Raw genomic sequence first — 57,450 nt, forward strand, 5'->3', positions numbered from 1 at the left:
TGTCCTGTTCAAATTGTAAGCAAGGAAACCGGCCGCACCTTCCTGGAACGGCGGGAGATCGGGGCGATGCGCTTGCGGATACTCGGCGAGAAGGGTTTGAAGAGCTTCCCACGAGTGGCCCTCAAGAGGCTCTCCGTTACAATTCGCCTGTCCATCCACTACCCTAAAGGTGCTGAATGGGTCGGACGTCAAATATGATAGCGCCCGAGCAAGTCATGCCTTGCTGCGCTATCGAGAAATTTGAGGTGCGCGCGATTCGCGAGACATCGCATCGCTGTGACAGGCTCAATCCACTGTACCTCGCGGACGTACATCGGGCCTTCAGTCGCCAACGGTTCGCATGCTGCGAGACGCTCCCGATTGCGATCCCAATCCCACCGAGAGCGATGCTCGTCCTGGACCGAAGCTATTGAGACAAATTATCAGACTAGCCCCCGCCAATGGGCCCGCCGCGCCGACCAACCGCGTTTATCGCTGCCGTTGAGCCCAAACGCGTATCCGTTGATACATTGTAGTCGGCTGCGAGCCGCAGCTCCCGGAGTGGTCGTACCCGGCTGATCGGTTCCTGGTAAAGATTATACGCCTTGTAAGCTGCGAGCTCCATCTCGCTGTCGAACTCACCGTAGACCACGACGTCGATATCGTTGCCGAGCTGGTCGGTCTTGCGATTGCGAGCAACTTCGAGCCGGCGTGCATAACTATCTTGGGATCGAGCTCGTTGCAACACCATCGCGGCATGCCGCGTGGCGATCGCAGCATTGGCGTCGCTGTTGGAGCGTCTGCCCCGTGCGCTGGCGGTCGAGGCCGAGCGCGCGCTCCCGCCCCGGGACCTGAGCCGGCCCTCAGCCGTCATCGGAAGTGGTCGCCTCGATCGACAAAGTGAAACGCGTCTTAGGCCCAGTCCATCATGAGATGAGTCTTGAAGCCTTGATGTTGGATTGGCGTAGAGGAAGTGCCGCGTGAACTCCTCATTCGTCCATGCTTCTAGCGGCAATCATAAACACGAAGTCCGGCTCCCCGGTGAGGTAATAGCGGATCACGATCTCAGGTGCCAGCCCAAGTGCCGTCATCACTGCTCTTGTCCACGTCAGCGTCCCCTCCGCGTGACCGCGGCTGAGAATGACGAAGTCCATCGGCATAGGCAATGACATACGCAAACTGCGGCTTTTTTATCCGGCAATAGGCAAAGGTAGCCGCGGCGGTGAACGTCCCCGTGGCAATGTCGAGCTTGCCCCTGGTAACGAGTTCGGCCGCCACCCGGCTCGCCGTCGTGACCGCTGGCTCGACCGCCTGTAGCAAAGGCGACCGCTTCCAAAGGTGGAGTAGGTACGCTCTTAACCAAACTAGTTAGCTGGCACAGAAGCGAGGCTGGGCCAGACGTCCTATCTCCAGCGACCATGCCTCGAGACGAACTCTGTCAAAGGGGACCGGAAGAGTGGTGGCAAAGGCCGTAAGCGCAGTACGCTCCAGGGGGGTGTCGCGAGTTCGCTGCTTTCCGCAATCTACATGAACCGATTCCTGAAGCATTGGCGTCTGAGTGGACGCGGTCGCTCAACGAGGCGAAGACCTTGGCGAAAGATGCTCGGCAAGAAAGCTTCGATTTTCTTGGCTACACGCTGGGACCCCGCCATTTTCCTGAAGGTGGTCGTTGGTATCTTGGCGCGGCTCCATCCAGGAAGAGTGTGCAGCGGATCAAAACTAAAGTCAGCAACTTGCAGACGCCGGGCAACAAGGGCGCCTAGCCTGAAGTGCAAATCCGACTGAACCGCCTCCTACGCGGTTGGTCGGCGTACTTCTCGTATGGCGGTCTCGCATCGTCGTACCAGACGATTGACGATCACGTCTATGATCGGGTGTGCGCAACTTCCTATGCAATCTACATAAATGCCGGGGCGCGGCACAAAACGGTTTCCTCGCGAGGCTGTCAACGAGGAATTGGGGGTGCTGCGCCTCCGTCGCGGGCGCGAAATGTCGCCGCGTACCTCATGATGAAGTCAATCGGAAAGCCGGATGCAGCAACCGGTTTGATGAGCGGGGAAGGGAAACGGGGCGATGCCGCACGGCCCAAGCAACCGCGGCTCTCGACTCTACTCGGCCCCTACCATCGCGCACCAGCGTCATCAAGCCCATCGTTGTCTTGCGGAAGTCGACCAGCGTGCTGGTCACGTAAACCTGAACACCCGCCGGAATCATGCCTTCCGAACCGCCCGGACGTCCCTTCAAAAGTGAGAGATCGCTCCCCCGCCGATCCGAGAGTCACGATGGAGAGGCCCATTACTACACTGAGGGCGTCGCAAAAAATTCAGCGACCGTCGTTGCCTGCAGGCGCTGACCGCTTGCTCGCATTTAACGGCGGTTCGCGCGTTCGGCAGAGGTTCGAGCCGCTCAGACGACAGAGTGTTGCACGGGTAGACCAAGGGACAGCGGGCGCCCTCGCCAGAAGTGACGCCGGGCGGGGTCTAGTACCCACTTTTCTTGGATCGTGAGTCGTGACTCAAGATATGGATGATCCCCAAAGCAAGAGAAGTCCACCCTTCGAGGAAAGATCGCAAGGTGCTTGAGGCGTGTTGTCGCTCGCCGGTGACGTTGCAGCGCGATTTGAAGCGGGCGCGGATAGTTCTGTTGGCGGCGGACGGGCGCAGCACCCGGTCGATCGCCAGAGTGTTCGAAGATGGCTCTATCGGGGAGATCGTTCGCAACGGGAAGTAGGTACTGGAAGGCCAGGTCCAAGGTGTGTCACCGATCGTCGTTTCATCGTGCGAGGACATCATCCAGAGTGTCAAAGAGCAATGGCGCGTGTGGCGGGATGTCATTAGCTCAAAGTCGATCAACTCCGTGAACTCGACGGGCGCGCATTAACCGGTCGGACGCGTGAGTTCTTACTGTTTGCGAGCAACGATCGAGTACCTTGCGATTATCGCTACGCCACCTACAACGGCCGGGTCAACTACCAACTCTAACAATTGATCTCGAGTAGCGAAGCATGTCACCTCATCATGAGCGTCGGGCCAGCCGTCAAAACGTCACAAGGAGTTCGGCATGCATAGTCAACCACAACGTGCTTTGCCAATGCCCTCGTTGGATACGAACCGGCTTGTCCTGAGTAGGCCCGGATCGAACACAGAAAGAGACAGGCGATCGTTTCCAGAAACCCTCGGATATCGATGGATTTCAAAGGTCATCTGGCACTCTTCCCGATTGCCGGGGCTGACCGGCGTCCATCGCGGTAAATTGGCCGGGCGATTGGGAAAGCTAGTAGCTTGGTGGTCGTGACAAGAGAATTGGTTCGAAAGAGCAGGCGAACCAATACGTGTGAGATTTGATTATCCTTGGAACGTTTCGGTCGGAGCAGCCCCTCAACACTGGCTTCGCACCAAATGAACGCAGCAGGCGAGGATAGTCCAATTCAAAGGAAGACATGGCATGCAACGTAATGATGAAATGAAGCTTGGACTATTCCTCATTCAGGCAGGATATAACGAAGGTGCGTGGCGCGATCCGAGCGTGCCAGCGAATGGCGGAGTTGATATCGACCACTATGCCCATCTTGCAGCACTTGCGCAAGGTGCGGCATTTCACTTCGTATTTCTCGCGGATAGCCCAAGCGTGGCAGAACAAGATCACGCAAACATAGCACGTGTAAGCCGAAACGATGGGTTCGAGCCAATCACGCTGTTGTCGGCGCTTTCATCGAGAACACCAGACATCGGGCTTGTCGCGACAGCGACGACGACATACAACGAGCCCTATCATCTTGCGCGTATGTTCGCATCACTTGACCATCTATCGCGCGGACGAGCGGGCTGGAACATCGTCACCTCGGGATTTAAGTTCGAAGCCCCGAATTTCGGCGAAAATGAACTTCCAGATCATCGCACGCGATATGCTCGAGCGAGAGAATTCGTACACGTTGTCGAAGGTCTTTGGGACACGTGGGAGGACGACGCTTTCATTCGCAACAAGCAAAGTGGCATTTACGCCGACACCGCGAAGCTGCATTTGATTAACCACCGAGGGAATTACTTATCCGTCCGAGGCCCCCTGAATATCGCGAGGCCACCTCAAGGCTATCCCGTGTTGGTTCAGGCTGGAGCATCAGATGTCGGAGTACGGTTCGCTGCAGAATTCGGCGAGGTAGTGTTCACCGCCGAACCTTCTTTAGAGAACGGTAAACGATACTACTCGGCTCTCAAAGAGCAGGCGCGCGCACTTGGGCGGGAGGACAATCAGGTGCTAGTCATGCCGGGCCTTGTCCCGATTGTTGGGAAGACTAGGCAAGAGGCATCTGAGAAGCTTCAAAGACTACAATCCTATACGACCATGGACGCTCAAATTGGGGTGGCCGATCGTTTCCTTGGGTTCGTCACCGACCTGCGTTCGCTGAATCTTGACTCATTGGTTCCCGAGACTCTACCGCAGACGAATTTCATGCAGAGCCGTCAAGAGGTGCTGCTCAATCTGGCCGCTCGCCATCAGTTCACCTGGAGACAATTGATCCGGCTGGTGGCGGACAGCCGTGGCCATCTGATGGTCGTTGGTACACCGGACGAAATTGCCGACGCTATGGTGAATACATTTGATCAACGTGCGGCTGACGGATTCAACGTATTGCCGGCGACCGTTCCCGGCGGACTCCACGACTTTGTCGAGCTCGTCGTTCCAGAATTGCGTCGACGCGGCAAATTCAGATCTAGATACTCCGGACAAACATTAAGAGAGAACCTCGGCCTCAAGCGGCCATTCAATCAGTTCAGACGAGGGTGATCTTCCCCCACGCGCTTAGCTCAGTTTGAAGTTCGTTCTGGCCCACGGCAAGGACCGGAGCATGAAGCGCCGCCGCTTTTCGGAAGAGCAGATCTTCGGGATTTTCAAGGAGCATGAGGCCGGTGTGTCGGTCGCCGATCTGTGCCGCAAGCATGGCGTCAGCGATGCCAGCATCAGGACCAAGTTCGGTGGAATGGAGGTCTCGGAGGCCAAGCGGCTGGAGCGGGGGCTAACAGCATCTCTCTTGGTCGAAAAGCCTGGCTCCTCTGCGGCTCCGATCGCGCGGACGGCGCGCCGGCGTCGCGGCCGCTACGTGCGGCCAGTCCGACCCCAGAGCACCCGTGCCTCCCCGAGTTCTTCCAGCAGCCTGCCGGCTGCTGCCTTGGCCCAACCATCTGGGGTGCGTCCGATCCCCGACAGCTTCACCCAAGCTTCGGCGCCTTTAGCGAGCGCCAGAAGCCCGTCCGAGTGCGGACGGGCGCTGTCCGCAAGTCCGAAGCCTCGGAACACACCAGGCAGTGGCCGTCGGCCAGGAGCAGCTCTGCGAGGCGCTCACGTCCTTCAACGCCGCCGGACACCTACAGGTGGAGGCCCAGCTGAAGGAAGCGACTCGGCTAGCGGATCGGGATCCTCCAGGTAGGGCCCATCTCGAATCCATGTTAGCCGCGGGAAAACCTATACGCGATCGTCAAAATCATTCCGACTTTCGAAGGAGATTTTAACCACAGCCCATATCGCTCGGAGCGCGATCAGCACGTTGTGAACGGAAACCCCCGCATCCTGTCTGGTCATTTTAAATCAACGCGGGAACGTATCGCGGCTGCGAAAGGGCCTGTTCTTGTCCTGCATGATACGACCGAATTCACCTATCAAAGAGAGCGCCCGGATCTGATCGGGATGATTAAGCGTATCCCCAAAAGCAACTCTCGAAGATTGGACGGAAAACCCCAAACGTACACGACATGCGGAATATTGATGCATTCGAGCCTTGCGGTGACCCTCGAGGGGCTTCCACTGGGGCTCAGCGCCGTGAAGTTCTGGACCAGAAAGAAATTCAGAGGGGTCGCTGCGCTCAGGCGCGAGGTCAACCTGACACGGATCCCCATTGAAACCAAGGAGAGCATTCGGTGGCTGGAGAACCTCAAGCAATCCACGGAGCTTTTCGAGGAGCCATCGCAGTGCATCCATATCGGTGATCGTGAGGCCGATATTTATGAATTGTTTTGCGCCGCCCAAGAGGTTGGAACGCATTTCTTGGTAAGGACCTGTGTCAATCGCCTGGCAGGCGATGGCGACCATACCGTTGCAACGATAATGGACGAGGTCGTGGTCAAAGGTCTCCATCGGATCGAAGTCCAGGATAGCAAGGGCAATCCAGACCAGGCTGTTCTTGAAATCCGGTATCGTAAAATCCGTATTCTGCCACCGATAGGCAAGCAGTCGCGGTATCCAGCTTTGACTTTGACAGTGATCCACGCTGACGAAAGAGGAGCGCCAAAGAACAGAAAGAAGATTGAATGGAAACTCCTGACCGATCTTCCGGTGCAATCGCGCGGGGATGCGATCGAGAAACTCGAATGGTATTCCCTGCGATGGAAGATCGAGGTCTTCCACAAGATACTCAAATCCGGATGCAGGGCAGAGGACTCGCAACTGCGGACTGCTCAGCGATTGACGAATCTGATCTCGGTGTTCTGCATTGTGAGCTGGCGCATTTTTTGGATGACGATGCTCAATCGTGCAGCGCCAAATGCCTCACCGGAATTTGTGCTGACCAAAGCTGAAATCCAATTGCTTGATCGGCTCGTCAAAGACAAGAAGCCAGTCAGCACACAACGAAAGACATTGTCGCAGTATCTCATCAAGATCGCCAGGCTCGGCGGCTATCTCGCCCGCGCCAACGATCCGCCACCAGGGAATCTGATCATGTGGCGCGGATTATCGCGATTCATCGATATCGCAACGGGAGCGACACTCTGACTCAGAAATGTGGGTAATCGTAAGCCGACGAAGGCCGCCTTGCGCGGTGTGATGGAGATTGAAGACATAGGCGTATGACTGGACACGCCACTATCCCGCAGAAGTAGCGCTCCGATGCCATCTATGTTGTTGATCGGTCGAAGGCCCACCAGTCTTGTAATACCGGATGGCGGCGCGCGGAACGTTGTCCTGGCCAATCCACCCCAAGAAAGCGACGAAGCTCAACTGCATATGCGTCACGTGCCGGCGGATTCGGTTCGGATGCGGGGCTTTATGAAAATCGACTGAAGCGATCTTTTCGAAGTCTTTGTGCCACGAGCCAGATGTCGATTTCAACGTAAACAGCCCTGATGCTGCCAGCGCACACGTTCCTGCTCCTTCAACAGATCCAGTGAAATTCTTGCGACATTCTTACGACATATGTGCGTTGTCCGATCCCCGTTGAGACGCTCCAGCATGTTGGTCAACTTCATGAGCCTGTGATCGCCGGCGGTGGTCGATGGCGCATCGCCAGCGCCGTTTCCTCCTGAATAAGCCTTCCGGTCTCGTCCACCGAGCTTAAGACCTCGGCGAAGCATCGAGGCCGACGTCGATCATGACTTTACTCCTTTGGATGGAATCGGTCCATGATCGTCAGCTAAAGGCGGCTACTCGGCAAATAGGTCAGGCGATCGGGGACCGAATACCGCATCTCTTCCGTGAACCGGATCGGCGACCATGTCCATCCCACTTCGAGGTGATAGACTCTACCAATTGTGGGAGGAGATTGCGGGTCTCAGGTTAGCTATAGCTCCTTGAGGCCGACATCCATCGGAATGGGTGACGTCTACGAGGGCGGCAGAAAGGAGCCTATGCCAAAAGATAACCACTTTGTCCAGGGAAGGACGTTGTCAGTCTTGCCGGATCGGACCTTGCTGACTCTGTCCAGCGTAACCACAGCAATCCTTTTCGCTTGGCTGCTATACTACAGCAGTTACGGTCTCGATCTCACCGACGAAGGTTTCTACCTCAACTCCATCGCGAACCCATTCGCCTACGCAATCAATAGCCCGCCGTCACTTTTCGGCTTCGTCTATCACTGGCCATATCAGTGGGTTGGTGGCGACATCGCAATGCTTCGCATGGCGAACGTCACGCTCACCATGGCGCTGGGCTGGATTCTCAGCTTCCTTGTGATCCGACGCCTCTGGACAGTGGGCTGGCCGCATGCGGCGGTGCTGTCGGCAGGGATCGCCAGCCTGTCATTAGGCGCCTTTCAATCCTGGTTCCTCAGCGCGCTGCTCACCCCCATGCCGCGCGGCAATCTGGATGGAAGCTTCCCAGCCAGATTGTCGCGCTATACCCCCAACTACAACACACTGAACTTTCAATCGCTCTCGATGGTGATGATCGGCTTGTTGCTGGCCGACCGACTAGGGCACATCCGCCAGGTCCTGGGATGGATCCTGGTCGGCATTGGCGGCTGGTGCTGCTTCATGGCCAGGCCAACCACCGCTGCGGCCATTGCCCTCGTCGTTGTGCTCCATGTCGTCGTTTTGCGCCGAAAGTCGTTGCTGCCCGTGCTTGGCGCGGTGCTGGTCGCTCTCGCTCTACTGATCGTTACCGCCTACTTGGTCGACGGCGGCATCACGGGGCTGGTCACCCGTATGGTCAACAGCGCTGAGATGGAAATCCTGCTGGGGGCCGGGCCCGAGGTGTCTCGCATGTTTCGGATCGATTGGCTCGCCACCGATCATTCCCAGCTCGCTATCACTTTGTTAGTGGCGATAGCGTTTCTGCTCAACATTCTCACGGGCTCTAAGCATAAGTTCCTCCCATCGCTGGCTCTCGCTGCGGTGTTGATCGTAACAATAGCGATTGCGCTGCTAGGGATCCATCCGATCACCATCAAGCCCTCGACCCTGTTCCTGGTGCCGGCCTTCACATGCCTTGGTGCGATGTTTTATCGTGGGGGACTAGGGTCTGTACCTAAATAGCGACACGTGATTCTCTTGCCTACGTGTTGATTCGGGGGCGAGAGAATGCGCGATGGTTTGTTTTGGCTGAACGACAGGCAATGGGCGCGTATCGAACCGCATCTGCCGAGGGGACTGACGGGGCCGGATCGGGACGACGACCGACGCATCGTCAGCGGCATCATTCACATGTTGCAATCGGGTGCACGATGGCGTGATTGTCCACGTGAATACGGCCCTTACACGACGATCTACAATCGCTTCAATCGCTGGGCCAAGCGAGGACGATGGTGCGCAATCTTCGAAGCGCTGGCCAAACCTGGCGAAGACGGCGTCGTACTGTCGCTCGACTCGACCTCGATTAAAGCTCACCGGTGTGCCTCCGGCGGAAAAGGGGGGAGCACAATCAAGCAATCGGCCGCTCGCGCGGAGGCCGCACGACAAAAATCCATGCGCTGAGCGATCCGCTCTGCCGGCCGGTCGTCCTGCATCTGACTCCAGGCCAGTATGCCGATATCGCTGCGGCTCCCGATGTCCTGGCGCTCGCGCCACCCATGAGCGTGCTCCTCGCCGACAAAGGGTATGATGGCGACAAGCTTCGCGGCGAAATCATTCGTCGCGGCGCCAAGCCCGTAATCCCCAATAAATCTAACCGTGTCGTCATCCATCGCTTCAACAAACGCGCCTACAAAGGACGAAATGTCATCGAACGCTGCTTTTGCAGGCTCAAGGACTTCCGGCGCATCGCCACGCGATATGACAAGCTCGGCCGTAATTTTTTGGCCGCTGTTCATCTCGCCGCTCTCGTCGCATATTGGCTCAATTGAGTCTCAACCCTAGTTCTGCGCACCCAGGGTCCCACCGGCATCGCTTTAGCGCTAAACTTTTTGATCCTGCCGCACCTGTCCGCGCTGGGTACCAATGGCAATTACTGGAGCGTCGGTTCGAGCGCCGGCTTGTTCTGGATGCTCGCGGCCGTTGCCTTCCTGAGCCCTCTTGCACAACAGGAACGTAGCGTCGCCACCCTGCTGCCCCTGACGGTCTTGGCACAGTTGCTCACTGCATCAGTAGTCAATACTGGCTTCCTCCAGCCGTTGCGTCAGGTCAAAGATCTGCGCGCTTATACCGCCGTCACACTCCTGCCGGGCGGTGGAAAATTGGTGCTCTCGCAACCCCTCCACGACTATCTGGCCACGGGCAGAGCACAAGCTCGTGCGGCCGGTCTTGAAGTCGGTACCCCGGTGCTCGATCTTTCTGGCCGTTCGCCGGGCCTGCTGTATGTGCTCGAGACGCGACCGCTCGGTATACCATATCTGATCGGGAGTTACCCCGGTCGGTACGAATATCCCGGCAGTAGCGCAGTCGCGGTAAAGACACTCGGACTTGAGAACTGCGCCGATCTGGCCCAATCGTGGGTACTGATCGAGCCGGAGGGCCCGAGACATCTTGACCAAGCCAGTGTCATGGCCTCCTTTGGAGCCGGGCAGGCGGACTATGTCGCCGCCGCTACATTCGAAACCCCCGTCAATCACGGGGATCTTCCGAATGCCAGGCAGTTTTTGTTCAAGCCCGTACGCCCCGCCGCGCTGGCGGAGGTATCCTGCCGTGAAGCCAGGCGACAACGGCCGGATGGCCAGAAATGGAACCAATAGTGAAAGCTGTGATCCTCGCGGGTGGCCTTCCCGAGTCTCCAAGGAAACCCCTTCGTTCATGCCCATTATCGAGATCGGCGGCAAGCCGATTCTGTCCAACATCCTCAATCTACTCGCACTATGGCATCAACGATTTAGTCATCTGCTGTGGCCATAAGGGCTATCTGACCAAAGAAATACATCGCCAACTACTTCCTTCACATGTTTGAATGTCACCTTCGACATGACAAATAACCGCATGGAGGTTCACCAGCACCATGCCGAACCTTGGAACGGGACGCTGGTCGATACTGGCGAGAAGACCATGACTGGTGGTCGGCTCAAGCGAGTCGCCAAATATCTGACCGATGACGACGCCTTCTGTTTGACCTATAGTGATGGTGTGGGAGACATCGATATAACCGCATTGATCGCCTTCCACCGTCGCCAAGGTACGCTCGCCACCCTAACTGCTACTTATCCGGCTGGCCGTTTCGGCTCCCTCGAAATTCGCGCTGATCACCGTGTCCACCATCAAGGAAAAACCCAGGGGGCGGGGAGATGATTAAATGGTGGCTTCTTTGTGCTCTCGCCGAACGTAATTGACCTGCTAGTAAATGACACCACTATTTGTCTATTTGTGAGCGGGAGCTGCTCACGGCCTTGGCTGAGCAGGAATAGCTTTCCACCTACCAGCACCACGGCTTCTGGCAATCCATGGATTCTCTGCGCGACAAGACGTTCCTCGACGCGTTCTGGGTTAACACCGAGGCTCCTCGGAAGGTGTGGTAGAAATGAGCGCCTGCTGGGCAGGCAAGCGCATCTTTCTCACAGGGCACAGGGGGCTTCACGGGCTCGTGGCTCGCGCTGTGGCTGCGACCTCTCGGCGCGCGGGTGGCCGGCTACGCGCTCGCCACCACCCGCAATGCCCAGCCTCTTCGGAATCGCCCGCGTTGGGGCTGGCTTGGAGTCGATTCTTGGCGACGTGACCAACTACGATCACTTGGTCGGCGCGCTTCGTAGCGATGCGCCCGATATCGTGATCCACACGGCTGAACAACCGTTGCTGCGCTATTCCTATGCCAGACCCTGTGAGACCCATCGTACCAATGTCATGGGAGTGGTGCACTTGTTGCAGGCCGTTCGCCATGTGAACTAAGTCCGCGCCGTGCTCAACATCACCTCCGACAAGTGCTATGAGAACCGTGAATAGATCTGGGGCCATCGTGAAAACGATCAACTCGGCGGACGTGATTCCGATAGCACCAGCAAGGCCTGTGCCGAACTTGTAGCCTCGGCCTTCCGTGCTTCTTTTTTCAGCTCAGCAGCCATGTGGGCCGTACGGTGGCGCTGGCCACAGCCCGTGCCGGCAATGTGATCGGCGGTGGCGACTGGGCCCAGGATCGATTGATCCCCGATATCCTGCGCGCGATTGCAGCGGGGAAGTTGTAGAAATCCGCCCACCGATCGCAATTCGTCCGTGGCAACATGTTCTCGAACCCCATTCGGGATATCTTACATTAGCTGAGCGCCTGTTCACCGATAGTTTGGCCTTTGCTGATGCCTGGAATTTCGGCCAGCCGAAGCCCACTCGGTGGCCTGGATTGCCGATCGTGTGTATGAGCGACTTTGCCGCTTGAGCAAACCCGGCGTTTCAGTCTCCGCTGGTGCGCCGGTGACTTTGGCGATGCCAGCGCGGGGGTCTCCATCAACATCGGAATGGACATTCTTGCGAGTGGGACTGCTCTCCGCGACTGTCCTATCCAATCTGGCGGTCTAGAAATTCTGGTTAATCCTCTCATCTGTATATTCATGGGGTGATCGAACTGAGAACTACCAGAAAATGCACATAAATGACGTTGGGCGCGGAATCCATAAGACCACAGGTGTGGTTTCCGGCCGTCGCTGCCTGGCCTGTGATGCGATCGAACCAGTGGCGGACGATGAACCGATTTGGCCGCTCGCCTGGCGTTGCCCCCGATGTGCGCATGTCGTTCCACAAGCGGAGGGAATTCCGATGTTCGCGCCTGAGCTTGCGAATACCGCCAGCGGATTTGATCCCGATGCGTTCGACGCGTTCGCCAAAATCGAGGCCGGGCATTTCTGGTTTGTCGCCCGCAACCGCTTGATCGTCGGTTTGGTGGATCGATTTTTTCCGCGAGCGCGTTCGTTCATGGAAATAGGCTGTGGGACTGGCTTCGTGCTGCGGGCGATTGCAGGATCCCGGAAGTGGGATCGCCTAGTCGGGTCCGAATTACATCCTGCAGGGCTTGAGCATGCGAGGAAACGTCTGCCATCGCAGGTGGAATTTGTCCAAATGGATGCACGGGATCTTCCAGCCGAAGGTATCTTCGATCTCACCGGCGTATTCGACGTGGTGGAGCACATTGCGGACGATGAGCTGGTTCTGAAGGGTCTGCGAGCCGCCACCAAAAGCGGAGGCGGAACGATCATAACCGTGCCGCAGCATCCGTGGCTATGGAGCCGCGCGGACGAAATCGTACATCATCAGCGCCGTTATCGCCGAGGCGAGCTAGAGGCGAAGCTGCGTAGCAACGGCTTCGAAGTTCTGTTTTCATCGTCTTTCACTTCACTGCTGTTTCCGCTGATGATGGCTAGCCGCCTGAAGCCCAGAAAAACGAGCGCGGTTGAAGACGTTTACGAGTTCAGGTTAAACCCTACCATCAACGGGCTATTTCGCGGCATACTCGAAGCGGAGGTTCGGATGGCGCTCGCGGGCGTCCGCTGGCCCGCAGGGGGCAGTCGGGTTGTGGTTGGATGCGCAGTTTAAATTCGCCGCGGCTTGTGCCACGTCGGGTAAGTGCGATCAGAGATTGTAAAGAAGAGGGCAGATGATTTTGATGCGAGGCAGGAGCGGGTGCCGGGACGGTAGCTTCATTTGGGACTAGTTGTCGTGCTTTCGTTCTCTCCCGCTGCCGGCCCAGCCCAGTCCCTCCGGCAGGGCGTGCCCGCCTGTCCTGGGCAAACGCGGTGGCGATGAAGGCGGAGACCACGCGCCGCCCGCTCTTGCCGGCATGCGCCAGCGCGTTGCGCATGAAGTGCACGCGGCAACGCTGCCAGGTGGCGTTGAGCACCTTGCTGACGGTGGCCTTGATGCCCTCGTGGGCGTCGGACACGACCAGCTTGACGCCGCGCAGGCCGCGCCGCGCGAGCTTGCGCAGGAACGCGGTCCAGAACGTCTCGGCCATGCGGCGCGGCTCCAGGAAGCCCGGGAAGTAGGAGCCTTTGCGCAGCTTGGGGATGCGCAGTTCGACGGTGCCGGCGCGGGTCTCCCAGACCCGGTCGCGGTAGCCGTTGCGCTGGGCCAGACGCTCGGGATTCTTCTCGCCGTAGGCCGCCCCGGTCTGGCCTTCGACCTCTAGCTCCATCAGCCGCTGGGCGGCAAAGCCGATCATCTCGCGCAACAGATCGGCATCAGGGGTCTTCTCCACGAGCGTGCGGAGGTTCATCATCTCGTCGGTCATCGGTGGTTCCTCGAATCAGGTTGGTGTCAGCAACCCGACCCTACCGACGAATCATCGATGACCACCGCAAAGCCGCCCGCCCGCTACGGCGCTGTTTGGGGGCGCGCGTGCAGGCGGCTTTGCTCTACCGAGCTACACCATCAGTTGGGACACGACCGTAATTTACGAGTCCGGCCGGCTACCATGGTTCCACCGCACCCCTTCATCGTCGCCCTATTCTTCCTTGGCGGTCCCGGGCTGTTGCGACCTCCCTGTCGAAGCTCAGACAATAACGAAATCAGCCAGCGCATCGATCAGGCTCGAGAGCAACAGGAAAGCGGGAACCTAAGCCGATCGAACTCCATCGTAAGCATCCCTAATGCTCTGCACTTCATTGAAATACGGCGTCACGATCGAAATGGTCTTCACTGGGGTCTGCCAAATACAAGATAGCGATTGATCGCGTAAGAGAGCAGAGCGAGAATCGGAAGGGCAACGGTTTGGCCGGCGAGCGGCGATACTGCGAGAGAAGTCAATCGGTCCAGCAGCAGGATATTGGCGAGCCAGACGGCTGCGTGGCCAGCCACAAAGGGCAGGAGTGCCGAAAGTCTTCGACTGCGAAAGACAAACCTTCCGGTAGAATGAAAACTGAACACAATCCCGCAGATAGTCGCGAGCGTTATGGCAAGCTGATGAGACCCGAGAAGCAGGTACAGAAGCGCAAACAAAGCATAGCCGAAGGCCGTGTTAGCGGCACCGACCAGTACAAATTTGACGAAAGTGACCGGTGTGCGCTCGCCCCTGTAGCCCTGGGCGCCACCGGCCCGAATGTCACTTACCATAGATGTCGCCTCGCGCGGACCGCACCCGTCTCAGGACAGGCAATGCGATTTCAAGGGAGTGACGCTGGGGTGACACGAGATCGAAACGGGCTTTCGCGAAGCAACATCGCTTGGAGCCCGTGAGGTTGTTGGTGGTCCATGCAAACTGGATTTGAACGCCGAAGCGCGGGAAGCTCAAGGAGTTCATGCTTGCTGACAAACCTCTTGGTGTAGCGGTCGACCGCGCACATTGCGCGCCTGCCGGCGCCAACAGTCGATGACGGCGTTCCACTGAAGTGCTCCAGCATAGTCGCGCATCATCGGACTGGGTGAGATAACATAGATTCACGGCACCAAGATGTTGCTGACTCCCCCCTCTCCGCGCCATTCGTGAAAGTCGCGGTCGTTCCTCACAGTTCGAGCGCGCCGACCGTATACGTGATGCGGCTTTTCGGGGAAGCACGAGACCATCCTCGGCGAGTCTCCTTCAGGCGGGAATCGTTGGCCGGGAGAATTACCTGAAGCGGCGCGCCTGGTGTGATCTGATCGTAGACTCGTCCACTTACGCCAAATTCGTCACGGGCACTTGGCCAGTTTCTGTTTGGAGGCCGCAGCAAGTTCGCGGCAACCGCGACCTTGATGTTCACCGATTGTGTAGCAAGCACAAACGTCGCAGGCGAATTCATAAGGAACGATCGGGTAAGCTTCATCGCAAAATGCTGGCACTAACCTTGGCCCTGCGCTTTCTCTTTCGCATTCCATCAGTCGGCATGCCACTCGCGGAATTTATAGACGCCTCTGAGAGACCCAAATCGTTTATTGGGCGTGTCATGTGCAGCTCCGTCTTTCGATACCTGATAAGCGGCTTTCCGTTACATGCTAGCCTCGGATTCTCGCCACCTATGACTGTCTCGAGCCATCATTTCTTGGGTCGCCACAACTGACAAGTTGCGAGGCTTAGTCCAGAACCGATAGTCGATCTCAATAGTAAAGAATACAGCAAACGGGATAAGAAATCCCCCTACCACTTCTGGACGGAAGCACAAGATCGCTCCCGATGATTTGCTCTTCCGAAAAGCGGCTGCGCTTCATGCCCTGGTGCTTGTTTGGGCCGGAGCAGACTTCAACTTGGAATCCGTGGACAAGGGACAATGGTCCCGGCTGCGCCAACGCCTCTCGATTTTTGTCTGGTTCCTGACAGGGCCGCATAAAACCTGTGAGATTCAAGCCATTTGTAAGCGCTCGGCCGGGGCCCTATTGAGGCTGGCTTGACGCTTTGCGGAAGCGCCACGGCATGAGGTCGCCGATTCTGCTATGGGGATGGCCGTCGATGATCGCCTCAAGGGTTTCGGCGATGTAGGCTACCGGGTTGACGTCATTGAGCTTGCAGGTGGCGATGATCGACGCGAGCAAGGCCCAGTTTTCTGCCCCGATTTCATGTCCTGCGAAGAGAGCGTTTTTCCTGGTCAGGCAGATTGGCCGGATCGCGTTCTCGACCGGGTTGGTGTCGAGCTCGAGACGCCCGTCTTCGAGGAAGCGGGTCAGCCCCTGCCAATGATTCAGTGCATAGCGGATGACCTCTGCGAGTGTCGAACCGCTGGAGATCATCGACAGCTGTTTCTCGAACCACGACTTTAACGCGGCTACCATGGGCAGCGAGTGCTCCTTGCGCGCGGCCAGCCGGATGTCCGGCGATGAGCGATGGCGTAAAGCTGCGCGATGTGCCGAACGGCAGCTTCGGCGATCGGCGACTTGCTGTTGCGTACCAATTTGACGAAGCGCCGGCGCAAATGGCTCCAGCAATGCACGAGCGTCCATGGCCCTTGCGGTCGAACGACTTCGTTCAACCGGTCATACCCGTCATAGGCGTCGCATTGCAGGTAGTGTCCGCCAAAGCCGTTCAGGAACTGCTCAGCAAAGGCACCGCTGCGACCGGGGGCATATCGGAACAGCACGATCGGCGGACTTGGACCACTGTGGCCGCGGTCGTCTGAGGCGATCGCCCAGAAGTAGCCTTTCTTCGTTTGGCCGCGCCCCGGATCGAGTACTGGCGCCTTGGTCTCGTCCATGAACAGCCGATCCGCCATGGCCAAGTGGTGGCGCATGTGGTCCGCGATGGGCTGAAGATGGAAGCAGGCGCGGCCCGACCAGTTGCCCAGTGTCGCCCGATCAAGCCGGATGCCCTGGCGCGCATAGATCTCGGCCTGACGGTAAAAAGGCGTATGGTCGCCAAATTTGGAGACGATCACGTGCGCGATGGCCGCTTCGGTCGGCAGCCCGCCGGGCACCACGTGCTCCGGTGCATGCGCCTGCACAACGGGGCCCGAGCAGCGGCGACAGATGTATTTCGGACGGCGTGTGACCAGCACACGCCATTGTGCCGGTATCACGTCAAGGCGCTGGCTGACGTCCCCGCCGATCTTCGTCATGGCGCCGCAACCGCACGGGCAGAGCGTGCTCGCAGGCTCGATAATCCGCTCCACCCGCGGCAAATGGGCAGGCAAGCAGCCGCGATTGCGATGAGAACCATGATCTGGCGCGTTCCGCGATCGACCCTGGATCACCGCCTCGGCTCTCTCCTGCGCAGCATCCAGGATGCCTTGCGCGATCTCCACGTCTTCGAGCGGCAAATGATACTGATCTGGTCGCAGCTTCTCGGATTTCGCGCCGAACCTGTCGCGTCGCAATTCGCCGAGAATGACCTCCAGCCGACGCCGCGCTTCTTCCGATGCCGCCAGTGCCCCTGATGCTCGCTCAAGGCCGCCTGCGTTTGCGCCAAAAGCGCCTTAAGGCGTTCGTTTTCGTCGCGCAGCGCCGCGATGCTCATGCGCTATTTCGAACACAGCGCCGCCGCGCGGGCCACGTTCAAAATAGCTGCCGAGTCATTCTGCCGCAGTTATCCCGCCGTCTGCGGGCGCCGAGCTTCTTCCGGGCGGACCAATCTCCAATCCAGCCCCTCGAACAAGGCCGCGAACATCGCCGGCGACATCCGCATCACGCCGTTCGCGATCGTTGGCCAAACAAACTTGCAACCTTCGAGGCGCTTGTGCACCAACACCAGGCCCGTTCGATCCCAGACCAAAATCTTGATCCGGTCCGCCCAACGCCCGACATTCTGCATACAGTCTTCGAAGCGCGACAATTGCATATCCGTGGCATCCCCTTTTTGGACGAACGCTTCAAGTCGCACCGTTCCGACGCGGCAAGGATTTGAAGTGCATCTACACGGAGGAACGCCGTGGGTTTAGTCGTGAGGTACCCAACTGGATGTTCGACAAAAGCTACTGCTCCGGCATGGCGCTTGGACCGCCGCAGGTCAGTATTGAGGGGCTCAACGAACTTGCCGTTGTTCTGAAGCTTCTCGGAACGAATCAGGCGTCGAGCGCACGATCCCGTCCTTCGGTGAAGAGGGAGAAGGGACGTGCGGAGAAAAAGCCAATATCGCGAGCCGATGCAGCTGGGTCTGGATCTGGGTCACCGGATTCCCCAGAACCCGCTGAGCGCCAATCCCAAAGGTCTGGTCCAGGCGCTCGCCGATCTGTTGCTGGAAGCGGCGGGCGTCCAGACCGCTCAGATGCCGGGAGGGGACCATGAGTATCAAGATCACGCCTGATCACCTCAGCCGCACCGCCGTCGTCTATGTTCGCCAATCGACAATGTCCCAAGTCACGGGGAATCTCGAAAGCCAGCGGCGGCAATATGACTTGGCAAAGGCCGCGGAAACCACCGGATTTAAGTCGGTGACGGTCATTGACGACGATCTTGGCCGCTCAGGTTCCGGCAGCACTCAGCGGCCCGGATTTGAGCGGCTTGTGGCGATGGTGTGCTCGGGCGATGTCGGTGCCGTCTATTGCATCGAGGCATCGCGGCTGGCGCGCAATGGACGCGACTGGCATCACTTGATCGACCTATGCGCCCTCGCCGGCGCGTTGGTCATCGATCCCGACGGCGCCTATGATCCGCGGCTTGTCAACGACCGCCTGCTTCTCGGACTGAAGGGGACGATGTCGGAGTATGAGCTGAGCCTGCTTCGCCAACGTGGAATCGCCGCTCGAGACTCCAAGGCCCAGCGCGGCGAGTACCGCTTCATGCTACCACCCGGATTTTGTTGGAGTGAACTCGGCAAGATCGAAATCGATCCCGACGAACATGTGGCGGGAGTGGTTCGACTCGTCTTCACGAAGTTCCGCGAGCTCGGCAGCGCCCGGCAGGTCTTTCTTTGGCTGCGCACTGCCGACATCAAAATGCCTGTAGTCCTGAGGAATGTTCAAATCTACAAGCTCAGCTGGAAAGCGCCGGCCTATCACACGGTGATGCAGATCCTGCACAATCCGCTCTATGCTGGCGCCTATGCGTTTGGCCGAATCGCTCAGAAGACACGGATCGTGGACGGTCGCGCCCGCAAGGTCAGCGGGTTCAAGAAGCCGCGGGAGGAATGGAATGTTCTCCTGCGCGACAATCATTCCGGCTATATCAGTTGGCAGGAGTATGAAGACAATCAGGCGCTGTTGCTGGAAAACGCGCACATGAAGAAGAACTGCTCGCGGAAATCGGCGCGCGGGGGACGCGCACTTCTGACCGGCTTGATGCGGTGCGGACGTTGCGGTCGGATGATGCCTGTGGTCTATGGCCAGGCCAAGGGGAATGCCCATCGCTATCAATGCCGCGGCGATGACGCCCATGTCGGCGCAGGCTTATGTATCGGCATCGGCGGAGTACGGATCGATCGTGCGGTCGCGCTGCAAATCCTCGAGGCTGTCTCCGATCGGGCTGTTGAAGCAGCGATATTGGCGTCCGACCAGATTGAGCGCTCGAGATATGAGATCATCGCCGCCGTCGAACGGGAGCTTGAGGTCGCACGCTACGAAGCGTCTCTTGCCGCACGCCGGTACGAGCTTGTGGATCCGGCGAAGCGTCACGTTGCCCGTGAACTTGAGGCGCGCTGGAATGGCGCATTGGAGCGGGTTGCCGAGCTTGAGAGTCGGATCAAGGAGCTGCGCGCCGCATCGGCGGAAAGTCCCAAGATCGACCGTGCCTTGCTTCTGCAACTTGCGTATGATCTGCCGCGGGTGTGGAACGCACCGTCCACGGACACACGCACCAAGCAGCGGCTGGTTCACATCGTAGTCCGAGAGATTGTTTGCGATCTCGATGAGGACACCAACGAGGCCGTTCTGCTCATCCACTGGACCGGCGGCCGGCATACGGAGGTTCGTGTTGCTCGCGTTAAGACGGGCCGATATCCGGGGGATATGGCGCCCACTGCCGTCGACGCACTTCGTAAGCTCGCTGGTCATTGGCCTGATCGAGAGCTCGCCGTGTCGCTCAATCGGATGCGCTGCAAGACCGGTGACGGCGAGACCTGGACGACTGTTCGAGTGCGGGAAATGCGCGAACGCTTGGCCTTGCCGGAATACGACCCCGCGTCATCCGACGGCAAAATGATCAGCCTCGCGAAGGCTGCGGCCCACTTTGGAATTTGCGTCGGATCTGCAAAGAGCCTGGTTCTGAAGGGCATCTTGCCGGCAACACAAGCAATCAAGGGCTCGCAATGGTTGGTCCCCGTTGACACGCTGAGTTCGGAAGCAGTACGCATAGCGGTGCAGCGCGTGATCGAACGTCGACCGAAAAACTACATTGATTATCAATACGATAGGATGACCCGTCTGCCCGGAATCTGACAAAGGGATGTACAATGAAACGAGCTGTGCTCTTTTCGAACGGAACACATATAGCGCGCCGCTGAATGGGTCGGCTCCGCCATCTCGCACCAGCGCCATCAAGCCGGTCGCTCCCTTCCGGAAGTCGACCGGCGTGCTGGCCACGTAAACTTGAACACCTGCCGGGATCATGCCTGCCGAACCGCCCGGATGACCGCGGCAAGGCGCTCAGGCTCCACGTCGCTGCCGATGCCCACCGCGACATCGCCGACCACGATTTCCATCGTCTCGCCCGCCACGGCTTCAAAACGCGCGAACTTGACCGGTCGGGCTCGCTCGGAAAGCGGCGCAACCTTTCCCGAAGCCAGCGCCTTGCGTCGCCACGCAAACACCTGCGATGGATCAAGCCCGTGGGCGCGCGCGATCGCCGACACATTCGCCTCCGGCGCGAACGTTTCTCCGACGATCCGCTCCTTCTCTTCACGCGACCATGTACGGTAGCTCCGTCCCAGACTGACCGGAAGCTGCTCGGGTGTCGCCATGATAACTTCGAAGTTCTTGGTGTCAGACCTATGTTCGCTCATATGATCTCCTGGGAACAAATCACCAGAAGATTCTCTGACATTCAAACGCCACACGCTATGTGGGGTAACCTACACGCTAACCCTGCTTCGCCCATTAGCGCTGTTGGTAAGCCGGCAACATTGGTTTCGACTCGAAAGCCCTGCGCACGTAACATCTTCTTGTGCACCGCCGAAGCAGCAAATTCCTGAAAATTTAGCTGAGGCTTCTCCGAAACATCGTCACTGAGCGCATGGAACCCGGAACTCTTTCGTTCGTAACGTGCCAGGTGGCATCGGAATTTCTCATATTCGTCCGTCTTTGGCCCCTTGCTCACTTCGATCTACGCGCAAAAGAGAGCTGGCTTCCTTGTTAAATCGCCTTTGGAACGGCCATATTGTAACCGCTCATTAGGAGTTTTGCGTTGGTGACGGCATCATACACTGGCAGCTTCGTCTGCTCGCGCACTTCCCGCGTCACTAGTGGAAATGCCGCGCATTCGAATAAGATAGCCTCGATGTCGTCATGTCGCGCACGCATAAGCGAAATGGCGGAGAGCACATCTTTGGCTAACTGCGAGACTGTGTAGTTGTTCTCAGGCGCCGACATTGCACTCCACGTCTCTGAATCCTCAATGCCAGCAATTGCTATGCGATTGTGCGATGCAACCCCAGTTAGTTTCAGGAGATCAGACGTCAGCGGTCTCGAATCAAACGTCAAGATGCCGACGCGTCCTTTTATCGTCGCAATGAGATACGGTAGGAGTAGCAATGAGGACATCGAAACCGGCACCGATAGCGCCTGCGCCATAGCGTCTTGGTACTTTATCGAAAATCCGCAATTGCTCGTGATCGCAACCGCTCCGTCACGCACTAACTCTTTGGCCGTGCTTATAAACGCAGAAGCGTTTGACGGAAGCCAAGATCTGGTCTGCGGACTTGGTCCATTTGAAGGGCTTCGGGTTGTCGTTGTGCAGTTCGATGAAGGTACGGATATCGGCCTCGAGCTGCCTGACGGAGGTGTGAACACCTCGCTGGATCTGCTTTCTGGTGAGTTCAGCGAACCAGCGCTCGATCTGATTGATCCATGATGCGGAAGTCGGCATGAAGTGGACATGATAGTGCGGCCGGCGAGCGAGCCACGCTTTGATCTTGGGTGTCTTGTGGGTGGCGTAGTTGTCCATGACGATATGGACAGCGAGCCCCGCAGGGATTTGAGCGTCGATCTCTCTGAGGAACTTCAAGAACTCGACCGCCCGATGGCGCTTGTAGCATTTGCCAATGACAAAGCCGGAAGCGATATCGAGCGCGACAAACAGCGCGGTCGTACCATGCCGCACATAGCTGTGCGTGCGACGTTCCGGCACCCCAGGCATCATCGGCAAGACGGGCTGCTCGCGATCGAGTGCCTGGATCTGGCTTTTCTCATCGACGCTGAGGACAATGGTTCGGTTCGGTGGGGACAGGTAAAGCCCGACAATATCGCGCACCTTATCGACGAATAGCGGATCGCTCGACAGTTTAAATGTCTGGCTGCGGTGCGGCTGCAAGCCGAACGCCGCCCACATTCGGCGGATCGTGGTGTGAGAAAGGCCAGTTTCCGCAGCCATCGAGCGGATCGACCAGTGCGTCGCGTCGGGCGGTGTCGTACGCAATGTCCGCTCGATTACCTCAGCAACCTGATCGTCGTCGATGGTTCGAGGGCGGCCAGGGCGGGCTTCGTCAAGCAGGCCATCACAGCGATCCTTCAAGAATCGGCGGCGCCACTTGCCAACGGTGTGTTCATGGATGCCAAGTTCGGCAGCCACAGACTTGCTTGGCAGACCATCTGCACATCGCAGGATCGCGCGGCACCGCTCAGATAGCGATCGGGCTACACGATGACGACGAACTTGCCTCTCGACTAAGCACTAACGGCGCGATCGGCCGGCCTCGCACACCTGCATTCGCCATTAGCACTCTCCTCTCTAGAGATTCGAGCCATCAACTAATGCGACGAATTTGCGTTCCAGATGACTAGCGACCTCTCTTTGCGGGCCACTTCAGGAACTCAGCAGGTTCAACGTCGAGCGTGCCGGCAAGGCGACCTATGATTTTGATGCTGACGTAGTACTCGCCCTTTTCAAGCCGGCTCAAATAGCCACGGCTTATCTTGGCCTCAAACGCAAGCTCGTCTTGGGACCATCCCCTCGCATTGCGCAGACGACGCAAATTGGTGGCGAATGTCTCCCGCAAATCCATGCGGGAAAGGAAGCCGCTTGCTCAATATACTGCACCTCGATATACTTCACAAAACGTCATCTCATGCATGTTGTGAACCGAAACTGAGTCAATCTGCTGCGCATGCGTAAGATCATCCGGCGCCCACTCCTCAATTCTCGCTGATCCTGCTCCGGATAGTTCAGTGCTCACCGCCTATGCACGCAGCATCTGGTGACCTTGGCGACTTCTTGATGCGGAAGCCGCCACGCCGACGGGGCAGAGGTCGCTCGCACCGTGCTGCATGTCGAACGAGATAGCAGGCCAGTGCGCGCTCGCGAAACCTTCGTTGGCCATTTGGCGGACGCAAAATGGATGGCCAACCGAGATAACCGCGCTTTCTTCGCGGCGGCGCGATCAAATAGCAAAATTGGTCACGTGGAGTTCGAAACTGAGAACAACGTTCTCACCGGCCGACTGGACCGAGCAGCCAACTTATCGGCTCGCGACCAAGCAACGGGTTTGCCCGCCAAACCACGCGCGTCCCCCTTCTGACAGGCAACAAGCGAGCGGGCGCTTGAAAGAACAGCCAATCTGCAAATCACGTTCCGAGCGAAATGGACCACGGTCAAATCCAAACTGACCAAATCGGAGCGAGCGAAATGGAGGTATACGATGGAACCACGAACGCCAGGATATGTGCTGGTAGCCTTCAGTCGAAGTTTCTGCGGGAGACATTCGCACGAGTCGCGACAATTTATCGGTACCAAGATGCCGTGAGTACGGCTAGCATCGCCCAGATTTGTATTGGCTTTTCGGTTTGATAGGAGTTCCAGGCAGTGCCGGCCGATCCGAAGACCGCAGATTTGGCGCCCAGCGCGCCCGAGCTTACACCATACGACGAGCAGCACGCCGTTACCTATATGCGTCTCCTCGATGCCGAAGCCGATAACGCTGATTGGCGCGAAGTCGCGCGCATTGTGCTCGGTGTAGATCCAATCCTTGAGCCGGATCGTGCGCGCCGTGCTTTCGAAAGTCATCTGGCTCGCGCCAAGTGGGCAGCGCGTCACGGCTATCGTGAACTCCTGCGCCGGGGGTGGCCGAAAAGTGAAGAGTGAGGCGTTCGAAACGGAGTTGTCTTCTCTCCAATCGCAAAAGTAAGACGTTCCATCGCGCAAGTGCATCAATATTGAATAGCTGCAAGAGCACAACCAGAAATCGTCATAATTGTCGGGCTGCAGTATCCTTGCGTGTGCATGAAGAACATGTGGGGAAAATAGTATGATGTCAGGTGCCGACTGGAGATCGGAGAGCGCATACAACGATGTGAAGCGAGCAGAAACGCCCGACATCGCCTGGGAGTGGCTACGCCGCGATCGCGAGTATCAAAAAGACTTCAGGGGCCTGCTCAGGCGCAAACAATCCAGCGCGACGGATCACCTCCGACGGAAGTGGGGGCTGACGTTTCCCAGCTGATCCGCAAAAGACGTTCGACAAACAAGCTGTTTTCTGGTCGCCAGAGGTGCTGTCGACCGTGCTAACCGTCCGCACGGCGATCTTCTCGACTGCGTCCAAACCGTACGGGCTTGATTTCGCTGACCTGGAAGGCGGCGAGCTTCGTGAAGCGCCGGATGGATGGCATGCCATCGTGCCGCTCGGAGGGGCGAAGCATCGGCTTTGGCTAACAGAGCTTCCATCGAGCGGTTCATTGGTTGCCGTCGACCTGCCACTCGACCGCAACTTCGACCTCCGTTTGCAGGCCGCACATCGATTTTGGTTGGCGCTTCAACAGCGTCCCGTTGGACCGCCCCCTCTTGCTCAATCGATCGGGACCCAGCATCGGCACATCCTGGCTTTGCGTGCAGTGGATGGGTGGCTGGAAGGCAACAGTTATCGCAACATCGCCCAAGGTCTGTTTGGCGCGCATCGTATTCCCGATCGAGGCTGGAAAACGCACGATCTGCGCAGCCGGACCATTCGCCTGGTCCAGATGGGGCTGCGCCTTATGCGAGGCGGCTATCGTGACTTGCTCCGTCGCAAGGGCAAAGACAAGGACGATACCTCCTGAGCCCTGTGTTGATCGGCCAGTTTCTTGCTGCGGCCGTCGACAATGACACCGAAAAAATCATTGCGCGAGGTCATCAAGGCGCGCGGGAGCCTCTGGGCATTCGGCTCGCTCTTGGTCGCTGCGGAAAGGGCATAATCGAAGGTAAGGGAGGCAAGACGGTCAGCACCATTCGTCGAGTCCTTTGAACGGACAATCGATCCCACGTAAGCGATTGCAGCTAAATCCAATCCATCGATTGAATTTCTGATGTCGTTGGATACGTGTCAGACGGCTTCCGGAATTGCGGCCTTTTTACAGAGCCGAGCGACCCATCGGCAGAAGGCGCGCGCAATTTCGGGATTGTCACTGCGGTCGACCGCGTAGGCCCGGTACTGCATGCCACTTGGCGTGCGCGATCCCGGTATCACATGCAACGCTCCTCCGCGCACGAGATCGCTGACAATGATTTCAGGCGCGACCAGGAGGCATTTTCCCGTCATGACAGCCGGCAGAGCAAGGTAATTGTGATCATATCGGGCTCCCGATTTTATGTCTTTCGCAGTCAGGTTCATTGCCCTCAGCCATGTGGGCAGGATATCGGGCCGGGATGTGATGTTCAGAATTGGCATTGAACGAGCAATTGAGAGCGTTTTTCCCGCGACCTGATCTGGAGATCCTACGCAGACGAGGCTCTCATTGTAGATTTCCCAATTGTCTGCCGGTTCGATGACGCAAAGGTCGCGTGTAATCAAGACGTCGAAGTCGTCGGAAGATGACGGTGGAGAGAGCGAACTGATGACATCCACCGTGACGCCGCCCACCTCAGCGGAAAATGCCTGGAGATTTGGAATCAGAACAGAGGAAGCGAAGGTGGAAAGCGACGTGCGGACCACAATCCGATTGGCGTCAGGACGATTGCGCCTGCGCATTCTCCTGGCGGTGAAGCAGATTGTTTCGAGCGGTTCGGCCACCGTATTGGCAAATACCCGACCGAACTCGGTTAGTTCGCTCCGCCGACCGCGGCGCTCGATGAGGTCCGTGCCGAGATAACCCTGCAGCACGGCCAGATAGCGGCTAACCGAGCTCTGCGTTGTTCCCAATGCATTAGCCGCCCGCGTTACGCTTCCCTCTCGCGCAATGGTGACAAACGCCCGAATTGCATTGAGGGGCACTTCATCATGTTCGGCAGTCATCTTCCGCTCCGGTCGCTCCTGGAATGACTGCGAGTTGCGGCGGCAGGCCATTGCCAAGAATGAATGCTCCATCACATTATGCGATGTGGATGGCCGGATCACTGCTTATCAAGGGTATTTCGCGCACGTATTTCGCGCACAAAATCATCTCACCGTACGATCCGTACGCTTTTGGTCCGCAAACGTCGATCGCCTTGGCGACTATCTTCAGAGCTGCATCTTCAGGCGGCGATACCATGGTCGGCGCGATTGCTGTTCCTGCCGTCGACGACCGCAACTTTTAGAAAGCAGCCGAGGCCTCAAGCGTTGCCAACCGCAGCGGAATGGCGCCGGATCGGAATGCGGGCGTCGAGGACCGTTTCAAGGTCTCGTTGGTTACGGAGAATTCTAAAGGTTGCGTTCAGCGAAGGAAGCGAGCTTCAGCTGCCCTGACCTCATGCATCTCCTGAAGCCTGAAAATCTCTTCCACCGGCAGAATATCCTTACGGACGTTCTGGACCCCGCCATCTGCGATGATCCGGCGGAAGGTCTCCTGCATGCAAGTGGCCGCAGCGCGGATGCCGTAATTGCCGTAGATCATCATGCGGATATTGCCGAGCGCCTTGACTCGCTCAGCGTCCAGATCGGGGTAGGCGTTCGGCACGATCGCCAGCGCCACCGATCCGGTCCAGGCGCGCGAAAAGCCTTCGATTTCGGAAGGGTCCTTTATTTTCGAATGGATCAGGATCATGTCGGCGCCAGCCTCCACATAGGCCTTCGCCCGACGCAGAGCCTCCGCCTCGCCAAGCCCCGCGATCAGAGCTTCGGTGCGGGCGATGACGAGGAAATCCTGGTCCCGTCTTGTCGCAATAGCGGCCTCGATCTTGCCCTGGAACTCCTCAATGGAGAGGAGCTCTTGGCGGCCGCCGACAGCAAGGCTCGTCACCTTCGGAAAGGTCTTGTCCTCGATGACGACGGCACTGGCGCCGGCGCGCTCGTATTCCCGGATGGCATGGATCACATTGATCGCGTTGCCATAGCCCGTATCGATGTCGGCGACGATTGGCAGGTTCGTGCGTCCGGCGATCGCCCGCAGCATATCGAGATGCTGCGTCATCGAGATCAGGCTCATATCCGCAAGACCATAGAGCGCCGACAGCTCAAAGCCGGAGGCCCACAGGCCGTCGAATCCGGCCTCTTGCGCGAGGATCGCAGAAAGCGGGCTATGGGCGGCCATGATCTGGACCAGGCCGGTCTCGGCCATACGGGTACGAAGGCGTTTGGCTGGCAACATCGAAAGATCCTTCAGGATAGGGCGGCACAGGCCGCGATAATGCGGTCGCAGGCGCGGGTGAGGTCCTCGAGCGAGGAAGCATAGGAAATGCGGATATAGGGCGATGCCGCAAAGCCACTGCCCGGCACGACAGCCACGGCGAATGCGTCGAGCAGATACATCGCAAAATCAGTGTCGGTTTCGATAACCTTGCCATCGGGCGTCCGTCCGCCGATGACACCCGCGCAGGAAGGAAAAACGTAGAAGGCACCGTCCGGCGCCTGGCAGGAGAGTCCCTTGGCTTGGTTCAGCTTGGCGACGACAAGATCGCGACGCTGCAGGAACGCGCTCCTAAATTCCTGAAGATGGGTGCGTCCGCCGGACAGGGCCTCGATCGCGGCATATTGTGAGATCGAGCTGGTGTGCGAAGACGTCTGGCTCTGGATCAGGTTCATGGCCTTGATCAGCGGCAGGGGACCAGCGCCATAACCGACGCGCCAGCCGGTCATTGCGTCGGCCTTGGATACACCGTTGACGATCAGTGTGCGGGCGTAGAGGTCCGGCGCGACTGCGGCCATTGTGGCGAACTCGACGTTGTAGATGAGCTTTTCATAGATATCGTCCGACAGCACGTGAACATGAGCATGGCGGCGCAGCACCGCGGCGAGCGCCAGTAGCTCGCTTCGGCTGTAGACCGCACCCGTCGGATTGCAGGGCGAGTTCAGCATCAGCCATTTGGTACGCGGCGTGATTGCTGCCTCCAATGCCTCCGGGCGCAGCTTGAATCCATGGAATTCATCGCAGCCGACGAGGACGGGCTTGCCGCCGGCGAGCGCCACCATGTCGGGATAGGAGACCCAGCACGGCGTCGGGATCACCACCTCGTCGCCCGCGTCGAGGCTGGCAAAGAGTGCGTTGAAAACGACTTGCTTGGCACCGCATCCCACCGTGATCTGGTCGATCCGGTAGTCGAGCCCGTGATCGCGCTCCAATCTCGTCCGGATCGCCTCGCGCAACGGCTTGATGCCGGCCACCGGTGTGTATTTCGTCTTCCCGTCGCGGATTGCCTGGATTCCGGCGCGGCAGATCGCGGATGGCGTGTCGAAGTCCGGTTCGCCCTGGCTTAGCGTGATCACGTCGGAGCCCTGGTCGCGCAGTTCGCTCGCACGCGCGGTCATGGCTTTGGTTTCAGAGGGGCGGACAAGCTTGAGCCGTTCGGCAACGAGAGACAAAGGGAGCACCTAGCGTTTGACGCAAAATTGCTGAAAGCTTCTACCCGCTGCCAAATTGGCCAACAAACCGACAATCCGGTTTGTTGAATGAAATGATCGCAAATTGCGATGCCTTGCGTCATCGCGTCAGACATGCCGCGTCTTGCAGCCGCGCTTCATCCGACGGAAGAGGAGCAAGATGTTCACTTTTCTGCGGGTTGGTGCGACGCTCGAGGCGGGTCAATGCCGCGGACTGGATCGAACGATCATCAGGCAGCGAAACGAAGCGTTCGGTGCACGCGATAAACGTTGATGGCGCCCGCCAGACAGCAGGACCGCGGCTCGTTGCAGTATGCGAGGGGGGCCATTGCCAAGCGAGCTCGACGAGTGTTCTCGGAGCCCTGAGCGACTTTTACGCTGAAAAGCTTCGATGCCATCGGATATTGCATAGGTCACATCGAATTATTCGATCTGTGTCATCCAGCTGTAGCACGATGGGTCTTGAAGCTCAGCCTGCCTTCGAGGGGATAAACGACCTCCTCATCGCGCTTGCGCGAAAAGTTTCATGGCAGTGAGTTCATGGCAGTGAGGATGTAACGCGGTGGCATCGGTCTCGATCGAGAGCATCAATAAGCACTTCGGCCAAACGCCCGTCCTGCGCAGCGTTTCACTGTCGATAGCCGACGGTGAATTCCTGACACTGTTGGGACCTTCGGGCTGTGGCAAGTCGACGCTGCTCCGTATCCTGGCCGGGCTTGAGGTGCAGGATGCCGGCTCGATGAGGATAGCCGAGCGCGCGGTGGACGGACTGCGGCCAAAGCGGCGGGATATCGCGATGGTGTTCCAGTCCTATGCGCTCTATCCCCACATGAGCGTCGCTTCGAACATGGCACTGCCTTTGCGGATGCGCCGGCTCTCTGCCTTGCAGAGGCTCCCCGTTCTGGGCCGCCTCCTGCCAGGAACGGCGCAGATCACGGCGGACATCGACGCGGAGGTCTCCCGTACCGCCAGGTCGCTCGGCATCGGCCACCTGCTGTCACGCAAACCGGGGCAGCTCTCGGGTGGCCAGCGCCAGCGTGTCGCGGTCGGCCGGGCGATGGTACGCCATCCGGCTGTCTTCCTGATGGACGAGCCGCTATCCAACCTCGACGCCAAGCTGCGTGTCCAGATGCGCGCCGAGATCAAGGAGCTGCACCGGCGGCTCGGGGTCACCTTCGTCTATGTCACGCATGACCAGGCCGAAGCCATGACCCTTTCGGACCGAGTGGCGGTGATGCTCGACGGAGAGTTATTGCAGGTTGCTCCGCCGCAAGACATCTACGCCGATCCCGACAATCGGCGTGTCGCCGAATTCATCGGCTCACCCAAGATCAACCTGCTTGATGGCGTGGCGCGCGAACACGGCCTGATCGACGTGGCAGGATCAACGCTCACGATCGAAGCCGATGCGCTCACAGGCACACCGCTCTCGCTCGGCATTCGTCCGGAGGCTTTCTATCTCGCCGACCGCGGCGGGCAGGGAACTCTGACCGGATTCGTGCGAATGATCGAGCACATGGGGTCAGATCTCTTCGTTCATCTCGATCTGGCCGGCGTCGATCAGCCGTTGATTGCAAGGCTCTTGGCCGAACGGGCGCCGCATATCACGCCAGGTCATACATTGCATCTTGGCGTGCGACCGGAGCGCATTCTTCTGTTTAACCGGGACGGGCGGCGCTTGCGGCGGGAAGCAGAATCTGTCCGGGGACTCGTCACGCCGTTCCGGGAGGTCGCGGGATGAACGCGCCTGTTGCTCTTTCCGACGCTTCGGACAAGCGATCCGAGGCGATCGACGTTCCGTTCTTGGCCGTCACGCCGGCGCGCAGGCGAGCGCTTGCGGAAGCGCTGGCGGCTTTGACGCTGGCCGGACCCGCCGCATTCTTTCTGCTCGTCCTGTTCTTCCTGCCGGTTACCGCCGTCTTCGTCATCGCGCTCACCGACTGGCGGTTCGGGGCAGGCGCTCTTTCCTTTGTCGGTCTTGCGAACTTCCGTGAGGTCTTCGCGGACGCAACTTTCAAGACCTCGCTGGTTAACACCATCGTCTACGCCTTGATCGTCGTGCCCGGAACCGTGATCCTCGGTCTTCTGGTCGCGCATGTCATCGAAAGTGGACGGTCCTGCCGCAGCTTCTACCGGGCCATCCACTTCTTGCCCTTCATGGCAACGCTCACTGCAATGGCGATCGCCTGGGAAGCGCTGCTCCATCCAACAATCGGTCTCATCAACCAGGCGCTCGCCGGGATCGGATTGCCGACCGCGAACTGGCTGCGAGACGAGAACACGGCTCTCCCGATCCTCGCCGTGATCGGCATCTGGCAGAACCTCGGCTACGCCATGGTGTTGTTTCTCGCCGGTCTCAAGAGCATCCCACAGGAGCTTTATAACGCCGCCGACGTCGACGGTGCCGACCTTTGGATGGATCGATTGCGCACTGTTACCCTGCCGATGCTTGGGCCGGTGACGATGTTCGTTGTTATCGTCGTGGCGCTGCGGGCATTCCAGGCCTTTGACAGCGTAAAGGTGCTCACCCAGGGCGGGCCCGGTCACGCCTCCGAAGTTCTTCTCTACACGCTCTACCGCGAGAGCTTCGAATATTTGCATACCGGATATGGCGCTGCCATCGCGGTCGTGTTTCTCGCCATCGTGGTGGCGCTGACCCTGGTTCAGGTTCGCTTCATGGACACCAAGGTCCACTACCAATGAACGCCACGACCTCCGCGAACCGCTTGTCGCCGTCCGCAGCTGTCCTTCGGCACGCGGTGCTGCTCGCGACCGGAACGCTCGTTCTGCTGCCTTTCGTGTGGATGGTGTCGCTGTCGATCAAGCCGCCGGGGGAGATCTTTCGCGCGTCCTTCTCCTTCTGGCCCACCCAGCTATATGCCGTCGAGAACTATACCAAGGCGCTGACCGAGACATCGCTGCTGCGCTATATGGGCAACGGCTTCATCGTCTGCGCAATGATCCTGGTGTCCCAGATCCTCGTCTGTGCCCCCTGTGCCTATGCGCTGGCCAAACTTCGCTTTCCCGGACGCGACCTTCTCTTCGGCATGGTCTTGGTCGGACTGCTTCTGCCGCACCAGGTGCTCTCGCTGCCGCTATTTGCTCTTGGTCATCAGCTCGGCATCCTCAATACCTACGCGGCGCTCATCTTCCCTTACGTGGTCTCGCCCTTTGGTATCTTTCTGTTCCGGCAGTTCTTCAAGGCCATTCCAGATGATGTCGTGCATGCGGCGCGGCTCGACGGTGTTTCTGAACTCGCCATTGTCTGGCGGATCATGGTGCCGATGGCGCTGCCGGCGGTCATCGCTTTCTCCATCTTCTCGGTGGTCAGCCATTGGAACGATCTGTTCTGGCCGCTCATTGCGGTGCGCGACCTGTCCCTTATGCCGCCTCCGCTCGGCATCATGGCATTCAAGAACGAAGAGGCTGGCAACGACTATGGTCCCCTCATGGCCGCATCGACTCTCGTCGTGTTGCCCCTCGTCATCTCCTTCCTTGCCGCACAGAAATGGTTTGTGGAAGGGATGACCGAGGGAGCGGTGAAGTAGCGCTGGGAGATACGTATGCCACTGACACGCAGAGATATTCTTCTCGCCGGCACCGCGGCAATGGGTCTGGGGGCTTTGCGCTCGTCGCGCGCTGCCGCCTCAAAGCTGACATTGAAGATCAGCACCCCGATTGGCACCTATCAGAAGATGCTTGGTGAACTTGCTAAGCGGTTCAGCTCTGCCAATCCCGAAATCGCTATAGAGTTCATTGCCAAAGGCGATAACTGGGATCCCTTGCTTCAGACCACGTTGCGCGACGGTTTAATCAACGATCTTCCCGATGGCACATGGCAGTCATTGACTTACGCGCCGTTGCTCGCACGGCGTGGCTACGCCCAGCCCCTTGATCCCGTCGCTGGCGGGAGTGCCGCTTTCACTGAGCTCGGCCTGTCAAGCGCGCTCATGGAGGCCGTATCGGCCGACGGAGGTGTCCACGCCGTGCCATTTGGCACGACGGTTCCGGTCATTTACTACAATATGGATCTCCTGAACCGGGTTGGGTACGCCTCGCTCACCCCGCCTTCGACCTGGGAGGAGATCATCGCGCTCGGCGTGAAGGTCGCAGCCCTCGACCGAACAATTAATGGTGGCTTTGTCGAGTACGATGCCTCCAACGCCTGGATGTTTCAGAACCTCATCGCCACGTTTGGTGGACGAATGATGAAGTCCGATTTGAGCGAGATAGCCTTTGATACGGCTGAAGGCTTAAGGGCGTTGGACGTCGTGTGGCGCTTCGGAGAGGCAAGCACGGTCAACATGACCCGCGAGCAGGCGCGCCAAGCGTTCAACGCCGGCACCTGCGGCATCCTTGTTCGCTCGGCAAGCGGTATCACATCGGTGGCCAGGGCAGCCAACGGGCGGTTCGACCTAAAGGTCGGCAAGTTGCCAGTTCCCGCCGCCGGCGGCCGGCTGGTCGGCGCTGCCCATGGCTTCATGATGTTTACCAAGGACTGGGAGCGGCAAAAGGGGCTCTGGGCATTCTTGCGCTTCGCCGCCGGGCCGGAAGGCCAGATGATCCTTGCCCGGCAGACTGGCTATATGCCCGTCAACCTCATGGCGCTTAAGGATCCGACGTTCCTGAACCAGTACCTCGCCATCAATCCCTATCACCGAGCGATCCTTGAACAGCTGGTAATCACGACAGATCAGATCTCGTTCTCGAGCGACAACGCGGTCAAGATCACTGACATGATGACCGAGCTAATGAGGCAAGTTCTTGTGCATCGGACGCAGCCAAAAGACGCCCTCGTCACAATGGCCGAGCAGACCCGCAAACTGCTCAACGCCTAAGCTCTCGCTTATTTGCCCGCAAGATATGTCATGACCTCCGGGCTTCGATCACTCGCCGTCCTCCTCCAACATGAGCGGCAATCTACCGCAGCAATTCCAAACGTCTTTGACGAGGGCCATACGCCGCGTGGTTCGGCGGCTCTCGCGGACTTTGAACCAAACCTACATCGGGGCACCAGCTTTTGCCTCGTTCCCTCACCTCAATCCATGTGAAGCTGCCCATCCAGGAGAGAAAAATGCCTAAAATGTTGAGTGAAGCGCAGGTTGAACAATATCGTTCCGAGGGCTTCGTCTGCCCAGTTGACGCTCTTTCGGCGGAGGAAGCTACTGAGTTCTTGGCACGCATGGAAGATCTCGAACGTCGGGAGCCTAATCTGTGGGCACGATCCAAGATCAAGCCGCATCTGCTGATGATGTGGCTCAATGATCTTATGAGGAATTCGAATGTCCTGGATGCGGTCGAAGACGTTCTTGGGCCAGACATCATGGCATGGGCAACCGGCCACTTTGATAAGAAGCCTCACGATCCGAGCTTTGTAAGCTGGCATCAAGATGGGACGTATTGGGGACTTTCTGAACCGAGCGTTGTGACGGCCTGGGTTGCATTGACACCCAGTAACCGCGAGAATGGATGCATGCGGGTAATTCCCGGCAGTCATCACCGGGGCCAATTGCCACATAGAGATACCGACGACAAAAACAATCTGTTGAGTCGCGGGCAGGATGTCGAGGTCAAGGTCGATGAAGCTGAGGCCGTCGATTTGGAGCTTCGGCCCGGCCAAATATCTCTTCATCACACCATGCTCATTCATGGGTCAAAACCGAACTTCTCCGACACGCGCCGTCTGGGAATTACCATTAGATATGTGGCAGCGCATGTCGCCCAGACTAGCGGGTTTAAAGATAGCGCGACCCTGGTTCGCGGAACCGATAAGTATCGGAATTTCGTCGCCGAACCACGTCCGCGCCTCGACTTTGATCCAGACGCTGTTGAATTCTATGACGCGATGGTGGCCGAAAGCCGCAGGCGCAAGGATGCAATTGCCGCTCACCACCAGAGCCAGCAACGACGGCTCAAATCAACAACCATGCTCTGAGGCTTACTCGCCTCGTCAACGCGAGGGCGATCGCACCACCCTGCGCGGCGCCCTCACACATCTGCTAGCCAATGCGTTCGAGCGCGCTGCGGTCTAGGTCAAGGATGGCCTATGTTCCGGCCCCTGGTATCGTCGAAAGGCTTGGGGAGGGAGAAAGGCCGGCTAGCGTTTCGCGCGATGACAAAGTGCTCGTTGAAGCAAAAACACTAGTTTGTCAGACGAGGAAAATCGTATCTCAGCTCAGGAGCTCCAATGCATCGATATTGCGAGTCCGCAGCCACTTGAACCGGCTGAGCATTCGGGTCACTGTCTTGTCGCGAGTGTCACCTCGGTAACGTGCGGCTGACGCAGTCGACCGTCCTGCGAGTGCCGCTCAAATATGTCGGTTAACTGTTTGACGACAGCTTGTTCGCCGATCGCCACGGCCGATCGTTGAATGAGGCTGGAAGAGAAGCTCAGTGCCAGGAAGTGTGGAAGGCTCGTATCAAAATCCCAATTCCAATGCCGCACCTTCACGTCCTCGAATCTGAGATCAGTGTCGAGCTCGCCATAGAAATCAATCGTTGAGTAGGTCCCGGCCGCCGTGGTGAAAGTGCCCCTGTGGTACTCTGGAATGCACTGTTCGACGAAATCGTGGTACTCGGAAAGTGCAGGACTATCCAAGTACCGGTGCCGATTGTGAACGAGCGCCAAGAGCCCGCCTCGAAGCAATATGCGCGCAACCTCATTATAGAACGCGGGCCTGTCAAAGCGATGGGCCGCCGTAGCTGCCGCAACAGCAGACACACATCCGTCTGGAAATGGTAGCCGCTCGGCTGGTGAAATGCGGAATTTGATGTTCAATTCGCGAGGCGTTGACATCACCGCAACACGAATCATGTCGGTGTTCGGCTCGACGCCGATAATGGAGCGTCGCCCTTGGGCTTCTGCGCCGAGCACCCTTGTAAAGAGTCCTGTGCCGCTTCCCACATCCACAATATCGCCGTCCAGGCGGTGGTGAATAGCGTGATCCATGATGACCTTTGCGACCTCGCTGGGATAGCCTGGCCGATAAAGATCATAGTTCTGTCCCTCGCCAGCGAATTCGGACCATGGGGTCTCAAAATTGGGAAAGGTTGTTGCCATCGCAATGTTCGCAAAGGATCCCTGTGGCTGCTTTCATGGAGACGCTGACGAGCGTTAGTGCACTGTTGCGGCGCGGCCTAACTCCCCCGAGTTTTTATCCAAAATCCTGTGAAGAGAGGAGGCGACGGCGAAGCGGTCGTCAGCCCAACGACAGCACGTCGATCTCCTTGAATTTCAACTGCGAGGCGTCGCGAGCCCATTGGCCGCGTCTGCGGTGAGAGGTGCAACCATCCAAGTCGCCGTCTAACCGCCCGCATTGCCAATAAGGCGGGGCCTGCAGCATTGGTGCCGCGAGGATGAGAAGCCGAGGAGTTATCAAGAACCAGGGTCCGCCAGCTGCCATTCTGTTCAACAAAAGGAAGAGGTGCTACGTTGGTCAATCCCTAGGTGACACGGTCTTGTCATCTGGATCAAATACCAGCGTTGGTAGTTGACCGGCGCGCGAATTGTTGCATGTCGCTATGATGATTTCGCTGGAGCGCGATCAAGCCAGAAATAACGGAGTGCACTTGGTTGGCGCAACTTTAGGAATATACGCGTTTGATCGATCCGTGCGTTCCGCATGCTGGAATCCTATCGTGCCGGAAGCCAGCATTCCGCGGGCGCATTGTGGACTGTGGGGGGGCGCCATGGACCACCGGTCACTCTAGGCGATTGGATGGCCCGACTTTCTCCAACCGGATAGCTGGGGTGGCGGGCTCGCACTGATAGATGTCTTGTCCGCTGCCCGGCAACGCCAGCTGACCCACACGGCTATGCTGGCAAACGGTCGTCCTTCACTCAGCGATATCGTCAGAGGCGCAATACTTGCGTCGGAGGAGAACTGTCGACCGCCTCTGCCATGAGCGTGGCAGAGCAAATTGTCACGGCGTCATTGCGATCGCGCAACGAACCGAGGGCGTGGTCGAAGGCCGGCATTCGCACCGGCATCGAGTACGAAAGATCGGCGGTCATCGCGCAGGGACATCAGCTGCTTCTTTACGACGGGGCCTCGGCACCGGTGCGCTACTGGAAGGCGTGTGCCCCTTGCTCGGCTGAAACCGCGCTCGCATTTACGCCGTAGATTTCGAGCGCAGCAATGCGGCTTCACCTCATACGTCCGTCCGTCGGCTAGGCGGGCTCCGGTCTGAATCTGATTGTAACAGATTTCTTACGTTGGGTTGCCGCGTCCACCCGCGACCGTTAGTGACCGCGGCCAATCTCTAAAGCAGAGAGGCCCAACCGGGTGACGTCAGCTTTCATACATTATCCATCGTCAAACACGAACGTAACGATCGCACTATTCGATGCGTGGCCGTCAAACGGTTGTTCTGCAGTGCTATCCGTGGGTCCGACGGGGTCTAAGAAGGACAGGGGACAATGACATTCTCAATTACGAGCTCGGCCTCACATCGAACGATCAAACGGACTGTACTGACTTCAATGGCTGGCCTAGTTGCGTTGAGTGGGGCACAGGCCGCTGATATTCCCGTAAAGGCCAAAGAGATCCAGTATGTGAAGGCTTGCTCGCTATATGGTACCGGATTCTACTACGTGCCTGGCTCTGATACCTGCATCAAACTGGGCGGCTTTGTGCGCGCTGACATGGTGCTGGACAGCTCCAGCTTCGTCATGACGCCTGTTTCCGGTCCCGCTGGTGCCAACAATCGTCTGAGCGGTGCTTATACCGGTCGCGCTCGCATCGACTTCACCATTGATACGCGCACAGCGACTGAGTACGGCTTGGTCCGCACCTTCTTCGAAACGACTCTTAATTGGGCGTCAGGCAGCTACAGTGGTGCTGGAAATGGCTCTACCGTCTACCAATCCCTCGGCGGTACTGCGGCGCCTGCCAATGCAGGTGTGGGTAATGTTGGCTACGGTTCGGTTGGCGTCTATTTCGCGTTCATTCAATTTGCTGGATTCACCATAGGAAAGGCGGTCTCCCAGTACAGCTCTCCTTGGGTGCAATATCCGGCTGGCAACTTCGACGGCCTTCCAGGCAGCGGCGGAAACAACACAGGTGTCAACCAGCTTACCTATACCGCTGACTTTGGTCAGGGCTTTACGGCGACATTTTCAATGCAGGACCCGACCGCCTATTATCAGAGGAATATCTGGAACACGACTTATGCAACAGCCGCGGGCATTGCGACGGGGGCTTATGGTTCGCCGAGTTTCGGTGCTACCCGGGCACCAGATTTCGTGGGCATGGCGCGCCTTGACCAATCCTGGGGTCTCTTCCAGGCGTCGGTCGCAGCACACCACAATCACGCTGCGTACTACGGTGCGGACGAAACGTTTGGACACGCCTCAGACAAGTGGGGCTGGGCTGGTCAGTTGGCCTTGTCGATCAAGAATGTTCCTACCGGGGCCGGTGATACCATCAACTTGCAAGCTGCCTACGCAAACGGCGCAATCAACTTTGGCATCAATGAAAACATTCCAGCCTCGTGGGCGATGTACGGCAATTCTGCCAGAACTGACGCGTATCAAAGCATGGGCCTCGCAGGCATCGCGGATGCCATCTACTCCGGCACAACGGCAGCAACAGGGACAGCTCTTCAGCTGACGACGACGTATGGCTTCAACGGAGGCTATACCCACAATTGGAATCCGTACTGGAACACCGGCTTTTACGGCGGGTGGGCTGCTGTCCGCTACACAGACGCAGCCAAGGCTCAGATCTGCGGCAGCTCTGGCATGGCTGCACTTGGCCTAACCGGTGTCTGCAATCCCGATTTCAACATCGCAGGGGTCGGTACAATCACGCGCTGGTCGCCTGTCAAGAACCTGACGTTCTCGGCTGAGCTCGATGCCACTTTTCTCGATCAGAAGTACTCTGGCACAATTAGGGCGCCGGCAGTCGCGGCCGTTGGCAAGCCGGCTGCTGTGTATGAGCTCAAGAACCAGAGCGCGCTGGTCGGGCTTCTACGCGTTCAGCGCAATTGGTGAGGCCCCGTCAGACAACTTGAGAACCGGGATTCGGTCGTAAAGCCCGGCAAAGTCCGGCGCACCGATCGACCAGCCTGCGGCCCGCCCTCAGAGGCCTCTTGCGGGACATTTCCTGTCTGACTTGGGCCACTCCTTCGGAGTGGCCTTTTTTGCGTCGAGCGCTATGCTGTTGGTAAGCAAGGACATGCTCCTGCTGTCGTCCGACGCCGCAGGCGTTCGCCGGCCGATCCTCTCAAGGTTATTGGCATCGATGATTGGGCCTGGCACCGCCCTTCGTGCGGAGCCGGGCAGGCTCCGCAACGGAAGAGCCGAGCCGTCAAGCAGAATAACTCGGCACCGTCCCGCGCCAATCATCCGACTTTGCGGTCAGCCTGAACGTATCCATCCGAGCTAAGCCGCGGACAATGGCTTACGGATTCCACCGCTTGAGGAGTTCGGGGTCTTCCTTGTGCATCCTGATGAGCTCCATCAGGTTTTCGATGCCGAAGTCGGTGAACGCCATGACGCCGTCGTCACCTATGCCGTAAACCCAGATGACGCCGTCCTCCGTTTCCATTCCGTTTGCGACATCCCAGAGCCAGTCCTCGTCCTCTCCGAGGTCCTTGGCGACGCGACTGATGGTGAAGACGGCATGAACCTTGTTGACGTGCATGGCTATGCCGCCTGGGTGGAGGGTGTCGACGCAGGAGGCGTCCAGCTCCAGGGCAACAACTCGTGCAGGCGGCTCTGTGGCATGTCGGCGATGCGCGCGAAGACGTCGGCGAGCCAGGCTTTCGGGTCGATGTCGTTGAGACGCGCCGTCATGATGAGCGTGGCCATCACGGCAGCCCGCTCGGCGCCGCGATCAGAACCGGCGAACAACCATGCCTTTCTTCCCAGAGCAAAACCGCGCAACGCTCGTTCTGCAGCATTGTTCGTCATGCAGATCCTTCCGTCGTGGACAAGGCGGGCAAAGCCGTCCCAACGGTTGAGCAGATAGTTGATCGGCTTAATCACGTTGGACGAACGCGAGAGCCGGGCAGATTCCGCCCGTAGCCAAGCCTCAAGGTCGGTCAGCAGTGGCGCGCTTCTCTCCCGGCGGATCCGCAGCCGCTCCTCAGCGCTCTGCCCATAGATCTCGCGCTCGATCTCGAACAATTGGTCAATTCGACGAACCGCTTCCAGCGCAATGGGCGAGATCGCCGTCGCCGATCTTCCGTGGCGGGCGTTCTGGGCGATGTCGGCAAGCTCGAAGAACGCCCTCCGGCCATGTGCCCAGCAGAAGGCGGGCGTGGCCGGCAACGCCTTGCGTCCGGGATCGAAGAGAGCATTGAACCCGCTATAGGCATCTGCCTGCAGGATGCCGGCGAAGTTCTGAAGATGCCGCGCGGGATGCTCGCCGCGCCGATCACGTGAGGCGTAGAACAGCGCCGCCGGTGGATCTCGCCCGCCGAATGGCCGATCGTCGCGAACATAATGAGATGGACGGTCCCCGCCCTGATAAGCTGCGAAAGAGCACCCCAAGGAGGACAAGTTATGGCTATGACGACAATCGGGCTTGATATCTCGAAGAGCTGGTTTCAAATCCACTGGATTACGGCGGATGGAGAAATTATCCGCAAGAAGCTCGCCCGCGGCAAGGTTCTGGATTTCTTTTCACGGCTTCCAAGTTGTCTCGTTGGTCTTGAGGCTTGCGGCAGTGCTCATCATTGGGCTCGTGAACTAATAAAGCTTGGACACAAAGCGCGTCTTATGCCGGCCCGCTACGTACGAGCCTACGTGAAGACAAACAAGCATGATGCTGCTGATGCGGAGGCGTGCTGGGAAGCCGTCCAACGGCCTGGCATGCGCTTTGTCCCTGTAAAAACTGTCGAACAGCAGGGAATTCTAATGCTCCATCGCGCGCGCGATTTGCTCATCCGACAGCGCACAGGCGCGATAAATGCTCTGCGTGGTCATTTGGGCGAGTTGGGGATCGTGACCGGGAAGGGAAAAGCAAGCGCGAGAGAGCTCATGGCACTCGTGGACGTTGACGAGCGTATTCCACAGAGCGCGCGTAGCGCCCTTTCAATCCTTGTCGATCAGATCGAAGACCTTGAGCTACACATTGAAAGCTACGAGAAGATGATCCTTGCAACTGCCAAAGACAATGAAGTGTGTCGGCGTCTCATGAAGGTGGCGGGCGTCGGCCCATTTGCCGCCACCGCCCTGGCGGCGTCTGTCGACCATCCACAACAGTTCGCATCGGCAAGGCATTTCGCTGCCTGGCTTGGATTAGTACCGAAGCAGCATTCGACCGGGGGTAAGGAGCGTTTGGGTGGTATCAGTAAGCGCGGCGACGGCTACATTCGTAAGTTGCTGATACATGGCGCCCGAGCGGCCGTTCATCGCGTCCGTATCCATCAGGTCACCAACACCTGGATAACAGAGCTGCTCGGCAGGCGTCCCTTCAATGTCGTGACGGTGGCGCTTGCTCACAAAACCGCACGGATCGCTTGGGCGATCATGGCCACTGGTGAAGAGTACCGCGCGCAAGTATAGATCGAGCGTGGTTCCGTTTGCGAGGGCAAAAGCAGAGTGATGGCAACCGGTCGGACCGGGGTCGGCTAAGCCCGTTGGACCTATCGAGCTTCAGAGCTCGCCAACATAATTGGGCGCCGATCCGCGGATCTCATCAAGGCTCGTGGCATTGCCATAAAGCCGGATAGATAGCTGCAAACGATCGTTAGCCGGAACAAAGCGAATGGCCTTGCAAAGCGGGGACCGTCCATAGATAGGTCCAAATCCGGCCGGTATCCGCCTTGCCCTTCGCCAGGATCGGGATCTTGGTATCGTCGCCATGAAGCCTATTGGCGGAGAGCACATAGGCTTCGATCAGTTCAAAGATCGGCCGGACCGCAAAGGCTCCCGCGCCCACCTGGTCCGCCAGCGTCGAGACCGACAGGTCGATCCCTTCGCATTTGAAGCGCTGGCTCTGTCGGTTTAACGGCTGATGCTGACCAAATTTGTCGAACAGGATCGTCGCCAGCAGCTGCGGTCCGATATAGCCGCGCGGCGTGGCATGGAACGGCGCCGGCGGCTGCGTGATCGCCTCGCAGTCCCGGCAACTGAACTTCTCCCGCACCGTGTCGATCACCTTGAACCGGCGTGGGATCTCCTCAAGCGTCGAGGTCACGCTTTCGCCGAGCTTCGACAGCCGGGCCGATCCGCAGCAGGGACACTGCGTCGGGGCCGGCAGGACCACGCGCTCTCGCTCGATGTCATTGGGAAAGGGCTGGCGCACCGGCCGCTTGCGCTCAAACGAACGCACCGTCTGCGTCTTCCCGGCCGCCTTCTCGGCAGCGAGCTCATCCTCGGTCGCGCCCGCCTCGAGTTCCTCAAGCTCAAGCTCCAGCTGATCGAGCAGCCGCGCCGACCGCTCCGAGCGCGCGCCATATATCGTGCGTCGTAGCTTCTCGATCTCGAGCTTGAGATGGGCAATCAGCGCTTCGGTGCTCGATTGCTTCGCCTGGGCATTGGCCGCTTCAGCGAGCCTGGCTTCCGCCGCAAGCCTGGCCGTGCGCTCGGCCAGGATCATTGCGTGCGCGGCGGCAAGATCGGGCGGCAGGTCGGCGCTGGAGTCCATAGCCAGATGGAATCACATTCGCTGCCAAACTCAAATGACAAAGTCTCAGCCCACGCTGGTCGGACGCCAGGACTCTTGGGGATTGCGCCAGTCGATGCCGGACAACAGATAGCTCATCTGCGCCTGCGAGATCGACACCACGCCGTCCGCCAGTGACGGCCAGACAAGACGACCTCTCTCGAGTTTCTTCGTAAACAGGCATGCTCCCTGGCCGTCATGCCAGATCACTTTCAATAAATCACCCCTGCGTCCGCGGAAGCAGAACAAATGACCACTCAGCGGATCGCGGCGCAGCACCTCTTGCACCTGCAACGACAATGAGGCGAAGCCTTTGCGCATGTCGGTGTGGCCCGTCGCCAGCCACACCCGAACTCCCGTAGGAACCGGAATCATCGCGGATCCAGAGCCTCGATGACCCGGCGAAGTGCTTCGACGTCGACGCATGCATCCACAATGATGCGCCGCCCGCTCGTCAATTCGATCTCAATTCGCTGACCGGGCGGATGCGCTGTGGCGTTCCTCGATGGAATGGCCGCCGAGGATACTGGCCCACCTTCCACGACAACCGCTCTGACAAAACCAGCGTCGGCCTCGGCCCGATTCGCCGCGAACGCCCTCCGCCAAGTCACCAGCAGGGACCGCGAAAGCCCATAGCGCCGCGCCGTCGCCGCAACCAGGCGCGGCTCGGACATGCTTTCCAAAACAATCCGTGCCTTCTCCTCCTCAGACCAGCGGCGCCGCCGGCCTGTATCAACCACTTCAAGTCGATTCAGCGCACTGATCGTATGGCTGTCCATACGTACAGTTCTCAACCATCAGGCCAACCCGCTGCAAGGCGTCTCTCCTCGGACGCTTACGCCTGAACCTCCAGCAACGGCGCCTGAAGGCTCGGTATTTCCGGCATAGCCTTGCCGGCGATCGCCTGGAGGTCGCCAACCATGCCGACCGTCGATTCAATGACGGCCAGGATCTGCGTTTCGCGCTTTGCCCACTGCCGGCTAATGAACTTACGTTCCTTGTCGAGGTCCTCGCGCATGTCGGTGAACTTTTCGACGACGGCGTCGACGCGCTGCCGGAATTTCGTCCCGGTCAAATAGTGGTAGACCTGCTCCATCTTGGTTTGTTGGCCCTGCTGAACCAGGCGGGAGTTGGTGACGTCGATAAATCCCTGGCGGAGCGCAATTGCCACAGGAACAGCGCAGCGAGGATGGGCAACCCACACCCCGTCGATCAGATCAAAATGCTCTACGTGCTTCGGCAGCGCCTGCGAGATGATGAGCGCTACGTCTGCGCCACAACGGCGCTGGTCGTCGCGTAGCTTCGTGAGCCAGCCATCGCTCCAGCCCTTGGTCCGCTTGGATTCCCAGAGGATGACGCCGGCGGGCTGACCGATTGTGCCGTTCACCTGCTGCATTACGTCGGCACCAAGTTCTCCTTTGCCGATCGGTTCGATCACGTCGGTCGGAAAACGCCCGCGAAGCAATTCTTCAAGCTCAAGCTCAAGAACTTCGCCCTGAGACTGCTGGGAGCCTTGCTCTGCCTTGCGCTTCAGCTCCTCGATTGTACGAGTCATCGACTCTATCGTCTGATCCTTCTCTGCCACGCGCAAACGCGCGGCCTCATCCGCCTCTTGCCTGGCCTTGATCTGAATCTCGCCGATGGAGGCCTGCACGCGTTTCTCGATCGTCAGGTGCGCGGCGGCGATCAGGGTGAGACTCTCTCATCCTGATTGTCGCGCTATAGTCAGGTCCAGTTCACGCTTCTCGGTCTCCAGCGCACGCTCCTTCCGCAAGAGTTCGGCCTGCACCTGCTGGGCCTCGGCAAGTTTGGCATCGTTGGCCTCCAACATCGCACGAAGTTCCCTGGCTTCGGCATCCTTGGCCTGCAGTTCTGCCGCTGCGGCCTCGCGTGCCTTCCTGGACTCCGTTGCAACCAGTTGGCCCCGCTCCGCCGTCAGGCGCTTGGCTACCTGGTCCTCGATCTGCTCACGGTCTTTGGCCAGCTGCTCGCGCTCAGCGCGCAAGGCGTCGGTCTTCCGAGTGACCTCCGCATCCTTGACCGCCAGTTGCGCTTGAAAGCGCTGACGGGTCTCCGCGAGAAGGGGGGCTGCGAGAGATTCAGTCAGGTGGATCTCGTGATTGCAGTTGGGGCAATGCAAGGTGGGCTCGTGCGTAGCGCCAGCCGCGCTTTGAAACTCATGATTTGCGCCTGTCGATTAAATAGAATACGGATTGAACACCATCTGGCCGCGGTTGCGAGACAGCTCGCGGCTGCTATCCACACGAAGGCGTCGTCGCGTGGCCGTTTTCCCCGGAAACCACGGAGGCTCATTCCGGTGCCGGCTACCGCATCTTAGTTAGAAGGAGAACAAAAAGTGATCAGTGTGTTGTTTTTATGCCTTTGGAAGCGGCAATAAAGCGGCAAAACGAATCCGCCGATTGATGGCCTAATAGCCTAGTTTCGTTGGTGAATTAGCCCGAAAAGAAAGCGGCAACAGTCACTCGGATGAAGCCGATTATCCCGGTCGAAAACAAGGATCTGACTGATCTAGCGACGAATCTGGTTGCAAAAGCCTGTGGTCTGGCCGCTCGCCTAAGCCCGGCGCTTCGCGGCTCGATCGGCGACCTCGTTCGATCCATGAACTGTTATTACTCCAATCTCATCGAAAACCACAACACGACGTTGATCCACATTGATCGTGCGTTGAAGAACGACTTTGCGAAAGAGCCGGAACAGCGGAAGCTCCAGCTTGAGGCGAAGGCTGACATCGAAGCAGGAAATGATCGACCGGGGAGGGAGCCGGGCAGCGTTCTCACAACTGAATTTATTCTGGCTGCATCGCGAGTTTTACGGCCGCGTTCCTGAAGAGATGTGGTCGGTTGAAACCCGCTGACCAAGGAACGTGCGAAGATGACGCGGGGCGACTATGGACGCGTCGCGTTCAGGTAGGCCTGCACGTCCCGCCTGATCCGGATGAGTTGCCGGATTTCCTCCTGCGGTTCTGCGAGGCTTACTCTACGAAGATGCTCTCGAAAACGAGCGCATCATCGGCGTTGCAGCTTCGCACCATCGCCTGGTCTGGATCCACCCGTTCCTCGACGGCAACGGCGCGCGTCGCGCGCCTGTTTTCGCATGCGCTGCCGCGCGAGCTCGGCATCGGCTCAGAGCTGTGGTCGATTTCGCGCGGATTGGAGCGCGCCTTCGGGGAGTACAAGACAAGCCTTCCGGCCGCCGACCAGCTGAGGCGAGGGGATCTCGATGGTCGAGGCAATCTCACTCAAGCCGGCCTCGCCAAACTTCTGCCGGTCTTTCTTGCCACTCGCGTCGACCAGGTCGACGATCATGGGACTGCTACTGGAGTCCTCGGAGCTCATGAATCGGATGGAGATCTGGACCAAGGAGGAAATAGCCGCAAAACGCCTCTCAAAGGGTTCCTGGCCAATTTTGCAACTGGCCCGTCATGCGGGGCGAATTCAAGCGGGGCGATGCGTCGGATATCACCGGTTGCGCCAAGCGTCAGGCGCGTACTGTGCTCAATCAGCTGATTGATAACGGTTACCCTGTCTCGCCGACACCGCGAAGTCCGGTTCGACTAGGCTTTCCACCGGGTGCCGTTGATCGCTGGTTTCCGCGACTCTACCAGCCACACGCGATCTAACCAGATGGCCGCGGCGAACTGCGCCAAGCGCGACAAGGGCCGCCCGCTCGCACGGCGACTGAATTCCCTGGTTTGATCTCGGTCGATCCGTAGGTACGATGCGACGCCTATATAAGTGGTTCTAAACGGGGAGGGCGGGCTAACGTTACCGGCGATGTCGGGCGCTAAGCACGCCGGTTTAAGGCATGCCGATCGAACTTCATGAGCGTCTATCTGAATTTTCCTACGGGTATGGTGTAACGCGCGAAGTCGAAGGCCGGCTGAAAGCGGCGGGTTTGTCAGCAGTACCCTTCCTGCCCAGCCTGATCCAAGAAGCCTCCGTTGGCTTTGATGTTGCGTTCAACGTCCAGGGCTTGCCGTTGATGATCCAGTTCAAGCTGGGGCAAGCCATGCGGCGCTTTAGGCCGTCGCCGCGACCTCAGCTTTCTCAGCAGTTCTGGAGATATCATGTCGATACAGCAGAGCCTGACGGTCAGTTCGAGTTACTGCTAAAGGCCGAGCACGACGGTGCGCGCGTGTTTTATGTTGCTCCCATGTTTCACGACTGGGAGGTCTATCTCGGCCACTATGAGCAGAAAAATATTCTGCGGCGGTCGCTCATTGTGACGCCAAAGGCAATCCGCTCGGTATTGGACACCAACAGCGTTCCGGATGGAGAGCACAAGGTCGTCTACGACGATCAACGTGCATACCTTTGTTCGAGTCCTCTGCAGCTTCCGACTGTGCGAGAAGCGGACGTCGCTGAAAAGGTCCGCTTTGACCTTGAACACCGGAAGGTGTCCCTTGGTGAGGTCCTGGAAGAGGTTCTTACTGGGTTTGAAAGACGTGCGGAAATCCGCCGGGCGGCCGAAGGGCGTCACCAAGATCCAGATCGCGCCGCTTATCAGATTCCATCAGACGACGGCCGGGGAGCTGCCCTTCGTCGGAGTCGGCTAGCCAGATTTCAAGCGAGTGGCCGTAGCCGCGCGGAAGCCGTGGCGCTCGTGGTGGGTGCAGAGACTTGGTCGATAGGAGCTCAGCTTATCTTTGTGACGAGGCAATAAGTTCAGAAAGCCAATTTAGCGCCTAACCTGCAGCTATCGGGCATCATGTCAATGGGACTTAAGCTTGAGGAAGGAGGAACTTTGGGGATGTGACGTCATGCTTGCAAATCAAACCGATACTTGCGGCTGCGCAGATCGAAGGCTTCACGTCCTCCCTCCATGATCGAAGTGATGGTGGTGCTCACAGCCGGCGTTTCGATGGCTCCGTCGCAGTCAAGCTGAACGCGAGGTGAGTTATTGTTCGGGTTTGACGATGGCTCCGGAGACTTCAACGCGATGATCTTGTCAGCGTCACCATTGACGACGATGTTGGCATTGTGAGTCGTAAAAATGAGCTGCCGGGTAGACTTCGAGGTTCTCAAAAGCTCCACGATACGCATGATCACTCGGTTATCCAGGTCGTCTTCCGGCTGGTCGATGATCAGAGTTCCAGCCGATTGTTTCAGCAGAAGTTCGAGTAACGCGGACGCCTGTTGACCAGGCGACGCCATCTTGAAGTCGATTGCCCTACCGTCGTCAACGTATGACATGATGATCGAATCCGCCGGGACCGCCGCCACGATACCCGCGATCGTTGTGTCCGTGAGATTCAGATAGATCCTCTTGCGCTGCCGCTCGGTCAGTTGCCTGGCGCCATTGAACAGGATCGCTTGGAGCGAGCTAAGAATACCATCACTTGCATCGGGCGGTGACCCGGCCATGATCTTTGCTTCGTAAAGCCTGACAAACTGCTGCCGCAGCTTGGCCCAGCCTTCTACCTCGTCGGCCGCAAGTGTCATGCTGACCCACTCCGTGCAGCTCTCTTCGACCGATTGGGTATGGGACGCCTCAAACAGCTTGTGCAGCGCGGCCAAGTACTGCGCCGGCAGTCGATCCCGGCGAGCGCGTGCCTTTAGCATGTTGCTTGACTTGCCGGCGACGGCGTCGGCGGCGGATTTCAGGATGTCGCGCCGCTGGCTCACCAGACGGTCCAATTGCGCGACCGCGTCCTCGTAGTCCTTCTCGGCATTCGCTTTGGCAAGCTCCGCACTCCGGGCACGCGTCTGCGCGGCTTCCGCCGTCTGCAGTTCGCCGTTCAACCGGGCGACCTCGTCTATCAAGTTGCTGTGCTTGCCCTGCTCCTCAACGGCCGCTGCGTAGGTTGTACCGAAGACAGCTCGCTTAACCTCAAAGCGGTCCGCGGCTTCACGTTGCCTCGTTGACAGAACGTCGAGGGCAGTCTTCGCCGCTTCGAAGGACGCCTTGATCGCGGCCTTGGCGTCCGACAGGGCCTGCCGCAGGCTTGCCGCCTCATCAAAGTCGCTCGCACCCTCATAAGTCGATAACTCGACCGTAAGCGTGGCGCTTTCCAGCCGGTCTAGAGCATTTTCCGATCACGTTGCGTCGTAACCAGCCGCGACGAGATAGTTTTGACACTCCTCGGGTGAGAAGCGTTTGAGAGCGTTGGCGATTGCTTGCCAGAGATCAGGCATGGTGCGCGCTGCGGCGGCCCGCAACAGCGCCTTCAGTTTAGAGAAGGCCATTTCGATCGGGTTGAAGTCTGGACTGTAGGGCGGAAGATAGAGCAGGCTTGCTCCGACCGCCTGGATGGCCTCTCGAACACCATGGACCTTGTGAGCGGGCAAGTTGTCCATGATAACGGTATCGCCCGGCCGCAGCGATGGGGCGAGCAATTGCTCGACGTAGGCCAGGAAAGCGTCGCCATCCATTGGGCCGTCCAGAACAAGCGGCGCGATCAGACCGTCGGAGCGCAATCCAGCGGTGAATGTCGTCGTCTTCCAATGTCCGTGTGGGATAGCTGCACGACATCGCTCGCCGCGTGGCGAGCGCCCGTGAAGCCGCGCCATTTTGGTGTTGGCGCTGGTTTCGTCGATGAAGACGAGACGCTCAGGGTCAAGATCGATTTGCCCTTCGAACCACTCCTCACGCGCGGCATTTATATCGCCGCGCCGTTGCTCGGCGGCGTGCGCTGTCTTTTTTTAAGTGTGATCTTTCTGCGCTGGAAAAAACGCCAGAGCGACGCGATGCCAGTCGATATTCCACGACGTTTCAACAGTTCTCGCAACTCGGCGAGCGTGATATCCGGCTTCGCGGTCACCGCCTCCAGAATCAATTGCGAATGCGCTTCGATGCGCTGCGATTTGCGGTCACCGCCCTGGCGTTTAGGAACGATGTCGCCAACTTCCTTGAGGCGACCGCGCCAGCGGATCGCGCTGGCCGCGCTGACACCAAAGCGCTCGGCAGCCTGTCGACAGGACATGCCACCGTCAATCGCGGCTACCACCCTTTGGCGAAGATCAACCGAAAGCGCCCTGGCCATACATGCTGACCTCCCTCGCCAGCATGCAGCTTGAATCTGACTCGCGCCGTTTTGGGAATCCCCACCCGATTCATTCCGGTCGGAAAATGCTCTAGTTCGACCTTAGCGTCTCTCGCCTGGTCGCCGATAGTGCGAATGTAATCATTCGCTCGACCGTACTTTGGGCCATCCTCGATTGTCTTAAGGGCCTCAGGGGAGAGTCCTTCTTCTTCAAGCCGTTTGGTCAACGCCGTGATGCGCTGTCTGAGATCCTCCACCTTCTCGGTCGTTTGCCGCAGGTCGACGCGAGACTGCCACAGCGCGGCCAGGTTGATTAGCGCGGTACCGACGCTGCGTTGGCCGTTCTCGATGGCTCTCTTAATGTCCCGCTCCCGGTCCACCTCCTCCGCTGCGGCAATGCCTGTGATCTGTTCAGATGCGGTGGCCGGGTTATTCATGGTGCTCGACAGGCCTTTCTGCCGGAAAGCTCTTCCTCGAAAGCGTTCCCGGGCAGTCCTGGTCGTCACCTCAATAGTCCGTCCGGCGGCGCTGACGGTAATAATCTCGCTATTTGCTAAGACACGCCGCCAAGTCTCCCTCACGCCTTCGCGCTCAAGCACCACCTCCACATAACCATCTTCTGCCAACGTCTCGCTGATAAGCTTGGCTTCACGGTCAAACTCAGGGTCGATCTTGTTGTCGAAGTCCTTGTCGGTCCGCCCGAGGCCAAAGCGAAGATACTCTAGAAAAGCGCTCTTTCCCGAGCCTCGCCCGCCTATGATTGCGTTGAAGCCGTCATTGAAGGATATTGTCACGGGCGCAGGTCCGGTGAGGCTGCTCTTCACGCGCAACTCCACCAGATATTCCGTTGGAGATGTCGGCGCGTCGAACACGATTCTCGCCTCGTCGGCCAGAAGCGCCTGGCGAAAGGCTTCGATTGAGTGCTCGCCAAGCTTGATCCAGCAGTCGTGGACGCCCAATCGGCTCCAATCTGCGCTGCGGTTGTCGCCAGTCGCTAGGATCGCTCGGCGCCGCTTGCCCCAGTCCGCGATTTTCCCGCGGATCTTTTCCAAGGTCGCCGCATCCAGCGAACTATATGGCCGCTCAATATAGACGCCGTCGATCGGCAAATTTGCGAATCTGGGGTGATGGCCGGCTTCATTTAGGCTCTTGTGGTCTTCCTCCTTGCTGAAGTGCGGCAGGATCACGCTTGCGTCGCGCAGATGCTGCTCGCCCTGGACAGCCTGAACGAAGCCGGCTACGGTTTCCCGAGCCGGCACGATCGCGCAGGTTTTGGCCTGCGCCGCCGCCGCGGCAAGGATATTTCCTGCCGCAGCCAATGCGAGTTTCTGCGTGTCGACGCCCATCGCGGGATCGAAGACCACAATGCATTGCGCGTTGTCCGAGCAGGTGATCTCGACCGCGGGAAACACGCGCACGGCCGAACCACGACGCTGCGCCGCCTGCAGAACATAAGCGGACAGGCAAATGTCGTGGTGATCCGAGACAGCGATAGCCCGTAGTTTTGCGGCCTCGGCTGCGTCGATGAAGCTATCAGCCCACTGCTGGCGCGCCAACTCACCAGCTTCATTCCCGCCAGGCAGGCCGGGTGAGCCAGCCCAGTTGAGATCGCGCGGCGTATGACATTGAAAGTCGCACTTATGCCACGTCGTGCCCGGATGAAGTCCAACCTCGTGCGCCATTTTTCTATCCCCCGCCGCGCGGCATACTTCCTCAGGTTGTACTGAGACGCAACCTCGATGCTCCTCAAGCCGAGGCTCAACTTAAGTCGTAGCGAACGAAGTCCTTGCGGTTCTTTTAAGACTCGAGCGGATCTCGCCCAACGTCGGAAAGATATGTGTCGTGCTCGTCGCTGCAGCGTCTCCACAGTCGACGAGCATTCGATCGCTAAGCTAGCGTCATGACGGCGCTGCTGAGGCCTTTGTACGGATCAGACTGAGCGGCCGGCATTTGGGCTTGCGGTCGACCTGAGGTCGACAGCACGTAGACGCCCAAGGCTTTCCTGTGGCAATTATTGATAGATAGTAGCTTCGGGGATTATACCAGTCCGCAGTCTGACAAGGCGATGATGTGGGGATGCCCCCTTTGGAGGGCGGAGGATCGGTTGCCTACTCAAGAACACCCGTCGTCTCGGTGGCCGCTAAATCGGAGCGCGATGCTTTGGCGCTACATGGGGCTCGATAAGTTCGTCTGGGCTCTCGACAACAAGGCGCTATTTTTTTTGCCGGTCCGACAAATTTGAAGATCCTTCTGAAGGATTCTTCACAAGAGCCAATGCTCTTGCTGAAGATCACTTTGTTTCGCATCAAATGCGCAATGGCGGCTTTGGTGCACCCGAACGCACCTCGGCGGAATCTTTGCCCCAGGTTACTGGATGATGCTTTCCGTAGCGCAGCAGCACAGGACAAATACATTTGTCAGTTGCTGGCACATGAACGAGAACGAGTCAGACGCTATGTGGGATCGCTACGCTCCGACCTCTGATTCGATCAGCGTGCAGGCCAGCTTTGCCAAGTTACAACAGCTTCTTCCAGACCAATGCTGTCTCGGGGGCGTAAATTACATAGACTTCGACACGGAGCTTATTGACCTCACCTAACAGTCTAAACGCTATCGTCCATAAAGAAAGGAAGTACGCTGGGGAGAGGGAAATTAGAGCGGTCATCTGGGGGAGGGCAGCTGCAGACAATTTTCCCGCAACTGGTGAAAATGGCATTGCCGTACCCGTCGATTTGAATGCACTGGTCGAAAAGGTCTATCTTCACCCTTTGGCAGATCCGAGTTGCCGCCAAAGGGTTGCAAACCTGTTAGATAGGTACGGCTTGATCAGCAAAGAGGTGTCCCCTTAACCACGGCGTATTTTCTCAGAACGAACGAGAGTCGGCCTGTGACCGAACTTTGGACAATCAGGATTTGAGTTTTGCGCCCCTGATCGTTTCCGCTCATCGTCGAGAGCTGGATCAGTCAGCTTAATCCAGCTCTCTGTGCGAGACGATATCCAGCCGAGACGGCTCCTGCCGGCGCAGCGGTCAGCCACCGAAGACGAATTCCACCCGGCTAGCGGCATAGGCGGTCTGACCGAAAGAGATCGGACGCTCCTCGGCGTCGACATTTACGACGTCGGTCTGCAGCACGTGCTCCGTCGTTGGGATCTTCAGCCGCTCAACTTCAATGGTCGTCGGCGGCCGCGATCGCATGCGGACGGATTTGCGGTGGTAGTCGGTCACGCCGAGCTTCTTCAGCACCGCGGAGGTGGATAAGATGGCATCGGCGCCACGCGCCGCCTTTTCGAAAGCTTTACCGATGGTGGGGAGTAACCTTTCGGGGAAGTAGCTTGGTCCATAGCTGATCGGCACGCCATCAGCCTCACTCAATGTCGTCACCACGACCACGCGCTCACCATCACGGAGCCCGAGTGCGGCGCGCACCGGGGGCGAAGCGTCGGCTTGCTCGATCGAAATCAGCCTGCGGGAAGGCTTCTTTCGGTTCTCAAGAATGTTTTCCTCGAAGTACTTCCGGTTCTCGAAATGGTAGTTGATCGGATCGTGGGAAACGAATGTCCCGCGGCCCTGCTCCATGCTGACCACGCCCTCGTGTTCGAGGTGCGACAGAGCGCGCAGCACCGTCAGGCGATTGACGCCAAATCTCGCTGCGATCGCCGGCGCCGAAGGCAACCGCCCTCCGGGCGCCAAGGCGCCGCGATTGATGTCGTCGACGATGGAGTCCACGATCCGCCGCCACATGCTGATCCCTTCCATCGTCCGTTTCGCCATGGGCAGATGTGGTCCTCCCGAACTACGCCGAATTTGCTGGGCATCGTACGTTGACGCCAACCGTCGTTGGCGTGATTTGCTGGACATTTGCGTCAGCCCACAGGGCTTGGGTGCGCACCAACCTCCACAACGGTCTCGGCGATCGCCCTGAGACCGGTGGCAAGCTCATCACGTGTTTCTGGAGATCCAAAGCAGATCCGCGCTGCGTCGGGCACCGGCCCACCATCGGCAACAAAGGGGGCCGCGTCGCCGGCGAGCACGCCACGGGCCTTGAGGTGAGCGTGGAATGCTTCGCGCCGCCCCGTTGGCAGCTTCAGCCACCCGTGGATCGCTCCAGGCGGAGAGGCGAAGTCCAGGCCGGCAAGTGCGGAGATGGCCATGGCGTGACGGCCGGCGGCCTCCGCGCGGACTGCCTCGAACAGCCGACCAGCCATGCCACTGTCCATCCAATGTGAAACCACCGCAGCCGTGATCGGTGCCGCCATCCAGAAGGTGGAGCGCACCCCGGGCCAAAAGGCCCGCTTGGCTTCGGCGCCCGAAGGGGCTGCCACATAGGCGAATCGCAGGCCCACCGTGAAGCTCTTGCCGAGTCCCAAGATATACCAACTGATGTCCGGCGCGAGCGCGGACATCGGCGGCGGTGCGTCCGCCGGCAAGGCGCTGTAGATGTCGTCCTCCACGATCGCAAGGCTGTAGCGCCGAGCGATGTCGATGATCTCATGCCGGCGACCCAACGGCATGACAACGGTCGTCGGATTCTGCAGGGTGGCCAGGCAATACAAGGCTTTGGGTTTCAGCCGGCGGCACGCCTCGTCAAGGGCGGCTGGGATCATACCGTCCGCGTCGCAGGCCACGGATTCGGTGCGAAATCCGTACTGCCGGGCGATGGCGGGGACGGCGGGATAGGTGAGTGGTTCGGTGAGCAGAGTCTCGCCGGGCCGCATGATCGCGGGATAGATCATGTTCATCGCGCTGAGCGTGCCATTTGTGAGCACAACACGCTCCAGAGCCGGCGCCTTGCCTAAGCGGCGTGCGAGCCATTCCCCGCCTTGGATCCGATCCCTTTCCGTCCCCATGAAACGATGGGTGCGCGTGAGGGCCGTGAAGTCCGTCTCAGCGAGAAGGTCGGTCAGCGCCGCCCGGAACGCCTGGTTGGTCTCTGGAACGGGTGGCGGAAGGTTACGGCCGAGATCGGCGACGACGGTCATGCGGGCTCCAAGGGTTTGAAGAAAATTCTGACATTCAGCTTAGCGGATAATGATCTATACCACTAGACCTTTTCCTCGAGGCCCCTATAATTTGGGAGTAGACAGAGGAACGGCAGGCATGGCGGGGCAGCTCAAATACGGGGGAATGGCGTCGGAGGGACCATCCCTGGAGGCCCGCGAACTGCCGCCGGGGCCCCGGACGTGATCGCACTCAGCGAGCACGAGTTCGATTTCGACACCCCACGCCATGCCGTAGCGTCGACGTAGTGGCGCTCGAGCGCGCGGCAAGCCTCGCCCCACAGCGAGATCGTCAAGTCGAGGATTTTCTGCCCGCGGCAAGTAAACCAGTACAGCGGGTCGAGGCCGACTTTCTCCGCTGATCGATCAACCTTCCTTAAGGAGAGAACATGAGCCTGCCTGCGCCTTACGCATCGCTGAACGGAAGGATCGTTTCCTGGCCGGAAGCCACAATGCATGTCTTCAGCCCGGCGGCGAAATACGGCCTCGGAGTCTTTGAGGGGGTGCGGGCCTACTGGAGCGAGCAGCAGGGACGCCTCCTTCTGTTCCGGATGGAGGACCACCTGCGGCGCTTGGCCTATAGCCACAAGGCGGTACGCTTCGACACTCCCTTCACGGCTGAGGAGCTGACGGGGCAGACCGCAGACCTGCTCAAGGCCTGCGGGTACCGGGAGAGCACCCACATCCGGATCATGAGTTACCTGGACGGCCAGGGAGACATGACGGTGAGCGGGCCGATCGGCACCGCTATCACAGCGCTGGCCCGGCCCGTGCCCAAGGCCGTGATCGATGGTGTCCAGGCCCAGGTGAGCTCATGGGTGCGGATTCCTGACCGCGCCATGCCGGCCCGCATCAAGGCCAGCGCCAACTACCACAACTCGCGACTGGCTCACATGCAGGCCATTGCAGACGGCTACCAGCAGGCCCTGCTGCTAAACGAGCGGGGTAATTTGGCCGAGGCCCCCACCTCAACGCCTTTCATCGTCCGCAACGGCGTGGTGGTGACGCCGCCGCTCGGCGAGGACGTGCTGGAAAGTATCACCCGCGATACCATTCTCAGGCTCGCCCGCGAAAGCATCGGCTTGCCGGTGGAGGAGCGGGTTGTGAACCGCTCCGAGCTTTATGCGGCCGACGAGGCCTTCCTGGTTGGGACGGGAGCGGAGGTGACGCCAATCCTCGGCATCGATCGACTTCCAGTGGGCGATGGGAAGGCTGGGCCGGTGGTAAGAGCATTACAAGCGGCCTACTTCGACCTCGTCCACGGGCGCACAAATCTCTGGCCGAACTGGCTGACGCCCGTGGAAGTTTAGCATGGCACCACCGAGCGCCAGGTTCGAGATTTCTAGGAGGTCGTGTCCGAACTCTGAGGAGGCTGGCACAAATACCCTCGTGCCCTGAACAACGGCCACTGTTCAAGACGCCCGCGAGGATTTTTGTGGGTCGTTAGCAGGGTCGTCTGAATACGTGCCATCAAAAGACAGGAGTCCGCCACGAGGCATACGCACCATCCTTGCCGGTGACGATCGCCCGGTAGATCCCTATCAATCGTTGCGTTATGATTCCAGGTTGACCGTTCCCAACCGGTATACGGTCTACGGATGTCACCGGCATGATTTCGGCACCAGTCCCGCAATGGAATACTTCCTCGGCGAGAATCAATTCGGTTCGATCGACATCGCGCTCAGCCGTATGTAGCTCAAAATATCTGCGGGCTAATTCGACAACGGTCTGGCGTGTAATCGATTCTAATATGTCGTTGGTCCCGCTCGGCGTGATCAGTTGGCCATCGCGGACGATGAACACGCACGTCGCGGGGGCCTCGGCCAGCTTTCCTCTTGAATTGAGGAGGAAAGCGACATCGTAACCATCCCGCTGGGCCTGCATGACCGCCAATCGAGCGTTATGGTAGTTTGCGTTGCATTTGATGCGCGCGGGCATAACGTTGTCTGGCATGCGCATCCAGGAACTAATCTGAGCAGAGGCGCCTTGGATCGATTGCTGCGCGGACTGCCGCGGCAGCGCCGTGATCGCGGTTCCTACGGGTCCCGTTGCCCCGATGTCGCCTGGCCCGTCGATAAAAGTCATCATCCGGATATGCACGGTCGTACGAAACGCATTTGCGCGACACAAACGAACGAGTGCCTCGGTTAACTCTTCTCGGGATGGCCCCTGATCGAACCGCATCGCCTTTTGCGAGAACGCAAACCGATCAAGGTGCTCTGCGAGACGAAAGAGGTACATTTGCTGTGCCTCTTCATTCCAATAGCCGCGTATTCCTTCGAAAACACCTACGCCATACTTCGCCACGGGTGCGAAGACATGCACCTTCGCGTCATTCCAAGGAACGATTTGGCCGTTGAGATATGCAAATTGGGCGGTCGACATCCGTCTTCACCTATAACGTGGTAGCCGCTGTCGCGACTTCGCTTGCCCGATGCCCTGGTCGGCTAGCACCTGGTCACCGTCGATCGTGCGTCGCGGGCGATCAGCGGCTTCGTCATGTTACGCTCCGGCTCTCGGGCGTACGGGAATGCACATAGTGTTGCTCCGCTTGGTCATGCAAAACCGGCGTCGTTTAATTGCGCTATTTGTCGGTTCGGGCGCACTGTTGCGGGCGGAAGCCGGATGCCCATGCTTCGTGCTCGGATTGGTCTAGTCGAGAGATCTCAATGCGAGGATGGTCGAAGCGACTATGGCGAAGATGGTGATCGCGACGTACATGGCTGTATTCGGCGATGGCACCCGGATAGATGAGACGTGCAATCCTGCAAGTACGAGAAAAATGCCGGGCGTGAGAGTTACGAACAGCTCACTCGGAACGAGCGGTCGAACAACAAAAGCGGCAGCCATTACCGGAACGTCATATGATAGCGGCACCCCCAGGAAGCGCCCATCGGCTGATTTGCCGAAGTTCGCAAAGTAGCTGAGCCTGATTGCCCCTGCTGCGAGCAGGGCGGTTGCGGTCACCAGGGCAAGAACCGAGGCGCGGCTGAGCTGGATGACAATTGTGGCGGGCAAAACGGCTCCGTAGATAATGTCAGCAAACCCGTCGAGGC

Annotated in this window: 44 protein-coding genes and 14 pseudogenes (2 of these 58 only partly in view); 28 read left to right on the forward strand and 30 right to left on the reverse strand. The window is 58.7% G+C overall.

Annotated elements, in window-relative coordinates; translation table 11 throughout:
• From ACOIX3_RS09640 to ACOIX3_RS09650, 3 genes and pseudogenes are all read right to left on the reverse strand, one after another.
• A protein-coding gene (locus ACOIX3_RS09640; RefSeq protein ID WP_420971698.1) for a hypothetical protein crosses the window boundary here: on the reverse strand, positions 1-159 show its 5' portion. It extends 66 nt beyond the left edge of the window; the window shows 159 of its 225 coding nt (coding positions 1-159); it begins with the start codon at positions 157-159; its stop codon lies off the left edge, out of view.
• Between the two features lie 268 nt (positions 160-427).
• A pseudogene (locus ACOIX3_RS09645) lies at positions 428-697 on the reverse strand (Dabb family protein); the annotation flags it as partial.
• 271 nt (positions 698-968) lie between these two features.
• A complete protein-coding gene (locus tag ACOIX3_RS09650) occupies positions 969-1,133 on the reverse strand; it encodes a hypothetical protein (RefSeq protein WP_420969519.1) in 165 nt (54 codons plus the stop codon).
• 435 nt (positions 1,134-1,568) lie between these two features.
• Here ACOIX3_RS09650 and ACOIX3_RS09655 point away from each other — a divergent pair, with 435 nt between their 5' ends.
• The 12 genes and pseudogenes from ACOIX3_RS09655 (at position 1,569) to ACOIX3_RS09710 (ending at position 13,121) form a co-directional block, all read left to right on the forward strand.
• Positions 1,569-1,742: a hypothetical protein gene (locus ACOIX3_RS09655; protein ID WP_420969521.1), complete on the forward strand. Its 174-nt coding sequence runs from the start codon at positions 1,569-1,571 to the stop codon at positions 1,740-1,742.
• A gap of 6 nt (positions 1,743-1,748) precedes the next feature.
• Positions 1,749-2,486 carry a group II intron maturase-specific domain-containing protein gene (locus ACOIX3_RS09660; protein ID WP_420969522.1) on the forward strand — a complete coding sequence of 246 codons (738 nt, stop codon included), beginning with the start codon at positions 1,749-1,751 and terminating at the stop codon, positions 2,484-2,486.
• 19 nt (positions 2,487-2,505) lie between these two features.
• Positions 2,506-2,661 (forward strand): annotated as a pseudogene (locus ACOIX3_RS09665) (IS630 family transposase); the annotation flags it as partial.
• A gap of 762 nt (positions 2,662-3,423) precedes the next feature.
• A complete protein-coding gene (locus ACOIX3_RS09670) occupies positions 3,424-4,764 on the forward strand; it encodes an LLM class flavin-dependent oxidoreductase (protein WP_420969523.1) in 1,341 nt (446 codons plus the stop codon).
• A gap of 61 nt (positions 4,765-4,825) precedes the next feature.
• Positions 4,826-4,987 (forward strand): annotated as a pseudogene (locus ACOIX3_RS09675) (transposase); the annotation flags it as partial.
• 536 nt (positions 4,988-5,523) lie between these two features.
• Positions 5,524-6,744, forward strand: a complete 1,221-nt coding sequence (locus ACOIX3_RS09680; RefSeq protein WP_420969524.1) for an IS4 family transposase — start codon at positions 5,524-5,526, stop codon at positions 6,742-6,744.
• 815 nt (positions 6,745-7,559) lie between these two features.
• Positions 7,560-8,720: a hypothetical protein gene (locus ACOIX3_RS09685; protein ID WP_420969526.1), complete on the forward strand. Its 1,161-nt coding sequence runs from the start codon at positions 7,560-7,562 to the stop codon at positions 8,718-8,720.
• A gap of 23 nt (positions 8,721-8,743) precedes the next feature.
• Positions 8,744-9,526 (forward strand): annotated as a pseudogene (locus ACOIX3_RS09690) (IS5-like element ISBj2 family transposase).
• 60 nt (positions 9,527-9,586) lie between these two features.
• Positions 9,587-10,351 (forward strand): hypothetical protein, encoded by a 765-nt coding sequence (locus ACOIX3_RS09695; RefSeq protein ID WP_420969527.1) that lies wholly within the window; start codon positions 9,587-9,589, stop codon positions 10,349-10,351.
• Positions 10,352-10,574: 223 nt separating this feature from the next.
• Positions 10,575-10,895 carry a hypothetical protein gene (locus ACOIX3_RS09700; RefSeq protein ID WP_420969528.1) on the forward strand — a complete coding sequence of 107 codons (321 nt, stop codon included), beginning with the start codon at positions 10,575-10,577 and terminating at the stop codon, positions 10,893-10,895.
• A gap of 399 nt (positions 10,896-11,294) precedes the next feature.
• Entirely contained in the window at positions 11,295-11,489 is a 195-nt protein-coding gene (locus ACOIX3_RS09705; protein WP_420969529.1) for a GDP-mannose 4,6-dehydratase, read from the forward strand.
• A gap of 858 nt (positions 11,490-12,347) precedes the next feature.
• Entirely contained in the window at positions 12,348-13,121 is a 774-nt protein-coding gene (locus tag ACOIX3_RS09710; RefSeq protein ID WP_420969530.1) for a class I SAM-dependent methyltransferase, read from the forward strand.
• A 184-nt stretch (positions 13,122-13,305) separates the two neighbouring features.
• On the opposite strand, the pseudogene ACOIX3_RS09715 reads toward ACOIX3_RS09710, so the two are convergent.
• The 4 genes and pseudogenes from ACOIX3_RS09715 to tnpB (ACOIX3_RS09730) all read right to left on the reverse strand — a co-directional run.
• Positions 13,306-13,815, reverse strand: a pseudogene (locus ACOIX3_RS09715) (transposase); the annotation flags it as partial.
• Between the two features lie 404 nt (positions 13,816-14,219).
• Entirely contained in the window at positions 14,220-14,636 is a 417-nt protein-coding gene (locus tag ACOIX3_RS09720; RefSeq protein ID WP_420969531.1) for a GtrA family protein, read from the reverse strand.
• A 1,233-nt stretch (positions 14,637-15,869) separates the two neighbouring features.
• Positions 15,870-17,353 (reverse strand): annotated as a pseudogene (gene tnpC, locus ACOIX3_RS09725) (IS66 family transposase).
• A gap of 158 nt (positions 17,354-17,511) precedes the next feature.
• Positions 17,512-17,763: an IS66 family insertion sequence element accessory protein TnpB gene (tnpB, locus tag ACOIX3_RS09730; RefSeq protein WP_420969533.1), complete on the reverse strand. Its 252-nt coding sequence runs from the start codon at positions 17,761-17,763 to the stop codon at positions 17,512-17,514.
• Between the two features lie 273 nt (positions 17,764-18,036).
• Here tnpB (ACOIX3_RS09730) and ACOIX3_RS09735 point away from each other — a divergent pair, with 273 nt between their 5' ends.
• Together ACOIX3_RS09735 and ACOIX3_RS09740 are read left to right on the forward strand one after the other, a co-directional pair.
• Positions 18,037-18,228, forward strand: a complete 192-nt coding sequence (locus ACOIX3_RS09735; RefSeq protein ID WP_420969534.1) for a hypothetical protein — start codon at positions 18,037-18,039, stop codon at positions 18,226-18,228.
• Positions 18,206-20,296: a recombinase family protein gene (locus ACOIX3_RS09740; protein WP_420969535.1), complete on the forward strand. Its 2,091-nt coding sequence runs from the start codon at positions 18,206-18,208 to the stop codon at positions 20,294-20,296. The genes ACOIX3_RS09735 and ACOIX3_RS09740 overlap by 23 nt, the downstream gene beginning before the upstream one ends.
• Positions 20,297-20,374: 78 nt before the next feature.
• On the opposite strand, the pseudogene ACOIX3_RS09745 reads toward ACOIX3_RS09740, so the two are convergent.
• The 5 genes and pseudogenes from ACOIX3_RS09745 to ACOIX3_RS09765 form a co-directional block, all read right to left on the reverse strand.
• Positions 20,375-20,467: pseudogene (locus ACOIX3_RS09745) on the reverse strand (hypothetical protein); the annotation flags it as partial.
• Between the two features lie 178 nt (positions 20,468-20,645).
• Positions 20,646-20,772 (reverse strand): annotated as a pseudogene (locus ACOIX3_RS09750) (transposase); the annotation flags it as partial.
• Between the two features lie 436 nt (positions 20,773-21,208).
• A complete protein-coding gene (locus ACOIX3_RS09755; protein WP_420969537.1) occupies positions 21,209-21,646 on the reverse strand; it encodes a hypothetical protein in 438 nt (145 codons plus the stop codon).
• Between the two features lie 55 nt (positions 21,647-21,701).
• Positions 21,702-22,788, reverse strand: a pseudogene (locus ACOIX3_RS09760) (IS630 family transposase).
• A gap of 63 nt (positions 22,789-22,851) precedes the next feature.
• Positions 22,852-23,076 carry a helix-turn-helix domain-containing protein gene (locus ACOIX3_RS09765; RefSeq protein ID WP_420969538.1) on the reverse strand — a complete coding sequence of 75 codons (225 nt, stop codon included), beginning with the start codon at positions 23,074-23,076 and terminating at the stop codon, positions 22,852-22,854.
• A gap of 797 nt (positions 23,077-23,873) precedes the next feature.
• Between ACOIX3_RS09765 and ACOIX3_RS09770 the strand changes: the two genes are divergently transcribed.
• The 3 genes from ACOIX3_RS09770 (at position 23,874) to ACOIX3_RS09780 (ending at position 25,102) form a co-directional block, all read left to right on the forward strand.
• On the forward strand, positions 23,874-24,152 hold the full coding sequence (locus ACOIX3_RS09770; RefSeq protein WP_420969539.1) for a DNA -binding domain-containing protein: 279 nt from the start codon (positions 23,874-23,876) through the stop codon (positions 24,150-24,152).
• Between the two features lie 166 nt (positions 24,153-24,318).
• Positions 24,319-24,510 (forward strand): transcriptional regulator domain-containing protein, encoded by a 192-nt coding sequence (locus ACOIX3_RS09775; protein ID WP_420971699.1) that lies wholly within the window; start codon positions 24,319-24,321, stop codon positions 24,508-24,510.
• A 46-nt stretch (positions 24,511-24,556) separates the two neighbouring features.
• The gene (locus tag ACOIX3_RS09780) at positions 24,557-25,102 is read left to right on the forward strand and encodes a DUF2285 domain-containing protein (RefSeq protein ID WP_420969540.1); all 546 of its coding nucleotides are present in this window, start codon (positions 24,557-24,559) and stop codon (positions 25,100-25,102) included.
• 263 nt (positions 25,103-25,365) lie between these two features.
• On the opposite strand, the gene ACOIX3_RS09785 is transcribed toward ACOIX3_RS09780, so the two are convergent.
• Entirely contained in the window at positions 25,366-26,274 is a 909-nt protein-coding gene (locus tag ACOIX3_RS09785; protein WP_420969541.1) for a LysR family transcriptional regulator, read from the reverse strand.
• A gap of 89 nt (positions 26,275-26,363) precedes the next feature.
• On the opposite strand from ACOIX3_RS09785, the gene ACOIX3_RS09790 reads away from it, so the two are divergent.
• Positions 26,364-26,558 carry a hypothetical protein gene (locus ACOIX3_RS09790; protein ID WP_420969542.1) on the forward strand — a complete coding sequence of 65 codons (195 nt, stop codon included), beginning with the start codon at positions 26,364-26,366 and terminating at the stop codon, positions 26,556-26,558.
• 116 nt (positions 26,559-26,674) lie between these two features.
• On the opposite strand, the gene ACOIX3_RS09795 is transcribed toward ACOIX3_RS09790, so the two are convergent.
• Positions 26,675-27,547 (reverse strand): isocitrate lyase/phosphoenolpyruvate mutase family protein, encoded by an 873-nt coding sequence (locus tag ACOIX3_RS09795; protein ID WP_420969544.1) that lies wholly within the window; start codon positions 27,545-27,547, stop codon positions 26,675-26,677.
• 11 nt (positions 27,548-27,558) lie between these two features.
• On the reverse strand, positions 27,559-28,704 hold the full coding sequence (locus ACOIX3_RS09800) for a pyridoxal phosphate-dependent aminotransferase (protein ID WP_420969545.1): 1,146 nt from the start codon (positions 28,702-28,704) through the stop codon (positions 27,559-27,561).
• Positions 28,705-29,338: 634 nt separating this feature from the next.
• Here ACOIX3_RS09800 and ACOIX3_RS09805 point away from each other — a divergent pair.
• From ACOIX3_RS09805 to ACOIX3_RS09825, 5 genes are all read left to right on the forward strand, one after another.
• Complete coding sequence (locus tag ACOIX3_RS09805) at positions 29,339-30,517, forward strand: ABC transporter ATP-binding protein (RefSeq protein WP_420969546.1); 1,179 nt, start codon at positions 29,339-29,341, stop codon at positions 30,515-30,517.
• Positions 30,514-31,479 carry a carbohydrate ABC transporter permease gene (locus ACOIX3_RS09810; protein WP_420969548.1) on the forward strand — a complete coding sequence of 322 codons (966 nt, stop codon included), beginning with the start codon at positions 30,514-30,516 and terminating at the stop codon, positions 31,477-31,479. Before ACOIX3_RS09805 ends, ACOIX3_RS09810 begins: the two co-directional genes overlap by 4 nt.
• Positions 31,476-32,324 (forward strand): carbohydrate ABC transporter permease, encoded by an 849-nt coding sequence (locus ACOIX3_RS09815; protein ID WP_420969549.1) that lies wholly within the window; start codon positions 31,476-31,478, stop codon positions 32,322-32,324. Before ACOIX3_RS09810 ends, ACOIX3_RS09815 begins: the two co-directional genes overlap by 4 nt.
• Positions 32,325-32,339: 15 nt before the next feature.
• Positions 32,340-33,614, forward strand: a complete 1,275-nt coding sequence (locus ACOIX3_RS09820) for an extracellular solute-binding protein (protein WP_420969550.1) — start codon at positions 32,340-32,342, stop codon at positions 33,612-33,614.
• A gap of 236 nt (positions 33,615-33,850) precedes the next feature.
• Entirely contained in the window at positions 33,851-34,711 is an 861-nt protein-coding gene (locus ACOIX3_RS09825) for a phytanoyl-CoA dioxygenase family protein (RefSeq protein WP_420969551.1), read from the forward strand.
• A 303-nt stretch (positions 34,712-35,014) separates the two neighbouring features.
• On the opposite strand, the gene ACOIX3_RS09830 is transcribed toward ACOIX3_RS09825, so the two are convergent.
• The gene (locus ACOIX3_RS09830) at positions 35,015-35,836 is read right to left on the reverse strand and encodes a class I SAM-dependent methyltransferase (RefSeq protein ID WP_420969552.1); all 822 of its coding nucleotides are present in this window, start codon (positions 35,834-35,836) and stop codon (positions 35,015-35,017) included.
• Positions 35,837-37,195: 1,359 nt separating this feature from the next.
• On the opposite strand from ACOIX3_RS09830, the gene ACOIX3_RS09835 reads away from it, so the two are divergent.
• Positions 37,196-38,770, forward strand: coding sequence for a porin (locus tag ACOIX3_RS09835; protein ID WP_420969553.1), 1,575 nt, complete (start codon positions 37,196-37,198; stop codon positions 38,768-38,770).
• Positions 38,771-39,179: 409 nt separating this feature from the next.
• Here ACOIX3_RS09835 and ACOIX3_RS09840 read toward each other — a convergent pair whose 3' ends face one another.
• A complete protein-coding gene (locus tag ACOIX3_RS09840) occupies positions 39,180-39,422 on the reverse strand; it encodes a hypothetical protein (RefSeq protein ID WP_420969554.1) in 243 nt (80 codons plus the stop codon).
• A gap of 2 nt (positions 39,423-39,424) precedes the next feature.
• Positions 39,425-40,225, reverse strand: a pseudogene (gene tnpC / locus ACOIX3_RS09845) (IS66 family transposase); the annotation flags it as partial.
• A gap of 60 nt (positions 40,226-40,285) precedes the next feature.
• On the opposite strand from tnpC (ACOIX3_RS09845), the gene ACOIX3_RS09850 reads away from it, so the two are divergent.
• Complete coding sequence (locus ACOIX3_RS09850) at positions 40,286-41,290, forward strand: IS110 family transposase (RefSeq protein WP_420969452.1); 1,005 nt, start codon at positions 40,286-40,288, stop codon at positions 41,288-41,290.
• 229 nt (positions 41,291-41,519) lie between these two features.
• Here ACOIX3_RS09850 and tnpC (ACOIX3_RS09855) read toward each other — a convergent pair.
• The 4 genes and pseudogenes from tnpC (ACOIX3_RS09855) to ACOIX3_RS09870 form a co-directional block, all read right to left on the reverse strand.
• Positions 41,520-42,374 (reverse strand): annotated as a pseudogene (tnpC, locus tag ACOIX3_RS09855) (IS66 family transposase); the annotation flags it as partial.
• A gap of 45 nt (positions 42,375-42,419) precedes the next feature.
• Entirely contained in the window at positions 42,420-42,767 is a 348-nt protein-coding gene (gene tnpB, locus ACOIX3_RS09860; RefSeq protein WP_420969556.1) for an IS66 family insertion sequence element accessory protein TnpB, read from the reverse strand.
• Complete coding sequence (gene tnpA / locus ACOIX3_RS09865; RefSeq protein WP_420969558.1) at positions 42,764-43,171, reverse strand: IS66-like element accessory protein TnpA; 408 nt, start codon at positions 43,169-43,171, stop codon at positions 42,764-42,766. Before tnpA ends, tnpB (ACOIX3_RS09860) begins: the two co-directional genes overlap by 4 nt.
• A 56-nt stretch (positions 43,172-43,227) precedes the next feature.
• A pseudogene (locus ACOIX3_RS09870) lies at positions 43,228-44,532 on the reverse strand (DUF2130 domain-containing protein).
• Positions 44,533-44,879: 347 nt separating this feature from the next.
• Here ACOIX3_RS09870 and ACOIX3_RS09875 point away from each other — a divergent pair.
• Entirely contained in the window at positions 44,880-45,239 is a 360-nt protein-coding gene (locus ACOIX3_RS09875; RefSeq protein WP_420969559.1) for a hypothetical protein, read from the forward strand.
• Between the two features lie 296 nt (positions 45,240-45,535).
• On the opposite strand, the gene ACOIX3_RS09880 is transcribed toward ACOIX3_RS09875, so the two are convergent.
• The gene (locus tag ACOIX3_RS09880) at positions 45,536-45,718 is read right to left on the reverse strand and encodes a hypothetical protein (protein ID WP_420969560.1); all 183 of its coding nucleotides are present in this window, start codon (positions 45,716-45,718) and stop codon (positions 45,536-45,538) included.
• A 499-nt stretch (positions 45,719-46,217) separates the two neighbouring features.
• Between ACOIX3_RS09880 and ACOIX3_RS09885 the strand changes: the two genes are divergently transcribed.
• Entirely contained in the window at positions 46,218-47,075 is an 858-nt protein-coding gene (locus tag ACOIX3_RS09885; protein ID WP_420969561.1) for a hypothetical protein, read from the forward strand.
• Positions 47,076-47,170: 95 nt separating this feature from the next.
• Here the strand turns inward: ACOIX3_RS09885 and ACOIX3_RS09890 are convergent.
• The 5 genes and pseudogenes from ACOIX3_RS09890 to ACOIX3_RS09910 form a co-directional block, all read right to left on the reverse strand.
• Positions 47,171-48,436: pseudogene (locus ACOIX3_RS09890) on the reverse strand (AAA family ATPase); the annotation flags it as partial.
• Positions 48,437-48,448: 12 nt separating this feature from the next.
• Positions 48,449-49,395 (reverse strand): IS630 family transposase gene (locus ACOIX3_RS09895; RefSeq protein WP_420966712.1). Its coding sequence is split into 2 segments (ribosomal slippage): positions 48,449-49,056 and positions 49,056-49,395, totalling 948 coding nucleotides; the frame shifts between segments, so codons are not numbered across the junction.
• An 88-nt stretch (positions 49,396-49,483) separates the two neighbouring features.
• Positions 49,484-51,077 (reverse strand): annotated as a pseudogene (locus ACOIX3_RS09900) (AAA family ATPase); the annotation flags it as partial.
• A gap of 1,347 nt (positions 51,078-52,424) precedes the next feature.
• Positions 52,425-53,168: a phosphonate metabolism transcriptional regulator PhnF gene (phnF, locus tag ACOIX3_RS09905; RefSeq protein WP_420969562.1), complete on the reverse strand. Its 744-nt coding sequence runs from the start codon at positions 53,166-53,168 to the stop codon at positions 52,425-52,427.
• A 92-nt stretch (positions 53,169-53,260) separates the two neighbouring features.
• The gene (locus ACOIX3_RS09910) at positions 53,261-54,376 is read right to left on the reverse strand and encodes a PLP-dependent aminotransferase family protein (RefSeq protein ID WP_420969563.1); all 1,116 of its coding nucleotides are present in this window, start codon (positions 54,374-54,376) and stop codon (positions 53,261-53,263) included.
• Positions 54,377-54,783: 407 nt separating this feature from the next.
• Here ACOIX3_RS09910 and ACOIX3_RS09915 point away from each other — a divergent pair, with 407 nt between their 5' ends.
• Positions 54,784-55,704 (forward strand): branched-chain amino acid transaminase, encoded by a 921-nt coding sequence (locus ACOIX3_RS09915; RefSeq protein WP_420969564.1) that lies wholly within the window; start codon positions 54,784-54,786, stop codon positions 55,702-55,704.
• Between the two features lie 160 nt (positions 55,705-55,864).
• Here the strand turns inward: ACOIX3_RS09915 and ilvE are convergent, their stop codons facing one another.
• Both ilvE and ACOIX3_RS09925 read right to left on the reverse strand, forming a co-directional pair.
• Complete coding sequence (gene ilvE, locus ACOIX3_RS09920; RefSeq protein WP_420969565.1) at positions 55,865-56,779, reverse strand: branched-chain-amino-acid transaminase; 915 nt, start codon at positions 56,777-56,779, stop codon at positions 55,865-55,867.
• A 267-nt stretch (positions 56,780-57,046) separates the two neighbouring features.
• Positions 57,047-57,450, reverse strand: the 3' portion of a protein-coding gene (locus ACOIX3_RS09925) for a CDP-alcohol phosphatidyltransferase family protein (protein WP_420969566.1). Its footprint extends 205 nt past the window's final position; 404 of the gene's 609 nt are visible here — the last part of the coding sequence; the start codon falls outside the window, past its right edge — the gene reads right to left on this strand; the stop codon is at positions 57,047-57,049.

Source organism: Bradyrhizobium sp. B120 (assembly GCF_049075665.1).
In the GTDB taxonomy this organism is placed as follows: domain Bacteria; phylum Pseudomonadota; class Alphaproteobacteria; order Rhizobiales; family Xanthobacteraceae; genus Bradyrhizobium.

What these genes read in the sequence shown, in the direction of transcription:
- ACOIX3_RS09650 (WP_420969519.1), bottom strand. Translation starts at nt 1,133, where the DNA reads ATGGACTTCGTCATTCTCAGCCGCGGTCACGCGGAGGGGACGCTGACG.
- ACOIX3_RS09670 (WP_420969523.1), top strand. Translation starts at nt 3,424, where the DNA reads ATGCAACGTAATGATGAAATGAAGCTTGGACTATTCCTCATTCAGGCA.
- ACOIX3_RS09685 (WP_420969526.1), top strand. Translation starts at nt 7,560, where the DNA reads ATGGGTGACGTCTACGAGGGCGGCAGAAAGGAGCCTATGCCAAAAGAT.
- ACOIX3_RS09700 (WP_420969528.1), top strand. Translation starts at nt 10,575, where the DNA reads ATGACAAATAACCGCATGGAGGTTCACCAGCACCATGCCGAACCTTGG.
- ACOIX3_RS09710 (WP_420969530.1), top strand. Translation starts at nt 12,348, where the DNA reads ATGTTCGCGCCTGAGCTTGCGAATACCGCCAGCGGATTTGATCCCGAT.
- ACOIX3_RS09720 (WP_420969531.1), bottom strand. Translation starts at nt 14,636, where the DNA reads ATGGTAAGTGACATTCGGGCCGGTGGCGCCCAGGGCTACAGGGGCGAG.
- tnpB (WP_420969533.1), bottom strand. Translation starts at nt 17,763, where the DNA reads ATGCAATTGTCGCGCTTCGAAGACTGTATGCAGAATGTCGGGCGTTGG.
- ACOIX3_RS09740 (WP_420969535.1), top strand. Translation starts at nt 18,206, where the DNA reads ATGAGTATCAAGATCACGCCTGATCACCTCAGCCGCACCGCCGTCGTC.
- ACOIX3_RS09755 (WP_420969537.1), bottom strand. Translation starts at nt 21,646, where the DNA reads ATGGCGCAGGCGCTATCGGTGCCGGTTTCGATGTCCTCATTGCTACTC.
- ACOIX3_RS09765 (WP_420969538.1), bottom strand. Translation starts at nt 23,076, where the DNA reads ATGGATTTGCGGGAGACATTCGCCACCAATTTGCGTCGTCTGCGCAAT.
- ACOIX3_RS09775 (WP_420971699.1), top strand. Translation starts at nt 24,319, where the DNA reads ATGTCAGGTGCCGACTGGAGATCGGAGAGCGCATACAACGATGTGAAG.
- ACOIX3_RS09785 (WP_420969541.1), bottom strand. Translation starts at nt 26,274, where the DNA reads ATGACTGCCGAACATGATGAAGTGCCCCTCAATGCAATTCGGGCGTTT.
- ACOIX3_RS09790 (WP_420969542.1), top strand. Translation starts at nt 26,364, where the DNA reads ATGGCCGGATCACTGCTTATCAAGGGTATTTCGCGCACGTATTTCGCG.
- ACOIX3_RS09795 (WP_420969544.1), bottom strand. Translation starts at nt 27,547, where the DNA reads ATGTTGCCAGCCAAACGCCTTCGTACCCGTATGGCCGAGACCGGCCTG.
- ACOIX3_RS09800 (WP_420969545.1), bottom strand. Translation starts at nt 28,704, where the DNA reads ATGACCGCGCGTGCGAGCGAACTGCGCGACCAGGGCTCCGACGTGATC.
- ACOIX3_RS09810 (WP_420969548.1), top strand. Translation starts at nt 30,514, where the DNA reads ATGAACGCGCCTGTTGCTCTTTCCGACGCTTCGGACAAGCGATCCGAG.
- ACOIX3_RS09815 (WP_420969549.1), top strand. Translation starts at nt 31,476, where the DNA reads ATGAACGCCACGACCTCCGCGAACCGCTTGTCGCCGTCCGCAGCTGTC.
- ACOIX3_RS09820 (WP_420969550.1), top strand. Translation starts at nt 32,340, where the DNA reads ATGCCACTGACACGCAGAGATATTCTTCTCGCCGGCACCGCGGCAATG.
- ACOIX3_RS09825 (WP_420969551.1), top strand. Translation starts at nt 33,851, where the DNA reads ATGCCTAAAATGTTGAGTGAAGCGCAGGTTGAACAATATCGTTCCGAG.
- ACOIX3_RS09830 (WP_420969552.1), bottom strand. Translation starts at nt 35,836, where the DNA reads ATGGCAACAACCTTTCCCAATTTTGAGACCCCATGGTCCGAATTCGCT.
- ACOIX3_RS09835 (WP_420969553.1), top strand. Translation starts at nt 37,196, where the DNA reads ATGACATTCTCAATTACGAGCTCGGCCTCACATCGAACGATCAAACGG.
- ACOIX3_RS09840 (WP_420969554.1), bottom strand. Translation starts at nt 39,422, where the DNA reads ATGCACGTCAACAAGGTTCATGCCGTCTTCACCATCAGTCGCGTCGCC.
- ACOIX3_RS09850 (WP_420969452.1), top strand. Translation starts at nt 40,286, where the DNA reads ATGGCTATGACGACAATCGGGCTTGATATCTCGAAGAGCTGGTTTCAA.
- tnpB (WP_420969556.1), bottom strand. Translation starts at nt 42,767, where the DNA reads ATGATTCCGGTTCCTACGGGAGTTCGGGTGTGGCTGGCGACGGGCCAC.
- tnpA (WP_420969558.1), bottom strand. Translation starts at nt 43,171, where the DNA reads ATGGACAGCCATACGATCAGTGCGCTGAATCGACTTGAAGTGGTTGAT.
- ACOIX3_RS09875 (WP_420969559.1), top strand. Translation starts at nt 44,880, where the DNA reads ATGAAGCCGATTATCCCGGTCGAAAACAAGGATCTGACTGATCTAGCG.
- ACOIX3_RS09880 (WP_420969560.1), bottom strand. Translation starts at nt 45,718, where the DNA reads ATGATCGTCGACCTGGTCGACGCGAGTGGCAAGAAAGACCGGCAGAAG.
- ACOIX3_RS09885 (WP_420969561.1), top strand. Translation starts at nt 46,218, where the DNA reads ATGCCGATCGAACTTCATGAGCGTCTATCTGAATTTTCCTACGGGTAT.
- phnF (WP_420969562.1), bottom strand. Translation starts at nt 53,168, where the DNA reads ATGGCGAAACGGACGATGGAAGGGATCAGCATGTGGCGGCGGATCGTG.
- ACOIX3_RS09910 (WP_420969563.1), bottom strand. Translation starts at nt 54,376, where the DNA reads ATGACCGTCGTCGCCGATCTCGGCCGTAACCTTCCGCCACCCGTTCCA.
- ACOIX3_RS09915 (WP_420969564.1), top strand. Translation starts at nt 54,784, where the DNA reads ATGAGCCTGCCTGCGCCTTACGCATCGCTGAACGGAAGGATCGTTTCC.
- ilvE (WP_420969565.1), bottom strand. Translation starts at nt 56,779, where the DNA reads ATGTCGACCGCCCAATTTGCATATCTCAACGGCCAAATCGTTCCTTGG.